We start from the raw sequence: 41,175 nt of genomic DNA on the forward strand, positions 1-41,175 counted from the left end.
CTGATATTATGGGCTATTTTTAGCCTGTTATGGGTTGTCAGTCCCAATAACAGGCAATCAATCTCTGTGGGTTTATTTTCAATGCCAGTCTTTTGCGACACCCTCTTTACGGCGGGGAGCAGTCACCTGAGGTGTATTATGGCTACTTCCACAACGCGTTTTGAGGCGCGCATGAGTCCTGATCTACATGCCCTGATTAAACGTGCCGCTGAAATTCAGGGACGTACTATGACTGATTTTGTCGTGTCTGCTGCACAAGATGCCGCGCGGCGCGCGATTGAGCAATCAGAGGTACTCCGTTTGTCTCTGGCTGATCAGACGTGTTTTGCGCAGGCGTTACTGAATCCACCGGAACCTACTCCGGCGCTTGAGCGTGCATTTGCACGTCGCCGCTCTCTGTTACGATCAGAATGAGTTCCATGATGTTTAATGTTATGCAACTCAACGAAGAACACGATCGTGATTCATTCTACAGTGGTTCAGAACCTCTGGATGGTTACTTTCAGAGACAGGTTGGTCAAGATGTTAGGCGCCGCGTAGCAGCTTGTTTTGTTGCGCTTCATGATCACCGTGTGGCTGGATATTATACTCTGGCTGCTGCCAGTATACAGTTGACCGACCTCCCGGTGACCATGATCAAGAAACTACCACGATACCCAACAGTGCCGGCAGTGCGGATGGGGGGGTTAGCCGTTGATCGGGCATTCAGAAATCAGGGATTAGGTGGAGCGTTGCTGGCCGATGCTCTTGAGAGAACCATTCGTTCCGAAATTGCGTCTTGTGCACTGTTTGTTGACGCAAAAGATGATAATGCAGCGCAATTTTACCAGTATCACGGTTTTATTGCTTTACCCGATTCGCCATTTAACTTATTCCTCCCTCTAACGGCGGTGAATAAAAAGGAGAAAAAATAAGAAGTTCACCTGTGATAGCGCTGAATGAACAAGTTTATTGGCTATTTTTGCAATAGTTTTGTTCAACGCTTGAATAACCATTGCAGCAATGAAATGGGAATGATACAACCGATATATCAGATTCTTAATTGTTATCAATCATTGTTATTTCGTCAGATTAAGGTGAGGTAAATGAATCAGGTATATAATTTCAGTTCGGGTCCCGCTATGCTGCCGGTTGAAGTATTGCGTAGAGCAGAACAGGAACTGTGCAACTGGCAGGGCATTGGGACTTCGATTATGGAGGTTAGTCACCGTGGGAAGGCGTTTGTCGCGGTGGCAAAAGAAGCAGAAAATGATCTGCGAGATTTATTGTCAGTCCCTGAAAACTATAAGGTCTTGTTTTGCCATGGTGGTGCCCGCGGTCAATTTGCTGCTATCCCAATGAACCTGCTGGGTAACAAGGTTAAAGCTGATTATATTGATGGTGGTTATTGGGCTGCATGTGCCGTTAAAGAAGCAGAAAAATACTGCACGCCGAATGTGATTAATATTAAAACTGAGATTAATGGCTTGAAAAGCATTAAGCCAATGAGCGAATGGGTATTGAGTAATGATGCAGCATATGTTCATTATTGCCCAAATGAGACCATTGATGGGATCGAAATTCATCAAGAACCGGATTTTGATGATAACAAAGTTGTTATTGCTGATTACTCTTCCTCGATACTTTCCAAACCACTGGATGTCAGCCGTTACGGTATGATTTATGCGGGAGCGCAGAAAAATATTGGTCCTGCGGGTCTTACTCTGGTTATTGTTCGTGAAGATTTATTAGGTCAAGCCCGTCAAGAAATCCCGTCCATTCTTGATTATGCTGTTTTGGCAAAGAATGATTCCATGTTCAACACGCCGCCAACTTTTGCCTGGTATCTCTCGGGTCTGGTCTTTAAGTGGCTGAAAGAGCAGGGGGGATTACAAGAGATGGCAAAACGTAATCAGGCTAAAGCTGAGCTGCTTTATAATGCTATTGATAACAGTGATTTCTATCGTAACCAGATTGCCCCTGAAAATCGTTCTCTGATGAATGTACCGTTCCAAACGGCAGATGCTTCACTGGATAACAAATTTCTGACAGAAGCGGATGCACAAGGATTGCAGGCACTGAAAGGGCACCGTATTTCCGGCGGTATGCGCGCTTCTATTTATAATGCTATGCCGATAGAAGGTGTGCGGGCTTTGGTCGATTTTATGGCTGATTTTGAGCGCCGTAACGGTTGATTTGTCAACTTTAACCGGGAACATGTGTTCCCGGAATATTCAGTGCTAGCAATATTTCCTCAAACATATAGAGGTATATACCCTGTGGATTTCAAGATGGATCGCGACGGCAAGGGAGCGAATCCCCGGGAGCCTAGATAACTCTGTGACCGGGGTGAGTGCAGCCAACAAAGAGGCAACTTGAAAGATAACGGGTATAGAATAATTTAATCAACAACCGGAGATCTTGTTGTTTATGCAATCCCTGACGCTACAACCTATTTCCTCCATTAATGGAACCATTAACTTGCCAGGGTCAAAAAGTGTTTCCAACCGCGCATTATTACTGGCGGCTTTTGCTGAAGGTACAACCTGTCTGACTAACTTGTTGGATAGTGATGATATCCGCCATATGCTCAATGCATTGACTGAGCTAGGTGTTAGTTATCGTTTGTCTGATGATCGTACCCGTTGCGAAGTTGACGGTATGGGTGGATTGATTACGGGTAAAGGGCCGGTAGAGCTGTTTCTGGGTAATGCTGGGACGGCAATGCGCCCACTGGCCGCCGCCTTATGCCTTGGCAAGAATAACATTATTCTTACCGGTGAACCTCGGATGAAAGAGCGCCCAATTGGTCATCTTGTCGATGCTTTGCGCCAAGGTGGAGCAGAAATTGATTATCTGGAACAAGAAAATTATCCACCGTTACACATTCAAGGCGGTTTTATCGGCGGTAAAGTCACCGTAGATGGTGGTGTTTCCAGCCAGTTTCTCACTGCATTACTGATGACCGCACCATTGGCAGAAAATGATTGTGAGATTCATATTCAGGGTGAATTGGTTTCTAAGCCTTATATTGATATCACTTTGGCATTAATGAAAAGCTTCGGTATTACCGTCGGGCACGATCAATATCAGGTTTTCTATATTAAAGGCCAGCAAAAATACCGCTCTCCGGGTCATTATTTGGTTGAAGGTGATGCCTCTTCTGCTTCTTATTTTCTGGCGGCAGCAGCAATTAAAGGAGGTACTGTGCGCGTGACCGGGATTGGTAAATACAGCCTTCAGGGAGATACCAAATTTGCCAATGTATTGGAAAAAATGGGCGCGAAAATTCGCTGGGGTGATGACTTTATTGAATGTGAACGTGGCATATTGACTGGCGTTGATATGGATATGAATGAAATCCCCGATGCGGCAATGACAATCGCAACGGCTGCATTATTTGCGCAGGGGGAAACAGTGATTCGCAATATATACAACTGGCGGGTAAAAGAAACCGATCGGCTTCATGCAATGGCAACTGAATTACGTAAAGTTGGTGCTGAGGTAGAAGAAGGGCGAGATTACATCCGAATCACACCACCACAAAGAATATTACCTGCGGAAATTGGTACTTATAACGATCACCGGATGGCAATGTGCTTCTCATTGGTGGCTCTGTCTGATACACCGGTTACTATTCTCGATCCAGGTTGTACAGCAAAAACTTTCCCTGATTATTTCAATCAATTGGAAAGATTGAGTCAGCGTAAGTCATAATCATTGATGATTATGACTCAATCAAGCACATTTCTTTGATCGAAACCAAGAATGTGCTTATTCCGATCACCCTCTGAGTGAGTATAATAAGCTACAGATATTGATTGTTTTATTGAGTAAGATTCAGCATTCGGCGAAGAGTGAATTTGCCATGCTAAAGGAGAACAATAATGGTGGCGATAGCCCCAGTGATAACTGTTGATGGGCCAAGTGGTGCAGGTAAAGGAACTTTATGTCAGGCATTGGCAGAAGCTTTAGGCTGGCAATTACTTGATTCCGGTGCTATTTATCGAGTATTAGCGCTGGCAGCGATTCATCATCAGGTGGATATTCGGTCCGAAGATGCATTAGTTCCTCTGGCTGCTAATCTTGATGTACGCTTTGTCCCGGAAAAAGGGGAGCTCAGTGTGATACTCGAAGGCGAAGATGTCAGTAATGAAATCCGTACTGAAACGGTCGGAAATACCGCTTCGCAGGTAGCCGCTTTCCCACGGGTTCGTGAAGCGTTATTACGGCGCCAGCGTGCTTTTCGGGGTGCACCGGGTTTGATTGCTGATGGTCGTGATATGGGAACCGTTGTATTTTCTGATGCGCCAGTGAAAATATTTCTTGATGCAAGTGCAGAAGAACGCGCGCGCAGACGTATGCTACAGTTGCAGGAAAAGGGCTTTAGTGTTAACTTTGAATGTCTTTTGTCCGAGATACAGGAGCGTGATTATCGTGACCGTAATCGGGCAGTTGCACCATTAGCGCCCGCAGAAGACGCATTAATACTGGATTCAACCAGTATGTCTATCGAAGAAGTTATCGATAAAGCGCTAAGTTATGCGAAAAAAATTCTTTCATTACCTAAGCGATTTTAAGTTTTTAGCTTATAATTGAGGGTGATGTACTAAAAATTAGGTATGTAGGTTAATAAAATTTTCTGCATACCAGGCAACCTTGTAACAGGGAATTGTGGCAAGGCATGTAAAACAACCCCATTCGGCTGGAGGCTAAGTGGACGTTAAATTAAAACTCTTGAAGACCATTAACATGACAGAATCTTTTGCTCAACTCTTTGAAGAATCCCTGCAATCTATCGAAACTCGCCCGGGCGCTATTGTTCGCGGTGTAGTTGTCGCTATCGATAAAGACGTTGTACTGGTTGATGCAGGTCTGAAATCAGAATCTGCTATTCCTGTAGAACAGTTTAAAAATGTTCAGGGTGAGCTGGAAATCCAGGTTGGTGATGAAATTGATGTTGCACTGGATGCTGTAGAAGATGGTTTCGGTGAAACTGTACTGTCCCGTGAGAAAGCAAAACGCCATGAAGCATGGTTGATGCTGGAAAAAGCTTACGAAGACGCAGAAACAGTTACCGGTATTATCAACGGCAAAGTGAAGGGCGGCTTTACAGTCGAACTGAACGGTATCCGTGCATTCCTGCCTGGTTCTCTGGTTGATGTTCGTCCAGTTCGTGATACTACTCACCTGGAAGGTAAAGAGCTTGAGTTTAAAGTCATCAAGCTGGATCAGAAACGCAACAACGTAGTTGTTTCCCGTCGTGCTGTTATCGAATCTGAAAACAGTGCAGAACGTGATCAACTGCTGGAAAACCTGCAAGAAGGTATGGAAGTTAAAGGTATCGTTAAGAACCTGACTGACTACGGTGCATTCGTTGATCTGGGCGGCGTTGATGGCTTACTGCACATTACCGATATGGCTTGGAAACGTGTTAAACATCCAAGTGAAATCGTCAATGTGGGTGATGAAATCACAGTTAAAGTACTGAAATTCGACCGTGAGCGTACCCGTGTATCTCTGGGCCTGAAACAACTGGGCGAAGATCCTTGGGTAGCTATCGCTAAACGTTACCCAGAAAGTACTAAACTGACTGGCCGCGTAACTAACCTGACTGATTACGGCTGCTTCGTAGAAATCGAAGAGGGCGTTGAAGGTCTGGTACACGTTTCAGAAATGGATTGGACCAACAAAAACATCCACCCATCCAAAGTTGTTAACGTTGGTGATGTTGTGGAAGTTATGGTTCTGGATATCGATGAAGAACGTCGTCGTATCTCCCTGGGTCTGAAACAGTGTAAAGCTAACCCATGGCAGCTGTTTGCTGAAACTCACAACAAAAATGACCGCGTTGAAGGCAAGATCAAGTCTATCACTGACTTCGGTATCTTCATTGGTCTGGATGGCGGTATTGACGGCCTGGTTCACTTGTCTGACATCTCCTGGAACGTTACCGGTGAAGAAGCAGTTCGTGAATACAAAAAAGGCGACGAAATTGCCGCTGTTGTTCTGCAAGTTGATGCAGAGCGTGAGCGTATCTCTTTGGGCATCAAACAATTGGCGGAAGATCCATTCAATAACTACCTGTCTGTAAACAAGAAAGGTGTTATTGTTACTGGTAAAGTCACCGCAGTTGATGCTAAAGGTGCGACAGTAGAACTGGCTGACGGCGTTGAAGGTTATCTGCGTGCATCAGAAGCTTCTCGTGACCGTGTTGAAGATGCAACTCTGGTTCTGAACGTTGGCGATGCAGTTGAAGCTAAATATACTGGTGTTGATCGCAAAAACCGCGTAATCAACCTGTCTGTTCGCGCTAAAGACGAAGCTGACGAAAAAGATGCTATCGCTTCTGTGAACAAACAAGAAGATGCGAACTTTGCTAACAATGCAATGGCTGAAGCTTTCAAAGCAGCTAAAGGCGAATAATTTAAGTGATAACGATGGATAACACATTAGTGTGTTATCCAAACGGTAGTTTAGGGAGGTACTAATGACCAAGTCTGAATTAATTGAAAGGCTTGCTGGCCAGCAATCTCATATTTCGGCCAAGACCGTTGAAGATGCAGTGAAAGAAATGCTCGATCATATGGCTGAAACTTTGGCAGATGGTGAGCGGATAGAAGTGCGCGGATTCGGCAGTTTTTCTCTTCACTACCGTGCTCCGCGTGTAGGTCGTAACCCTAAAACGGGTGATAAAGTGGAATTGGAAGGTAAATACGTTCCTCATTTTAAACCCGGTAAAGAGTTACGTGATCGCGTAAATATCTACGATTAAGTTTGAAGATAACGAGTTATTACTTATTTTTAATTTCAAACAGCACCTTTGGGTGCTGTTTTTATTAATAGTTCAGCTTTTTGGTCAGCATTTTGATTTACTTAAAGCTCATGTATAAGAAAATCTCAGATTAAATAATGTTATTGAATATGAAAAGAAATATAGCCCAAGTATAATCAAAGTGACACCGCTGGCATAATTAATAAACTTGATAACACGATAATTAAGCATTTTTTTGGAGAAAAATATAATGGTGTTAATAAATGCAACCCAAAAAATAACACCAATAATTGTTCCCGATGCACCGATAGCTAAACCGTATTTGTCTGATGTAATATTGTTGAGTTGTGCACTTACAGATAACCAAAAGATAATATTGTAGGGATTTAATAGTGTTAACAATACACCATCAAAAAACTGTCTATGATAGGGAGTGGAGATGATATTGATATTTTCTTCATTTTTCCTATTTATAAAGCTGATAATACCAAACCAAATTACCATTAATGCACCTAAAAAACCAAAAATAGGCATAAAAATAGTATTAGAAAACAATTGTAATATACCAAATCCTAAAAGTAATAAATAAATTATATCAGCAAAACAAGCACCTAAACCAAAAACCACTGCATGAAGACAACTGATATTCAAGTGCCTGCGCATAATTTCTATATTTATAGGACCAACGGGAGCCGCAGCTCCCAGACCTAAAAGAAAAAATGTCCCTAATGTACTCATTACAGCGATCATATAGTTAATTCCATAACATTAGATGTTTATTTAGTGATAATCCTATAAAGCTTTGCAATGATATTCTACACCCGTCAGAAAAACTGCGAATTGCATGAGGTTTCCGGGTATTTATTATTATTAAATCCCCTTGTTCTGGTTTTATGAGAATGGACTGCGGGAGAGAGCCTCGCCAATCATATTCTGGATTGTCTTCAATTAATTCGGTGATAGGAATAGCAGGGACATCCCACAGCTCTAGCTCTCCTCCATTTGTCGGTGTTTTTATGTATATATTCACAGAGAATTGACCCAGTAAATTGATGGATTGTTGTTGAAGGCCATCAAAATGAGGTTGTTTTTCAACCATGAAAGAGCGTTCGGGCCTTCTCATAACCCTGGCAATCCCAGCATGCATCTTTTTACCTTCAAAATTTGCGATACTGGCTCCGGCAGACCACACTTCATCCAACTCTAGACGGAATTTGTCGAAAGGCGCTAGCAATGGGGCACAGAAATTTCTGACGTCTCTTATTGCGGATAATGCATTATCAAAATATTTTTTATAACTATCGCTATCTTTGGATTTGCCAAAAGTTGTGTTGTAAGAAACGCCGATTCTATCAACACCATAATCAACTAAAACAATATCATCTCCTTTTTTCAAGTCATGAGGGTGACATTCCAGATTTTTATGGGAGAGAAAAAAATCAGAGAGTTTGTTTGCAAGATGACTATCTACATACTGTTTTATATGAATTGCTAACGCTTCATTATTAAATAACTTAGTAAGATCATGTTCTCGTAAAGAATCTGATACAATTATTTCATTGTTCATAAAAACCACCTTGTTATATCTAACATGATTTTAGATGATTTTTTCCACATAGAACGTGCTGGAAAATATTTTCAATATTCTATATGAAGTAATAATATTTAATCAATGTGATTTTAATTCTAAAAATTAGATGTGAATTTCAATTGATTTAACTAATTTAATATAATATCTGGAAATAACAATTTCAAAAAGAAGTTAATTTAATATTCAATTGTGATGATAAATAGATGATGTGATTTCTTTCGTGAATTATTTATGGTTTAGATTGTGCGTTTTTATACCCAATAGATTTCAATTTGCAGCGTGGCGGCAAGAGAACGCATCCCCAGGAGTATAGATAACGATGTGACTGGGGTAAGTGAACGCAGCCAACAAAGCAGCAGCTTGAAGGATGAAGGGTATATCTGTAATGCGGGCATGATATCGCGATATATTTTACTTGATACTTTTGTCGAATATAAAGAAGAAAAATAAAAAACAATATGCTCGCATCAGTAAAAAACTCATCATATAACTAACTTGAAATTCACGTAAAAAATATTTTGCGAAGCGGCTCGCATTAGTTTTTGAAATTTTTCTTAATATAAAATTAATTTGTGAAGGTGTTTGATAATTCTTTAGGTGCTTATGGCTGCTTTGGAAAAGATAAGGAATACTCTGTTGCGAAAATAAAAGGGTAAGGATGAATAAGGATGTGGCTTTCAGTTTTGATAAACAGGATAACGATAAATTGGAAGCAACCGATTCCGGTAATCAGCGTTAATCAGGCTGCGATAGCAATTATTATCGGTATTATACCCTTGCTTTTTTTGCCTGAATTACCCCAGAAATGGCAAATTATTACATTTTTGTTATTGGCTCTATTCTGTTTATTTTTGCCATTTTGTATTTGCCGGATGATCTCAATTTCATTGCTGGCATTTCTGCTAGGGTGTTGGCAGGGAAATCATCTGCTTGAACAAATAATCTATCTTAGTGAGAGAGGACATATATCGCAGGCTATTATTGAAAGCTTGTCGTTGGGTGATGAGGGAAAAAACAAAGTTCTTCTTCGCCTGATTAAAACGGAAGATAAAATTATTTTTCCGCCGCTGTATGTCTCTGCTTATTGGGATTTTCCCTCTGACACTTTGTGTGCTGGTCAAAAATGGCAGTTAAACATGAAATTACGACCTGTTCATAGCCAGCTAAATCAAGGTGGTTATGATAGTCAGCGTAGAGCATTGGCTATTCGTCAACCTCTGACAGGAAAAGTGATCCATGCTGAATTAATTGATGAAAAATGTAATTTACGCCAGCAATTGGTCAGTAATATTGCGCCGGCTATTCGTGAGTTAAAACATAGTGGCATTGCAATGGCATTAGCCTTTGGTGAGCGTCAATGGTTGAGCAAGGAGAATAATTTATTATTACAGCAAACAGGCACGGCGCATCTTATGGCGATTTCAGGGTTACATATTACTGTTGCCAGTATGTTTGGTTGGTGGATGGCAAGATTCTTGCAACTCTTTTTTCCTATCCATTGGATAGGGCACAGATTCCCACTGATCTCTGGCTGGATAGTCGCAATGATTTATGTATGGCTATCGGGTTGGGGTATTCCGGCTATTCGCGCCTTACTGGGTTTGACACTTTGGCTTTATTTACGTTATAGAAATATTCTGTGTTTCCCTTGGCAATGGGCATTGTGGACTGCTGCAATTATTCTGTTATTTGATCCTCTGACCGTGCTTTCTGACAGCTTTTGGCTCTCTTTCTTTGCCGTGATGGCGCTAATGTTCTGGTTTCGCTGGGCACCGTTGGTTGAACCATTTCGTTATGGTTGGAAATGGTTGTGGCTGCGTGGGTTATATATGCAAATGGGCATGATGTTGATGCTTATTCCCCTCCAACTATTATTGTTTCATGGCGTTAATTTTTCCGCTCTATTTGCTAATTTCTGGGCAGTGCCAATCATCTCTTTTATTACTGTTCCGTTGATCATGTTGGCATTAATCAGCGCTTTTTGTCCTTTTATTCACGCTTTACTATGGCAATTGGTTGATTATTCTGTGACTTTCTCTTTGATCCCTTTGCCTGTTTTGCAACAGTCATGGAGTGAAACGGGTGGTTTTCCCATCTTGATAACGTTTATTGGCTGGTTTGTCGTTATTATCTGGCGATTCGCTTGGTGGCAATCATATAAGTTACTGATTGGCATTTTTTTAGGTGTCATGCTCTGTTATTTGAGGCGTAATGAAGAATATCTGTGGCGATTTTCTATGCTGGATGTTGGGCATGGGCTTGCTGTTCTCATTGAGAAAGATGGCAAGGCGTTGATTTTTGATACCGGTAATCGCTGGGAAACGGGCAGTGTGGCTGAGAGAATGATAATTCCTTATTTGCGCTGGCACAGATTAACGCTGGAGCAAATTATTATTAGTCATAATCATCTGGACCATACCGGTGGGTTGGAATTCTTACAACGGAAATATCCTGATATTGCTGTCAGAAGTCCTTTAACCGACAATAAACATCTTCCCTGTATACGCGGTGAACAGTGGCAATGGCAAGGATTGAGCTTCCGGGTATTATGGCCGCCAGAAAGGGTAGTGAATGCGGGTAATAATGAATCCTGTGTCATTCGTGTAGAAGATGGTAAACATAGCGTGTTGCTGACCGGGGATCTGGAAAAACAGGCGGAATATAAGCTACTGGGAATAGAAAAAGACAATTTAAGATCGACAATATTGCAGGTTCCACATCATGGTAGTAATACCTCATCTACAGCTGCCTTTATTCACACGGTTGCTCCACAATATGCATTTGCTTCTGTCGCACGTTATAGCCCATGGCGGCTTCCGTCGATTAAGGTACAACGACGTTATCGCAAAGCCGGGGTGGAATGGCGTAGTACCTCAGTATCCGGGCAGATAACCGGTTGTTTTTACAGCGATCACGTTGAGATTATCGGATACAGACAACAAATTATGTCACGCTGGTATCATCAGTGGTTTGGTATTCGAGGCGATCATGAGTAGAATAACCTGCTATTTCTTTTGGTGTTGGTAACTCAATAATGAATGATAAAGACCTTTCTACCTGGCAGACGTTTCGCCGACTATGGCCAATCATTTCTCCGTTTAGGATTGGGCTGATAGTTGCTGCGGTTGCACTAATTATTAATGCTGCCGGTGATACATTAATGCTTTCATTGCTTAAGCCTTTACTGGATGAAGGTTTCGGCAAAGCAAGCACTGATGTACTGAAATGGATGCCGCTGATCGTGATTGCTCTGATGGTTATGCGTGGGCTATCCGGGTTTGTATCAAGTTATTGTATCTCTTGGGTCTCCGGTAAAGTGGTGATGCAGATGCGCCGTCGTCTGTTTGGTCATATGATGGGGATGCCGGTATCATTTTTTGATCAGCAATCCACTGGCACTCTGCTTTCCCGTATTACTTACGATTCTGAGCAGGTGGCTTCTTCCTCTTCTAGTGCATTAATTACCGTGGTTAGGGAAGGGGCATCAATTATCGGTCTGTTTATTTTGATGTTTTACTATAGCTGGCAATTATCTCTGATCCTGATTGTGATTGCGCCGATAGTCTCATTGGTTATTCGCTCGGTATCAAAGCGGTTTCGCAATATCAGTAAAAATATGCAGAACAGCATGGGACAAGTGACTGCCAGTGCTGAGCAGATGCTGAAAGGGCACAAAGAAGTGTTGATTTTCGGTGGGCAAAAAGTAGAAACCGAACGCTTTAATAAAGTCAGTAACAATATGCGTCAGCAAGGCATGAAGATGGTTTCTGCTTCATCGATTTCTGATCCCATTATTCAGCTTATTGCTTCATTTGCTTTGGCTTTCGTCCTGTATGCAGCAAGTTTTCCGGAGATTATGGATACACTGACTGCGGGTAAAATTACCGTGGTATTCTCATCAATGATTGCGTTGATGCGTCCGTTAAAATCTTTGACTAATGTTAACGCACAATTCCAGCGTGGCATGGCGGCCTGTCAGACTCTGTTTGCTATTCTGGATATGGAGCAGGAAAAAGATGAAGGCAAATTGGAGCTTAAAAAAGCGGACGGTAATATTGAATTCCGTAATGTGACTTTCTGTTACCCGACTAAAGAACTGCCAGCGTTACAAAACATTTCTATACATATTCCGGCTGGAAAAATTGTTGCTTTAGTTGGGCGCTCTGGCTCGGGTAAATCCACAATAGCGAATTTGCTGACTCGTTTTTATGATGTCAATGAAGGCAGTATTCTGCTTGATGACCATGATTTACGGGAATATACGCTTTCTTCTTTGCGCGGACAGGTTGCTCTGGTATCGCAGAATGTGCATTTGTTTAATGACACGGTAGCGAACAATATTGCTTATGCCAGTGAAAACCAATATAGCCGTGAAGAGATTGAGCGGGCGGCTGAAATGGCTTATGCAATGGATTTTATCAGGAAACTGGATAACGGCCTGGATACCATGATTGGTGAAAATGGGGTGTTGCTTTCTGGTGGTCAGCGTCAACGTATTGCTATCGCGCGTGCTTTATTGCGTGATTCTCCGGTTCTTATTCTTGATGAGGCAACTTCGGCACTGGATACTGAATCCGAGCGGGCAATTCAGGCGGCATTGGATGAATTGCAGAAGAATAGAACTTCACTGGTGATTGCACATCGTCTGTCAACCATTGAGAAAGCCGATGAAATTCTGGTTATTGAAGATGGGCATATTGTTGAACGAGGTAATCATCTCTCTCTGCTGGAGAAAAATGGCGTTTACTCACAACTACATCGGATGCAATTTGGGCAATGATTGAGCGCATATGGTCAGGCCGCTCATGGCTTTATTTGCTGTTGTTACCTTTTTCAGCCCTTTATGGGCTGATAAGTGGATTACGGCGGTTGAGTTATAAAATTGGGCTGAGTAAGTCTTGGAAAGCGCCTGTACCTGTTGTGGTCGTGGGTAATTTGACTGCCGGAGGTAATGGTAAAACTCCGGTAGTTATCTGGCTGGTGGAACAGTTACAGAAAAAAGGCTATCGGGTTGGTGTTGTTTCTCGCGGTTATGGTGGTAAAGCAGAAAATTACCCTTTGCTGGTGACTGAAAATATCACAACGGCTCAAGCAGGTGATGAACCTGTGCTGATTCATCGTCGTACTGGTTCACCTGTGGCGGTTGCTCCAAGGCGGGTTGAAGCAGTAAAAGCATTATTGGCAAGTACACCACTGGATATCATCGTTACTGATGATGGTTTACAGCACTATGCTTTGCAACGGGATTTTGAAATCGCTGTGATTGATGGTGTGCGCCGCTTTGGTAATGGTTGGTGGCTGCCGGCTGGTCCGATGCGTGAATTATCTGGGCGATTGAATACGGTTAATACCATTATTACAAATGGTGGTACGCCTCAGTCAGGCGAATTATCCATGACATTAGCTGGTGGGCTGGCGGTGAATATGGTTAGTGGTGAAAAGCGAATGGTGAACCTTATACCTGATGTTGTTGCTATGGCCGGAATTGGGCATCCGCCACGGTTTTTTGCTACTCTGCAACAGTTAGGTGCTGACTTACAAAAAGAGTGTGCGTTTGCCGATCATCAAATGTACACCAAAGATCAATTGAACCATCTGGCTGATGCAAACCAGAATTTACTCATGACGGAAAAAGATGCAGTTAAGTGTTTTAATTTTGCTCAGTCCAATTGGTGGTACTTACCGGTAGATGCTCAATTACCGCAGGAAAAGGGGCAAGTGATGTTGGATAGCATCTGTTCACTATTATCCGTTAGTAAATTGTCCGTCAGTAAAAAAACTGAGTAAATTTCAAAAGTATGCAGTGACTGCTCTGCTGGTTGGGCTTTTTACGATAACCTCATTTAGATAAGAATTTCTAATGTTTTTGCTGAGTTATTCTTTGCCAATTTATACAATTTTAATAGTTGCTCCCAGATTTATTTGATTTTCTGCTATTGTTGAATGATATTAAAATTATCCATTGTGGCGGAGTGGCTGAACAACCGTTTTGTGTAGTTGATTCAAATTGTATAGTTGATTCAAATTGTATAGTTGATTCAGGCAGTCGCAATGTTGGCGGGATACTTGTTTGTATCCAATTACTCAAGCAAATGCACTACTCAAGTTAAGGGTATTTTAAGTATTGAAATGGAGATGGAGCTTTATTCGAAAACTTAATAAAGAGTAGCAAACATCAAAAACAATAGATTGAATTATTGTGAGATGAACAGAAGGGAAAGTTATCATGACATTACAATTACAAATGGGCAGAGTAAAATGGTTTGATGAGAATAAAGGATATGGTGTTATTTCTCCACAGGATGGCGGGCAAGACATATTTGTCAGTAGAAAAGCGATTGCCAATACAAAAAATAAATCACTTACAGAAGGGCAGAATGTAGAGTTCTCAATTATTCGCAACGGTTATAGTTTAACCGCAGCAGATGTGATTGCATTCTAGTTCTCTATCTTATGGAGTTATTTTATTGTTATTCTTTAATAAAGAAGGAGCTTGAGCCATGTTTCGGACAAAGGCAATAGCTCTTTTTGAAGGTACTTTCGGTGAGTCCGGAGGGAGAACGAAGTGTGTCATTATTTCACATATCACGTTTGCGCTCCGGTTTCTCGCTGCTTGTGGTTTGTGTTCACGATTTGTTAACTAGCATGGTTTGCACCCAATATCTCTCCTGAGATAGTTCTAAATCTTCAACAAATTACCCTATTTGAATTCTTGTGGATAATATTGGGAAAAGGATCGAAAGATCAAATAACAAGAGTTAACGATGATACCGGGCTTATGTTATTCTGAGCCGTATTGAATCAAGGCTCCATAATTGGAGGATGTATGGATCACCGTTTACTCGAAATTATTGCTTGCCCTGTATGTAACGGAAAACTCAGCTACGATAAAGAGAATTTCGAACTTATCTGTAAGCTAGATCGACTTGCGTTTCCTGTGCGAGATGGCATTCCAGTCCTGTTAGATCACGAAGCTCGTGAATTACCTCTGGATGAGGAAAGATAAAGTATGTTCACAGTTATTATTCCTGCCCGCTTTGCTTCGACCCGCTTACCCGGAAAGCCATTAGCCGATATTCACGGCAAGCCAATGATTGTTCGTGTGATGGAGCGGGCTATACGCTCCGGTGCTAAACGCGTTATTGTGGCGACGGATAATCACGACGTTGTTTCAGCGGTTGTTGCTGCGGGGGGAGAGGCTTGCCTGACCAGTGCGAATCATCATTCTGGTACTGAACGGTTAGCGGAGGTTATCGACAAATATCAGTTCGCCGATGATGAAATTATCGTTAACGTTCAGGGAGACGAGCCGTTAATTCCTGAAGAGATTATTAAGCAGGTTGCAGAGAATTTGGCGGGTTGCAAAGCGGGAATGGCAACTCTGGCCGTCCAGATTGATAATGCAGAAGAAGCTTTTAACCCTAATGCCGTGAAAGTGGTGATGGATAAACAGGGTTATGCACTCTATTTCTCTAGGGCGACGATCCCGTGGGAGCGTGATCGTTTTATTCAATCGCGAGAAACGATTGGCGAGAATTTCCTGCGTCATATAGGTATTTATGCCTATCGTGCGGGTTTTATCCGTCGTTATGTACAATGGGAGCCGAGTCCATTAGAGCAGATTGAAATGCTGGAGCAATTACGAGTGCTTTGGTACGGCGAAAAAATTCATGTGGGAACAGCACTGAAAGCACCGGGAGCGGGGGTTGATACTCCAGAAGATTTAGCCGCAGTCAGAAAGGCATTGACTGAAATTTGATTACTGGTTTGAACCTATCCCAATAGATTTCAATTTGCAGCGCGGCGGCAAGAGAACGCATCCCCAGGAGCATAGATAACGATGTGACTGGGGTAAGTGAACGTAGCCAACAAAGCAGCAACTTGAAAGATGAAGGGTATATTCTTTGATTAACGAAAGCGCGGCATTAATTAATTGCGCTTTCGTTTCTCCCCGTTTTTCAGGAAATGGTTTACGGATCAAGTTGTGAATTTACCGGCTGAGAATTATCTGATTTTTTGGGAGGCTCTGAATCTCTCGATGGTTTAATACGTTGCCAGATAGTGCCTAACGTTTCATACCATGCCCGTTCTGAATGAGACAGATAATAAGCAGATGGCAGGTATTTTTCCCAGGGATGTAACGGTGAAGTGATCGCTAACTGATTTGCTGGGCCGGGAATGGGATTTAGCCCTTGTTGTTGAAAGAAAGTGATTGCCCGCTGCATATGATTGGCGGAGGTAACTAGAATAAAAGAGTGCTTACCAATTAATTTTTCAACTTCATTGGCTTCCTGTTCAGTATCCATGGGTTCTGTTAGTGCAATTGTATCCTCGGCGGGTACGCCGAGTGATTGTGCGACTATAGCGGCGACTTCCGCGCTGCTTTTAGAATTCGTTCCTTTACCTCCGGTAAAAACCATTTTAGAACCGGGATTGAGGTGATATAAACGGATACCTTCTGTTACCCGAGGCAAACTGTTGCTGAGTAAGTTTGAACTGGGTGCCCAATTTGGGTTATAAGTGAAGCCACCACCAAGAACTACGATATAATCAACCGGTGGATTGATGTCACTAGGCTCAGATTGATAACCTTTAGCATAAGTTGATTCCAGTGGTAACAGCAGCTTATCGGCAATGGGTTGCAGGCTTAGCAGAAGCAGCGCAAGCCAACTCAATGTGAGAACGGTTTTTCCTGTTTTTTGCCAACGGGTAAACCACAACAATAATAAGGCAACAAGTGAAATCAGTAATATTAATGATAGAGGCATCACCATTGCCCCCAAGTACTTTTTGAATAAGAATAGCATTTATTTGCCTTAATTTGGTTGAGTTTTAACCATATGGCCCACGATTTGTAGTCAAAAGTGGTTATATCAATGAATGCTGTGCCAAAATAGCAGCTAGCATAATGAAATCTCAACAGATAAATCAGATTTATTCCATTAGTGAGGCAGTTTTTCATGCGGGATCGCAATTTCGATGATATTGCAGACAAATTCTCTCGTAATATTTACGGCACAACCAAAGGTAAAATCAGGCAAGCCGTTGTCTGGCAGGATATCAGCGAATTACTGGCTCAATTACCTCAACGTCCATTGCGTATTTTAGATGCAGGTGGCGGTGAGGGTAATATGGCATGCCAATTAGCTGAATTAGGTCATCAAGTGATACTTTGTGATTTATCAGAAGAGATGATCCAACGAGCAAGGCTGGCCGCAGAAGAAAAAGGGGTCAGCCAAAATATGCGATTTATACAACGCCCGGTACAGGAAATTAGCCAATATATAGAGCAGCCGGTAGATTTGATATTATTCCATGCGGTATTGGAATGGATTACCGAACAGAAATATGTAATAGAAGTGTTAACGAATATCATTAATCCTGGCGGTGCTTTGTCTTTAATGTTTTACAATGCTAATGGCTTGGTAATGCGTAATGCTATTTTAGGTAATTTTCATTTAGCGACACCCAATATGCAACGTCGCAGAAAACGTTCATTGTCTCCGCAAAATCCATTAGCACCTGAACAGGTATATCAATGGCTTGCTGAATTAAATTTGGCAATTATCGGTAAAACGGGTGTACGGATTTTTCACGATTATTTGCAAAGTCGTCAATTACAGAATGAGAACTTTCCGGCGTTGTTGGCATTAGAACAGCGTTATTGCCGACAGGAACCTTATATCAGTTTGGGGCGCTACATTCATGTCATGGCCCGCAAGCCAGCGTTAAAGGAAGAATTATGAGTGAGTATTCCCAGACTGTCCCGGAATTAGTGTCTTGGGCGAGGAAAAATGATTTTTCCATTTCATTGCCGGCGGAAAGATTAGCTCTTCTGATGGCAATTGCGGTGTTGAATAGCGAACGCCTTGACGGTGAGATGAGCGAAGGAGAACTGGTTGATGCTTTTCGTGAAGTTTGCAAAGGATTTGAGCAGACCACAGAATCGGTCGCGGTGCGGGCTAACAATGCTATCAATGATATGGTGCGGCAGAAACTTCTCAACCGTTTTACCAGTGAACTGGCAGACGGTAATGCAATCTATCGTTTAACCCCGCTTGGTATCAGCATCAGTGACTACTACATCCGCCAGCGGGAATTTTCTACCTTACGTCTTTCGATGCAACTTTCGATTGTAGCAAATGAGTTACATCGGGCGGCAGAGGCGGCGGAAGAAGGGGGAGATGAATTTCACTGGCACCGGAATGTTTTTGCCCCGCTGAAATATTCGGTTGCAGAAATCTTCGATAGTATTGATATGTCCCAGCGAGTGATGGATGAGCAGCAAAACTCGGTTAAAGAAGATATTGCGGCGTTGTTGAATCAAGATTGGCAGGCAGCGATTGCCAACTGTGAGCAACTGTTATCCGAAACATCCGGTACATTGCGGGAACTCCAGGACACACTAGAAGCGGCTGGAGATAAACTCCAGGCTAATTTGCTGCGTATTCAGGATGCGAATATGGACAGTGGCGGATCAGAGCTGGTGGATAAACTGGTATTTGATCTGCAAAGTAAGCTGGACCGTATTATCAGCTGGGGTCAGCAGGCGATTGATTTATGGATCGGCTACGACCGTCACGTTCACAAATTTATCCGTACTGCGATTGATATGGATAAAAACCGTATTTTCTCTCAGCGCTTACGTCAATCAGTTCAACACTATTTTGATAACCCGTGGACCCTCATTGTGGCTAACGCGGAGCGTTTGCTGGATATGCGGGATGAAGAATTGACGTTATCCAATGAAGAAGTTACCGGTGAATTGCCGTTAGAACTGGAATATGAAGAATTCAGTGAAATAAACGAACAACTGGCAGAAATGATTGAAAAAGCGCTGTTGATATATCAGCAGGAACAACGCCCACTGGATTTGGGTGCGGTGCTAAGGGATTATCTTGCTCAGCATCCGCTTCCTCGTCACTTTGATGTGGCACGTATTTTGGTGGATCAAGCTGTACGGTTGGGTGTGGCAGAAGCAGATTTCTCTGGGTTGCCAGCGGAATGGTTAGCGATTAATGATTACGGAGCCAAGGTGCAGGCACATGTCATCGACACATATTGAACAATTTATGCCGGTTAAACTGGCACAGGCGTTAGCCAACTCACTTTTCCCGGAACTGGACAGCCAGCTTCGCGCGGGTCGTCATATTGGGCTGGATGATCTTGATAATCACGCTTTTCTGATGGATTTTCAGGAGCAATTGGAAGAGTTTTACGCCCGCTATAATGTGGAGTTGATCCGTGCACCAGAAGGTTTCTTCTATCTGCGGCCTCGTTCAGCCACATTGATCCCGCGCTCAGTATTATCAGAGCTGGATATGATGGTAGGAAAAATCCTCTGTTATCTCTATCTCAGCCCGGAACGTCTGACTAATCAAGGGATTTTTACTTCTCAGGAGCTATATGAAGAGCTGATCTCGCTGGCTGATGAGGGCAAACTGATGAAGTTTGTCAACCAGCGATCCTCCGGTTCCGACTTGGATAAACAGAAATTGCAGGAAAAAGTGCGTACTGCGCTTAATCGCCTGCGTCGTTTGGGCATGGTCTATTTCCTGCCAAATGACAATAGCAAATTTACCATCACTGAAGCGGTATTCCGTTTTGGTGCAGATGTACGTAGTGGCGACGATCCTCGTGAAGTACAACTGAGGATGATCCGTGATGGTGAGGCAATGCCGGTTGAAGGCAGCTTGTCGCTTGATGACAGTGAAAATGATGAAACACCGGATAGCTCAGCAGAGGGTGCGGGAGATGAACAACCATGATTGAACGCGGTAAATTTCGTTCACTGACGCTGGTTAACTGGAATGGTTTTTTTGCCAGAACTTTTGATCTTGATGAACTGGTAACAACCTTATCAGGCGGTAATGGTGCGGGTAAATCCACCACCATGGCAGCTTTCGTCACCGCATTGATCCCTGATTTAACCTTGTTGCATTTCCGTAACACCACCGAAGCTGGTGCCACTTCCGGTTCCCGTGATAAAGGGTTGCATGGCAAGTTGCGTGCCGGGGTCTGTTATTCAACGCTGGATGTGATTAACTCCCGTCATCAGCGGGTGGTGGTCGGGGTGAGATTGCAACAGGTGGCGGGTCGTGATCGCAAAGTTGATATCAAACCTTTTATGATCCAAGGATTGCCAACTGCTATCCAACCTACTCAGTTACTGACTGAAAATGTCGGTGAAAGACAGGCGCGTGTATTGCCGTTGAATGAACTGAAAGACCGTCTTGATGAAATAGAAGGTGTGCAGTTCAAGCAATTTAGCTCCATCACGGATTACCATGCCTTGATGTTTGATTTGGGCGTTATCCCCAAACGCCTGCGTTCAGCGGGTGATCGCAGTAAATTCTATCGTCTGATCGAAGCTTCCCTGTACGGCGGTATTTCCAGCGCCATTACCCGTTCCCTGCGTGATTACCTGTTGCCGGAAAACAGCGGTGTTCGGAAAGCATTTCAGGATATGGAAGCGGCATTGCGCGAAAACCGCATAACGCTGGAAGCTATTCGAGTCACCCAATCTGATCGTGATCTGTTCAAACACTTGATCACCGAAGCAACTTCTTACGTGTCAGCTGACTATATGCGCCATGCCAATGAGCGGCGCACTTATCTGGATCAAGCACTGGCATTGCGGGGTGAACTGTTTGGTAGCTACAGACAACTGGCAACTGAGCAATATCGCCATGTTGAAATGGCGCGGGAGTTGGCTGAGCAAAATGGCGCCTCCTCCGATTTAGAAACGGATTATCAGGCTGCCAGTGATCATCTAAATCTGGTGCAGACCGCCATGCGCCAGCAGGAAAAGATTGATCGTTATCAGGTGGATCTGGAAGAACTTTCCTATCGTCTGGAAGAACAGACCGAAGTTGTTGAAGAAGCCGGCGAGCTTCAGGCTGAGTATGAAGCCAGAGCGGAAGCAGCTGAACAGGAAGTGGATGAGCTGAAAAGCCAGTTGGCTGATTATCAGCAGGCACTGGATGTTCAGCAAACCCGTGCTATTCAGTATCAACAGGCGTTACAAGCGCTGGAGCGCGCCCGTGAACTTTGTCAGCTACCGGATCTTGCCGCCGATAATGCAGAAACATGGCTGGAAACTTTTCAGGCTAAAGAGCAGCAGGCGACAGAAGCTCTGTTGATGTTGGAACAGAAATTAAGTGTGGCAGATGCGGCTCATAATCAGTTCGAACAGGCGTATCAACTGGTTAAAAGTATGGTTGGTGAAATCAACCGTAGTGAAGCCTGGCAGAGCGCTCGTGAATTGCTGCGTGATTGGCCGTCACAGCGACATCTGGCGGATCGCGTTCAGCCGTTTCGCATGCAGTTGGCTGAACTGGAGCAGCGCTTGAACAACCAACAAAATGCGGAACGTTTATTAAGCGAATTTTGTAAACGTCAGGGACAGCAATATCAGGCTGAAGATCTGGAAGGATTACAAAATGAACTTGAAGCCCGGCAGGAAGCATTAAGTTTAAGTGTCAATGAAAGCGGTGAGCGTCGTATGGAAATGCGACAGGCGCTTGAACAGCTAAAACAGAAAATTCAGTCACTGACTGCCCGCGCCCCGGTCTGGCTGGCTGCGCAGGATACCCTGAACCAACTGTGTGAACAGAATGGTGAAGCGCTGGCGAGCAGTAATGACGTGACGGAATATATGCAGCAGTTGCTTGAACGTGAACGTGAGGCAACGGTAGAGCGTGATGAAATTGCGGCGCAGAAACGTGAGTTGGAAAAGCAGATCGAGCGCCTCAGCCAGCCGAGTGGTGCGGAAGACAGCCGGATGATTGCCTTAGCGGAACGTTTCGGTGGGGTTTTGCTGTCAGAAATTTATGACGATATCACCATTGATGACGCGCCTTATTTCTCGGCCCTGTATGGGCCAGCGCGTCACGGTATTGTGGTGCCCGATCTTTCTCTGGTTCGTCCACAGCTTGAAACGCTGGAAGATTGCCCGGAAGATCTCTATCTCATTGAAGGTGATCCTCAATCCTTTGATGACAGCGTATTTAATGCCGAAGAGCAGACAAATGCGGTATTGGTTAAATCTTCTGACCGCCAATGGCGTTATTCTCGTTACCCTGAATTGCCGTTGTTTGGCCGTGCTGCCAGAGAAAATCGTTTAGAAGTTTTGAATTTGGAGCGCGATACCTTGGCGGAGCGTTATGCCACGCTCTCTTTTGATGTACAGAAAATTCAGCGTGCTCATCAGGCGTTCAGTCAGTTTGTCGGTAAACACCTCTCTGTGGCATTTGATACCGATCCGGAAGCGGAAATCCGTGAACTAAGGCAGCGTCACACGGAACTGGAACGTGAACTATCCCGGTTTGAAGATCAAACCCAGCAACAGCGTCAGCAATATACTCAGGCTAAAGAGAGCCTGACGACATTAAATCGCCTAATCCCTCAAGTTACGCTATTGCTGGATGAAACCTTAATCGATCGCGTAGAGGAAGTACGTGAAGAGCTGGACGAAGCACAGGAAGCGGCCCGTTTCCTACAACAGCATGGTTCGGCGCTGGCAAAGTTGGAACCGATGGTTGCGGTTCTGCAAAGCGATCCACAGCAACATGAGCAGTTGCAACGGGACTATGAAATCGCCAAACATAGCCAGCATCAAGCTAAACAACAGGCATTTGCGCTGGTGGAAGTGGTACAGCGTCGAGCGCATTTTAGCTACAGTGATTCTGCGGGTATGCTCAACGAAAATGCGGATTTGAATGACAAACTGCATCAGCGTCTGGAACATGCAGGATCGGACCGCAGCCGCGCCCGCGAACAACTGCGTCAACAGCAAGCGCAGTATTCCCAATTTAACCAGGTGCTGGCCTCCCTGAAAAGCTCTTATGAAACCAAACAAGATATGCTGAAAGAGCTGGAACAGGAGATGAAAGAGATTGGTGTTCAAGCGGATGCGAATGCTGAAATTCGTGCCCGTGAGCGCCGTGATCGGCTCCATGAAGCGCTCAGCACTAACCGTTCAAGAATCAACCAGCTTGAGAAGCAGATCGCTTTTTGTGAAGCAGAGATGGAAAGCTTGCAGAAAAAACTGCGGAAACTGGAACGCGATTACCATCAAATCCGCGAGCAAGTGGTTGCGGCTAAATCGGGTTGGTGTGCAGTAATGCGCATGGTGAAAGACAATGGCGTTGAGCGTCGTCTGCATCGTCGTGAACTGGCTTATATGGAGGGGGACGCGTTACGTTCCATGTCGGATAAGGCGTTGGGTGCATTGCGTCTGGCGGTGTCTGATAACGAACATCTACGTGATGCGCTGCGTTTATCCGAAGATCCAAAACGTCCTGAACGTAAGATTCAATTCTTCATTGCGGTTTATCAGCATCTGCGTGAACGTATTCGTCAGGATATTATCCGCACTGACGATCCGGTTGATGCCATTGAACAGATGGAAATTGAGCTGGCTCGTCTGACAGAAGAGCTGACAGCCCGCGAGCAGAAATTAGCTATCAGTTCGAAGAGTGTGGCGAATATTATCCGCAAAACCATTCAGCGCGAGCAGAACCGCATCCGCATGCTGAACCAAGGGTTACAAGCAGTCTCCTTTGGACAAGTTCGTGGTGTGCGGTTGAATGTCAACGTGCGTGAAAGCCACGCGCTATTGCTGGATGTGTTGTCTGAACAGCAAGAACAGCATCAGGATCTCTTTAACAGCCAGCGATTAACCTTCTCGGAAGCAATGGCAAAACTTTATCAGCGCCTGAATCCGCAAGTAGATATGGGGCAGCGCTTACCGCAAACCATAGGTGAAGAGTTATTGGATTACCGTAACTACTTGGAACTGGATGTTGAAGTTAACCGTGGATCGGATGGCTGGTTAAAAGCAGAGAGTGGGGCGCTATCGACAGGTGAAGCGATCGGTACTGGCATGTCGATTCTGGTGATGGTGGTACAGAGTTGGGAAGAAGAATCTCGCCGTTTGCGTGGTAAAGATATTTCCCCTTGTCGGTTGTTATTCCTTGATGAAGCGGCGCGTCTGGATGCTAAATCCATTGCCACTCTGTTTGAACTATGCGAACGACTGCAAATGCAGTTAATTATCGCTGCCCCGGAAAATATCAGCCCTGAAAAAGGGACCACTTATAAACTGGTGCGTAAGGTATTTAAAAACCACGAACATGTGCATGTGGTTGGGCTGAGAGGATTTGGGCAGGATGTTCCGGCAACTCAATTGATTTCAGATGTTACTGCTTAATTAAATGGGTGACTTGCGATAGCCATAAAAATAAAGAGAGTGCGCCACGGATGGCGCAACAGATTATTGATTTTCATCCAGCACCCTGTTTTAATTCAGCTCCGTTCACCAGACGGAGTTTGCCGCCATGTTAAGGTGTTGGTGTAAACAGGGGAGTTAGACGAGTTAAATCTATTTCCTGTTTAACTTGTGCCAAGCTATACGCTTCCTGGAGTCTCAGCCACATTTCCGGCGTACTGCCGATCACGCTGGCTAAACGAACCGCCATTCCTGGCGTTACTGCCGCGCTACCTTCAACAACACGCCCAATAGTTGACGGTGAGACATCCAGCGCACGCGCAAGCGCTCTAAGACTAATATTTAAGTGCTCCATCTCGTCAGAGATATAGCGCCCCGGATGGGGTGGCATACGTTTAGTCATTCATGATAGTCCTCGTAGTTCAGTATATATACCCGTTATCTTTCAAGTTGCCTCTTTGTTGGCTGCACTCACTCACCCCGGTCACATAGTTCTCTATGCTCCCGGGGATTCGCTCCTTTGCCGTCGCGATGCATCTTGAAATCCATAGGTATAAACATCACCATCGTTAAATTCGAAAGTTAACCTCCAGTTACCCGATACGCTTACCGCCCAAATACCCTTTCGATCTCCTGTAAGTGGGTGGAGTTGAAAACTCGGTAAACTCAAATCATTCAGGCAGCTTGCTAAATCTAATGCGTTTAACAGCAGGTCTAGCCTGTTAGCATGGTGGGCAACAATTCCCGCCGTGGTTCCCTTCTCGTAATACTTTCGTAACCCTTTATGCTTCCAACTTTTAATCATTGTTTGCGTCCTGTTGCGTTACGATAGACAGCATAACACGTGTCGCGCATTGCACGACAACATTTTTTTGATAAAATAATATCAGATTATTGACAAAGTGCTGTTTTTTTATCCGGTACTTTGTTTTAATTCAGTTCCGTTCACTAAACGGGGCTTGCCACTATGTTAAGAACACCCCCTCTCCAGACTTTCCCGCCAGAAACGCACTCGCTTGACGAGTTGGTTCCTAAAAATCATTTGGTCCGTCAAGTCGATGCCGCCATTGATTTCGAATTTATTTATCCGCGAATTAGTCTCCCCATTGTATTGCCACAATAATAACGCCTTGGTGGGGGATTAAACCGGGTTAATGAGGAAAATGGATGGCGCAATAGATATTTAGCTTGAAAAATTGTACCGTTATTTTTTGCTTATTAGATTCGGTATTATTAATACGAGAAATGTAGTGGTCTAATAAACCCCAAAAAATCAATCAATTTAAAACCACTTTAATCGTCGTATAATTGTGGTGCCAATCACGGCATAGCGGTGTCAGTGGGCAAGCACACGGCACCATTTCAAAAAAACATTAAGGAGAAGCCTATGGCGAAACTTATTTATGGGGGTACCTCACAATGCAAACAAAGGAGACTTCTCTTTCAAAGTTTGACTATCCAAATTTAGATCAAGAAATTACGGCAATCTTTGAAGATGATTCATTACCGACGCATTTACCTGGTAATGGGGACTTAAAACGCTGGCAGAGGAAAGAATGGCCATCGGCTATAAATTTCTCCACTGGTGACGGTCGATATAATGCTCCGGATGATACTTTTGGTGTTTGCTACATGGCAGACAAGGCCGTTTCAGCGCTTGCTGAAAGTTTTGGGCGCCTGATACATAAAGATGGGCGGAAATTTGTTGAGGAGTCTGTTATTGAAAACTCACGAATGTGTCTGATTCGCCCACTCCGGCCACTCGTTTTTGTCGATGTGGGGAAACTTCTGGGAATGCTGCATATTACGTTAGACGTCTCAGTCGGAGATGACTACACAGTGACACAGAGAGTAATTGCGTGCCTCTACAAGCTCGCCAGAGATAAGTTTGACGGTGTTTGTTACTTATCGAGGCATTTTCCTTCCACTGATTTCTGCTATGCAGTCTGGGAATCGGATGAAGAAAGGTTTGAAGATGTAGGAATGAAGAATCTCTCGGAATACTACGATTCAGAATACATGCCATTGAACTGGAAATACTCTAGCATCACGGCTGAAGAACTGCTCGAAGACGTGCTCCGATTCAAGGTTGTCCCGCTTTAAGTTTGTGCCAGGCGTGTCCTTTTCGAAAGGACACGCTTTTAACTGGCGATCTGTTCGCCCATCTGTTTCGCTGCACGAAGCATTTTTGAAACATCATCAATGCTGCTATCTTCTTTCATGATCTCGATAGGGGTTTTCCCTTTACCGTTTTTGTCGCTCAAGGGGGTAGTCAAAAACGATATTCTGGAAATAGGCCCGATATCATTGCTCATTGCTTTCATGACGTTTTCAAAGTGAGGTAACAGTCCTCCCTCTTTGAATTGAAAGAGCGGGAAGACATGATCACTATTCTTCTTGAAAGCGAGCAGCTTATTTCCCTTCACTCGCAAATTAACGGCTTGACGCGTGATACCGAGAATATCAGCAACATCCACTGCTTTAATCACGCCACCCATGCGCTCAATTTCCTTATAAAAATTGGACAGGTTCTCAGCGCGACGCTTTAGTTTGCGGAGTTCGCGATCGGGAGTCCTGGCACTCTTTTCAAGCACGGTTGAGTACAGCAGCCCAAAAAGTTCGCTATCTGGAAGAACAAGAGCATTGCTGGCCTTCGCCTTTTCAGCAAACTCAGGCATCAATGAGCCGAATATTATGTCAAAGCGTTTTTGCAGTAACACCTGTAGCTCATTCAAATTACGTTGTTTGGTTGCGGTGTTCATAAGATCTCCTATTTCTTGACCATTATTTTATTCTTTCAACTGAAATTGGTCAAGTAACATGGTGCAAATCAAAGGTAATTTGCAATCAGATAAAGCTATCAACTTTTACCTATGGGCGGATAGGGATCGTGCGAATAAAGAGATTGCGCCACGGATGGCGCAAATAGATGTTTAGCTTGATATTATACTATTTTGTCATACAATCTTTGTATGATATTTATACTACGGTGAAAAAGGCATATTATGCGGAAGACAATATATAGCGTTGCAAAGGGAAATCTTGCTTCGATAATGGATCAAGTTGTTCAGGATTGTACACCAATATTGATTACCAGACAAAACGGCGGTGATTGCGTTATTATTTCAAGTGCAGAAAATATGCAAGCCTTGAAGAAACTGCTTATTTACTACGTTCATCCGCTAATGCAAAACATTTACTTAAATCATTGGAGCAGGTAAATAGCGGAAATTTGCAGGAAAGGTAACTAACCTGAACTTCGCTTAAGAAGGAAATTAAAGTATCTGAGATACGATCAAAGTTTTTGTCAAAGAAAATTCAAGACATCTCAGTCCTCTTGGTTTCTTGCTTAATATTCCTTCAATATAAAAGAAAGTATGCTACCATTCACCGATGAAAAGAAAAAATACACCAACGCCACATGACGCTGTTTTTAAACAGTTTTTAAGTCATATTGATACTGCCAGAGACTTTTTGGAGATACATTTGCCTGCGACATTACGGGCAGTTTGTGATCTGGATACACTGCGGTTGGAATCAGGGTCGTTTATTGAAGACAATCTGCGGGCACATTATTCCGACATTTTGTATTCATTGAAAACGGCTCAGGGTGACGGTTATGTGTATTGTGTGATCGAGCACCAAAGTTCCCCGGACAAAATGATGGCATTTCGATTAATGCGCTACGGTATTTCAGCCATGCAACGGCATCTGGAGCAGGGACATGAAAAATTGCCGCTGGTCATTCCGGTGTTGTTCTATCACGGTAAAATACAGCCGTATCCCTGGAGTACCAATTGGCTCGACTGTTTCGATGATCCGGCCTTGGCGGAGGAAATCTATTCCAATAAATTCCCGCTGGTAGATGTGACGGTAATCCCGGATGATGAAATCTTGACGCACAAACGGGTCGCGCTACTGGAAATGGTGCAAAAGCATATCCGGCAGCGAGATATGGCAGAGCTGCTGCAAGAGTTGGTTATACTGCTGACGTATGATTACTATACGGATGAACAGCTAAAAAGCGTGCTAAACTACTTATTACAGGTGGGAGATACCGCCGATCCAGAGGGTTTTATTCGGCGACTGGCAGAACAGTCCCCGAGGTATGAGGAGGTACTGATGACAATAGCACAAAGATTGGAACATAAAGCACGTCAAGAAGGACGTAAGGAAGGGCGTAAGGAAGGACGTCAAGAAGCAACGTTAAAAATTGCTCATGCATTGCTGAACAGCGGAATCGATTGTGAAACAGTGATGAAAACCACCGGTCTGAGCCAGAACGAACTGGAGCAAATACACCACTAACTCGTCTTGAGAGTCCTCAATCAGCATTCAACGATCCGTGTGAGATGAGGATCTTACGGCGACTGGCAGAACAGTCCCCGAGGTATGAGGAGGTACTGGTGACAATAGCACAAAGATTGGAACATAAAGCACGTCAAGAAGGACGTCAGGAAGGGCGTCAAGAAGGACGTCAAGAAGGACGTCAAGAAGCAACGTTAAAAATTGCTCATGCATTGCTGAACAGCGGAATCGATTGTGAAACAGTGATGAAAACCACCGGTCTGAGCCAGAGTGAGCTTGAATAAATGTCCGACAAAATTACTGTATTTCTTCCAAATACTACTATTTATTTTACGGTAGTCATATGAATAGGAAAAAAAGCGCCACGGAGGGCGCAATAATTATTCGAAATCAAGTGTTTTTTAGTTTATACCAGAGGCCAATTTAAAAATACCACGCTATCATTGTAATTATTATTGGTACCATTTTCAGCACCGATAATAGCTGTTCCCAATATCTTATCAAAATAACGAAGCTTGTATGGTTTGCCATTTCCTTCAATCTCAATACAGACTTTGCCTGTACCTGATGTATAGAATTTAGTCGCCATGAGGTTATTTTGTCCTTTACCGGTTAATGTATCTACCAAAATATCGTCAATATATACTTTTACAGTTTGCAAAGTCTCTGCATGAGTATAGACTACCAAACCGAATCTAATACTTTGAGGTAACTGGAAACAATGTTTACCCGTGTCATTAGTACCATATGTTCCACTACAGACGCCACTATTGTCTCGGTTGCTGCCTAATAAATCGGTGTCGACCGATACAGCCGCTTGAATATTTTTGAAGGTTAACCCTCTCCAACCCTGATTATCGCTGGAGATGATGATTGGCCCGGCATCAAGTGCATTCAAATTTGGGTCGAACCGAATAAAAGAATCCCCTTTGAAAAAATAAATAAAATTTCCATCGATATCTGGTCATGAAATAATGGCATCCAGATTGCTACTAAATTTTGCATATTTCCCAGTCATTCCCCATCGGTCTGAAATAGTGCTGGTCTTAATTGTGTGTAAATCGATGGTGTAATCTATACAATGTCTGCCTTTAAAGAAACAAACGGTGTTGGTAGTCAATTCTATGGCGGCATCTATTCCATTTTCCAGTTCTGTTCCTTTTAATCCAGGCCAGCCATCTATAATGAAGTTTGGTCCATCAACGACCTGTGCTTTCGCGATATCGAATTTAAGATACAGTGAGCCTTTAAAAAAATATAAAAAGCCATTTAAATTAATAACATCGTCAATATATCTTTGGAACCCGGTAGGCAGGTTGGGCCAATCTTTACCGATGGGATGAGGGTAACCCATGTATGTATTTAAACATTGATTATTGAACTTAATGTTCTCTTCATTTAGGAAGAAATAACTAGATATATTCATTGTTATATATCCTTTGTAATTAGAAAATAAGAGGTGATTTAAATCTTTTTGGTGCAACGGAATTAAAGTTTCATAATAAAAGCCAGCAAATAATAAGGTGGAATAATATCAACACTATGATTATGTTCAGGGGACGATGCTGTTGCCGGATGGTTATGTCCTTTTCCTCCTCCTGTGTTTGATGTATATGCGTAACGAGATTGGTTGCCAGGACTCATTACTGTTCCAGAGTCATTACGTATTTGCTGAATATTATTCCGCCAGGGGCAAAATAGCCATATATCATTCCATGGCCAGAAAAATAACCCATACCTCCAATATGTTTATGACTAGGTATTTGTGACTCTGTTAATATTGTATTTCCCACAGTAACATTTACCGAAACCGCAGTTGATGTTGTATTTTTGGAAAAGTTTTTTCCATTACCACTCCCACTGGCTTTACTATTGCTTTCTCCTGTCTCAGCAAGAGTTTCACCACACATGACAAAACGGTTTCTTAAATCTGGGGTTCCATTATTACCATTACAAAAAGCCCAGCCGGTAGGAGCATTCTCACCGGAGAACATCATAATCATGCCTTTTGGCAGTACATTATTGGGATCAATACTGATGCCACTACTGTCTACTTTAATACCATTACCCGCTTTTACATTTAGTCCATCTTTATCTACTTTTAAGCCGCCGTCAGGGTTAATTTTTATTGCCTGTGTATAGTCATCACCCGGTTTTCGTGCTGAATGTGGATTATCAGTCTGACCAAGCGTTTTACCAATTTCATGGCGATCCAGAGTATTGGTATTCTCTATATTGGATTCTAAAGTGGACCGGTTATATTCTTTTTCCATTTTTATCACCTTGTATATAATATTGGGTTGTTTTGTTCATCAAGGGTATAGCTACCGCAATAACATGATTTATAGATGTTATCGTTTATATTTAAAAAATTATATAATAGTTATTTAAATAATTTTCTGTGAAACAAAACAATTATGGAAAATTAATTTTCAGGTACAACATCAATTAATAATAGTGACTGTTAATCAGTATTGATTTCTATAAGTAATAGAATGTGACTTTGATAATCGTAGTTTAATAATATTGATGACCTTATTATCTCTTATTGGCAGGTTTTTTATTTGTTTTTCAGACTATTCAGTTTTAATCGCGACAAATCGAGGGTAATTAATGAGATGTTTTTATTGATTGTGATAAATAAATTGGTTTTATTTTTATGTTTATCGTTTTACCGATAAGTTAAATATATAAAGTAAAACAATGATGCATGGATGTTTTAGCAAGGAGAATAATAAGGAGTAAGCCTAATTATTCTCCCAAGTTTTTATATTAATAATATGCTATTAGCGTTTCATAGTTAGTCTAATATTTATACCCGTCATCTTTCAAGTTGCTTCTTTGTTGGCTGCACTCACTCACCCCGGTCACATAGTTATCTATACTCCCGGGGATTCGCTCCCTTGCCGCCGCAATCCATCTTGAAATCCATAGGGTATACAATTTACTATTTCACATATCTATCCGTTTTTATTTCCCCCTTTCGCATTATCAGGAAGTATGGGGCTTTGAGCTCGGGTAAATATAATTTGGTGTTGGAATTCACCGTTATTCCTCATTTTATTTAAATATTCTTGCATAGGATTAATACTGAGGTGAGCATCCCCTACAGAGACAATAAATGTATGATTTTCTTTTTCAGCGGCATGTTTTGCAATTTTCTCTGCTAACGTTGGATTGATATATTCATCGCGCCATGTAACTGCAATAAAATCTATCATTTCTTTAGTGATTTTATTTGATTCCGCGTCACTTCCAGCTTTAAGAAATACATTGTTACTTACGACTTTCGCCATAATTTCGAAAAATTCATTACGTAACTGACTAAATTCGGGGCGAAAAAAATGATGAATAGCGGTCTCATGTAATTCATAAAATGAAGAAATTTCTTCTTTTGTTAACTTCCTACGTGTTGAGTCATCCAACAGATCACGCATTTTTTCCATAGTATTAGATAACTCTGAATTCTCCCATCCAACAATTCCAGCTCGCCTATTTCTATTCGTCAACAGTCCTGGTTTTGCCATAAATTCTTTTGGTATATACTCCGAATTATTTTTATTGATCTGCTCATCTGTTGCCTCAATATAAAGTTGAAGAGTTCCAGAATCAAAACTACTATTAACATCAGGTATATTCTTTGCATATTGAAATGGTGGGCTTCTGTGTCCATCACCGGCAATAATAATTTTAGGTTGTTTATTTGAGAATATCTCTCTTACTCTTTCTGTAGTCAGTTCCACCTCCATGTCATTTTCATAAGTGAACCATTTGCTATACGCAGTGGCAGATGTCCTGGCATTAGAATGCTTCTCTAGTTCTAATGGAAGATTACTTTCATCATGAGTCGCATTATTTGGCTTGGATTGTTGTCTTTTTTGCTCTTCTTCTTTGCTATATTCGTGTTCTATCATATATTCACCTATCAGGTAGTTTGAAGTAAGAAATCTATTAGGCAGAAGTCGTATGAATTAACTCTATATTACAGAATTTATGATATTTTAGTATTACCATGAAAAAATCAAATGAACATATTGAAAATAATTATTTTTAATAAATATTTATTTGTTATGTAAATAATTTTTTGTTATTTTTCTGTATAGCGCTTGTTTATCAGATTTACTTTAGGTGAATTTTAAAGGTAACTTATTGTTGGAAATGGTAAAAGAGGGGGCAGAATTGCTGGCGGGATTATTTTTACTGGTAACAGAATGATAATATACCCAATAGATTTCAAGATGGATCGCGACGGCAAGGGAGCATAGATAACTAGGTGACCGGGGTGAGTGAGTGCAGCCAACAAAGAGGCAACTTGAAAGATAACAGGTATAAGCTCGTTAAGAGGATTAACGAGCTTAATTCTGTGGTATTGGTCAATCTGAGTTAATACAGATTAATTATTCATTTCGACTTATTGAAGAAACTTTCAATGTTTGTTTATTGATGCTATTAATTCTATTTTCTATTTTGTTTTTTTTCTTTGCTAATGTATTCAAGGTTAATTTTCCCCCCTTTATTTTAGAAGAAAGTCCAGGAAGATCCATTGCATTATCGCCATAATTTTTACGCATAAATGCGACGGCATCGGAATGGCTTTCAGTAAGAACTTCACGGATACTATTGGTGAAATCTAATATATGTTTGGCTTTATCACTGCTGAGTCCTTCTAATGCCCTATGATGTGATATAGCCAGATCAGCAAGTTTATAGGCAGGAAATTTTATTGGTGAGGTGATTGTTCCTACAAGTTTTGATGTTAATGAACTGCCCGCCGTGACTTTTAAGTTGTCTTTGTTGACGTTTTTTTTGATTGCTTTAATGATCGGGTTTTTATCGTAATTATTGATATCAAAAATCATATTTCTTGTTTTAGGATAAGGATGAGCGATTTTAAATTTCTTACTTAATTTATCAATAGCTGTGTCATTAAGGTAATTTAATCCGGTTCCGGCTAATGCGCCAATACCCGCGCCAGCTATAGTGCCAACACCCGGTGCTATCGCGCTCCCTATGGCTCCTCCAATAGCGCCACCGGCTATACTGCTTCCGGTATTTAATAGAGATTGTAGTGCAGTAACGCTCATATTTTTGGCTACGTTAGTTCCGGCAGATTCAGGCGAATCCATTGATTTTAAGGTCCAGTCCAATTGTTTTAAATGAGATTCAACGACAACCATCCATTTGTAATATTCGGAAATGTTTTCTTTCCAAAATGAATAATCCTGGATTTGGCTTAAACTGGTAGAGCGATTTACCAGCATGCTATTTAAATCCAATCCGATGCCTAATGGGGAATTTTGTAGATCATGTTCATTATTCGCCTCTGATTTCATTAGAGGATTTTTTCCTTGATGAGTATTTTCACTGTATTTTTTGTTTGGCATATCATCACCTTAATGTATGGGAATTGAATGTTTAATGTATGGAAATGATTGTGATATAGTGCATTTTACCTATCACAATAGGCTAATCCTAAATTCCAATTAATTTATCAGCATTTTCTTCAACAATCATAATACCTATGCCGTTTATCTTAATTACGGCATTCTGACTATTTTTCCAGGTTGAGAGAATATTCTTTATTTTAGCTAAATAATCTGAATGGGTAATGCCTGAAACATGAAGGATCACGTTTTTATTTTCCAGACTTTCATTATTGACTGTCGAAAATTCAGTGATCAAATTGACTTTAGCCAGCGCAAGGCGAATATCTTCGGTGCCACCTAAATCGGTACACAATTTATCTGCCAGAGCTTGATTGATTTGTGAATTATCCAAATTTGGCTTCTGATCCACAGAAGCGGAAATTTGGCTAATTGGTGTAATATCTTCTTTAATATCTTGGAGTTTCATGGGTGCGGTAATGGAATATAATAAAGAGAGGCGTGGGCGATTGCCAAGTGCTTGCCAAAAATTACCCAAACTATTTAAATTTTCCTGTTGTGGAATAACCCGGGTATAGGCACCGGGAATGCCGGTTAATTGACGATTATTTATTAAGGCATTTAAAACCCGTGTCATGACTTGTGCGGCTTGATTATTAGGTTGACTGTCTGGACTGGAGCTGTCGCTCGATGGTTTATTCGCATCCCAGTAAGTAATTAAATAGTTACAATTGATATTTACCCAGCCGGGTAATAATGAACGGGTTGCTGGATTATAACGTCTTGGTTCAGCAGAGCGTAATTGTAAATCTTCGTGTACATTGTAAAGAAATACGCTTACTGTCGGTTCCGGTTGAATGGAATTAATTTCGGGTAGATCAAAGCGGATATCAATTTTATTGCCATTAATATTTAAATACTGGGATAAAATAGTATTTAATGCTTGGTTAATTTCAATAATAGCATTGTCAGAAGCAATTATCGTTGTCATGTTGACTCCAATCTTGTTATACCTGTCATCTTTCAAGTTGCCTCTTTGTTGGCTGCGCTCGTTCACCCCGGTCACATAGTTCTCTATGCTCCCGGGGATTCGCTCCCTTGCCGCCGCGATGCATCTTGAAATCTATAAGGTATAGGTTTTAAAAAATTAGCCGGCCAGTTTTGTTTAATTCGAGAGTAACCGCTCGATCTATATGTTTGTTTTCGATTTGTTCGCAATGATCATTTTTCGCTAACATGGATGCTAATAAAGCAATATTTCTGATATTAGCACCGGTTAAATCAGTGCGTTTAACCAGATGTTCAAGATCAAGTTCATCAGATAATTTCAATTGTTCAGGCCAGATTGTTTGCCACATTTTTTTACGTAACATTTCGTCGGGATAAGTAAAGCGAGTAATAAAGGTAAAACGACGATTAAATGCGCTGTCTAAATGGCTGCGATTATTGGTGGCTAGAATGACTAATCCCGGATAATTTTCCAGTCGTTGTAATAGGTAAGAAACTTCAATATTAGCGTGTCTGTCTTGGGCGTCTTTGGTTTCACTACGCTTGCCAAATAGGGCATCGGCTTCATCGAAAAATAGTACGCCGGAATCTGCTTCGGCCAGATCGAAAATACGGGAGATATTTTTTTCCGTCTCACCAATATATTTATTCACCACGCTAGAGAGATCGACTTTAACCAGATCAACGCCAAGATGACCGGCAATCACTTCGGCAGCCATGGTTTTGCCGGTCCCGGATTCGCCATAAAATAGTGCACTAATGCCGGTACCATAACCGATTTTTTCCTGAAAACCAGCACTAAGAATTTGGTCACGATAATGAATGGCGGCAATAATTTCTTTTAATTGTTGTGCTAATGCATCTGAAATGACTAAATCATAAAAGCGGCGTTTGGGGGTGATTCGCTGAGCTAATTTACCGAAATTTTGTTGAGCACGGAGACTTAATGCTTTACGTAGATCGGTTTCTTCCAATTGACCTGCTGGTTGTCGGAGTATTTGGTATTGATGTGCTTCTTTAAGAATGAGCGGTAATGTTTCTGCGGTGAATGAAAAACGTTGGCATAATTGAGGGATATTGATTTTTTGAACGATATTATCCGGTAAACTTGCTGCCAGCATGGTTTTTTTGTCTGCCAGAGTAGCGGCGGGCATATCAATTTGTACCATTGGCAGATGTTTAATCCAGATTAATGAGTCTTGTGGTTCTGCCAGACAAACCACGCGTAATTTGGGTTGATTCAGTAAAGTGGATAATTCGTTATTTAATATTTTCTTTTTCTCTGTGAATAAAGAAAAGTTGCGAATTAATAAACAGCCATCATATAACCGGGCTTCCCGCACAGCATCCGTCAGTAAGTTAGTTATTACCGTTATATTGTCTTCGTCGGGCAGGCGGGCTAAATCAAGAGTTAAAGTCCTTATATTATGAGATGCCATAATATGGCTTACCGCTAATTCTCTGGCGCTGTCCTGTTTTCCTCTGAGTATGACCAATGGACGTATTTCGTCGGTTTGATTCAATAATACTTTTTCGAATGAATGATAAAGGGCTTGAGGATACCAACGATGTGAGGCAGGAGAATGCCAATAAGCACAGGTTATTAGCGGTGGTAGAATGACCTGCTGGCCCGATAGAAAATGCCAGACCGCGTTGTGAGTTAAAAATTGCGTCTGTAGCCAAATAGGTTCTTCGTGATTATTGAGCCGTAATAGTTGATTATTGATTAATGGTGTTTGCGGTAAGAAACTGTTTTGCAGTAATTGTCGATCACTTTGGCGTTGGCTGAATAGGTTAATTGCTAAAGCAAAATTAGGCCACTGTTTTCTACTGCTACCGTGCAGAGCAGCAAATAACGCATGATAGCGGCTGTCAAAATGGGGTAATAAACCTAATAGTAAGGCATCTCGCTCAAATTCAGTCAGTTCAAAACGATCAACTAATATTGACAAGGGATCAATTGACAATGGATCAATAGTTGGACTTTTTTCTGTTTCTGGCAGAATAACAATATCATTCGGTTTCGTTAGCCAATGGGGAATGCCCAGTGGTTTTTTCAAGCGCTGATCTAATTCATCTTCGGCAAGTAAAAAACTTTCCGGCAAGGAATCGTATTTGTCACTCTTTTGGTAATAATAATGCTGTAACCGCAGATCGATACGTTCCAAATGGGGATAAATCCAATGTGATTCTGCCACTATATGGTGGTTATGGGTAGGTAGGTAATCCATATAAACCTTCTAAATATTTTGCCAATCGATGCGTAAATGGCGATCCAGCCAGGGAAGTCTGGCGATATTTAATGGCCACGGCCAATCGATCAGTAGCGCATCAAATGGCTGTTGCTGTATTGTGATTTTAATTTCTTGCTCATTTGCCAATAGTTCACCCGGTCGTTGTAAAAACAATTGCCGGACATCATTACGGCTTAATTTTTTCCAGCCGGTAAGTTGGCCTGTCACCGCATCCAGCCATTGATCTGCTATCAATTGTTTTTCTGGTTCGATAGGGATTGATTCAATATCTTTATCGGCTATTAGCCCACACAGAACGTAATTCAGTAATTTTCTTTCTGCTGGTCTTTCTTCGGTTCCCCAAATTAGATGGTCAAGTAAATCAACAGCATTGAGCTGGGCTTGACGATGAATAAATTTCTGTTTCTCAAGGAGACCAAGCTGATTAAATAGTGTGGGTAGCATCGGCCACAGAATTAATATGCCGGCATTATTTATCGGGTATGGCAGGGATTGTTCCGATAATAAAGTCCGCCCAGAGTGTGGCTTATTGCTAGTTTGATGTGGGTTATAATGATTGCCTGTAATCGGTGTTTTATCGGGTGCTGATACTATTTTTTGATCATCGGTGATGATGGGTTGATTGGCTTGATGTTGGTATGTCTGAATGTTAGCAATATCAACGGGAGTAATGGTTGATTTTTTATCAGGTGTATTTTTATCCGTTAATAAAGCCCGTCCAGAGTGAGACTTATTGCTAGTTTGATGTGGGTTATAATGATTGCCTATAATAGGTGTCTTATCGGGTGCTGATACTATTCTCTGATCGTGGGTGATAACTTTCTGATTGGTCAGATGTTGCTGAACATTTGAAAAATTAATGTTGCTCATGGTTGATTCTGTATCAGATTTATTCTTGTCTGCATTGTTTGCAGTAAAATATTTCGGCAAGTGTTGGTATGCCTGAATATTGGAAATATCAACGGGAGTCATGGTTGGTTTTTTATCGGATATATTTTTATCCGTGTGGTTTAGCGTAAAACATGCCAATAGATATTGGTATTCGTCAGCGGGCAGGTGCTTTTTGCAAAGCTGTGAAACAGAAACGGTTTGCCAGAGTTGTTTTAGCCAACGATTTAATGGAATCTTGTTTAATGGAATATTGCGGGTTATCGCCTGGCGAAATGATGTAATAACAAGTGCCGCGTTAAGTACACCGTTATCGAGTTCAGTGGTAATACGCGAGATGATTTTCGCATCAGGTTTAGGTATTTCCTGAGTATTATGCCGCTGTATATATTCCAGTGCATTAAGTATCAGTTGCCCGGAGGAGACACGCTCCTCCTGATGTTGTGGTTTGTTTATTCTTGCGGATAATCTGCGGTTAATGGCGACTAATAAGGCCGGTTGTCTGATAGCTAAAAGCCGTTGTAGACCCGGTTCAGATAAACAGCTTTTCGCTAATAATAATGCTGATCGGTTTTCTATCTGCATTAATTGATTGATTAATGGCTTAATCTTGATGTCGCTATTTTTATTATCCGTTATGACCTCCATTGAATTGAATTGCGGACCTTTTTGAGATAAGAAATGAATGAAATTCTCTGCATCAATTAAATGATTTTCACTGGATAAATAAGTCCTGTCGGTAAATTTATTGGATGTGGGTTTATTCAGTAGAGTTTCTTCCCTAGGGTTATTGGTCTGATATTGGTTGAGCGCTTTATTCAGCGCAACTTTGAGGTGAGCCGGGAATAATGAATTAAAATCATGGGAACTTATTTCACCAAGGTCCAGCGTTAATTTCTCTAAAGCGATATCCTGATAAATATCATATTCATCAAAATATGAATTGAGTAATTTATTTATACTGGCCTGATTAAGCAGGGAGCCATGCAATACTTTTTTAGCCACCTGTTGATTATTAGCTTCAATAGTAATGGTAATCCGATTTAACAGATTTGGCTCCGAAGTCATATCAATATATCCTTGGTAATGAGTAAAAAATTAGATAATTTAACTACCTATCCCAATAGGGCTATTTTATTTGCCCTTCTTGGCTATAAAGAGCGAACCTGGGCAGTGCTCAAAATCCTCACGTACTACGTGTACGCTCCGGTTTTTCCGCGCTGTCCGTGTTCACTGTTCATTGATAAGAATGGCCTGCAACAATTACGCCTATTGAGATAGGCTCTTAGTCTTTCTGTGTGGGATGAAGTTAGAGTTTCATAATAAAAGCTAAAAGATAATAAGGCGGAACGACATCAACGTTATGAGTATGTGAAGGCGATGAGGCTGATGCATTATGATTATGTCCTTGTCCACCTCCTATATCTGATGTGTATGGATGATAGTCTGGCCCAGATATCCTTTTCCATATAAGTCCGTTAACTGAGTTATCTATTTTGTAGTTAGTTGCTCCTATAGTCGTATGATCATATGCGAATCCCTGAGTGGTATAATAAGGCAGGCTCTCAGTGTGTCTATGCTTGGGTATTTGTGATTCTGTTAATGTTGTGTTTAGCACGCTAACATTGACCGAAACCGCAGTTGATGTTGTATTTCTGGAAAAGTTTTTTCCACTCCCACTTCCACTGGCTTTACTACTGCTTTTCCCTGTTTCAGAAATAGTTTCACCGCACATGATAAAACGGCTTCTTAAGTCTGGGGTTCCGTTGTTACCATCACAAAAAGCCCAGCCGCTAGGAGCGCTGCTACCAGAAAACATCACAATCATTCCTTTGGAAAGTAATTTGTTGGCATCAATATTAACACCGTCTGAATTAACTGTGATACCGAAACCGGCTTTGACTGAAACACCATTACCATCGACTTTAATCCCATTACTGGCTTTAATATCTAATCCTTCACCCCCTATTTTTACTCCCCAACCAATTCCTACCGATATCCCGGTAGATTCGACTTTAATCGTGGAATTTTTTGATTTTACCGAGACGCCATTAGTATCAACATTGATGCCATTATTGGGTTTGATTGCCACACCGCTACTATTAACGGTAATACCGTTAGCTGCCTTGACCGCGACATTATCATTATTGACAATAATACCATTACCTTGACCAACACATATTCCATTGGGTTTATTAATCAGACCGATACCAAGATCTACAGATAAAATGTCTTTTTCGAGTATTAATGGAGAAAAGTCTTGGCTGGAAAGCGTGCCCATTTTTAAATTCAGTGTACCGTCATCAGCCAGTTTTAATCCTGCTCCTGGCCCATTTTGTTGTGGTGCCTGACCACAGGCTTTACGACCGATATCGGCAATATTAATCAAATCGGCATAATCGGTCTGTAATGGAATACTGCCCTCTTTAAAACGGTTTTTCAAATCACCGACGGAAGGTCCTGTTGATTGAATGTTCGTACTTTCCAGATTAGCGTCTGAACTATATTGGTTATATTTTTTTACCATTTTTATCACCTTATATTATGTTTGCTATTATACTAAAATATATTCAAATAATAGCGAAATTGTTGAAATGTTTTGAGGTATGAATCAGTGAGATATTTATTTTATACCCAATAGATTTCAAGTTGCAGTGCGGCGGCAAGAGAACGCATCCCCAGGAGCATAGATAACGATGTGACTGGGGTAAGTGAACGCAGCCAACAAAGCAGCAGCTTGAAAGATGAAGGGTATA

Annotated in this window: 36 protein-coding genes and 3 pseudogenes; 23 read left to right on the plus strand and 16 right to left on the minus strand. The window is 42.0% G+C overall.

What is annotated here, in order from left to right; translation table 11 throughout:
* Window positions 1–138: 138 nt before the first annotated feature.
* The 7 genes from AM629_RS13945 to ihfB all read left to right on the plus strand — a co-directional run bounded on the left by AM629_RS13945 (window position 139) and on the right by ihfB (window position 6,754).
* Window positions 139–414 (plus strand): type II toxin-antitoxin system TacA family antitoxin, encoded by a 276-nt coding sequence (locus AM629_RS13945; protein ID WP_054479892.1) that lies wholly within the window; start codon window positions 139–141, stop codon window positions 412–414.
* Window positions 415–422: 8 nt separating this feature from the next.
* A complete protein-coding gene (locus tag AM629_RS13950; protein WP_200905769.1) occupies window positions 423–914 on the plus strand; it encodes a GNAT family N-acetyltransferase in 492 nt (163 codons plus the stop codon).
* Between the two features lie 171 nt (window positions 915–1,085).
* Window positions 1,086–2,174, plus strand: a complete 1,089-nt coding sequence (serC, locus tag AM629_RS13955; RefSeq protein WP_054479894.1) for a 3-phosphoserine/phosphohydroxythreonine transaminase — start codon at window positions 1,086–1,088, stop codon at window positions 2,172–2,174.
* 235 nt (window positions 2,175–2,409) lie between these two features.
* On the plus strand, window positions 2,410–3,696 hold the full coding sequence (aroA, locus tag AM629_RS13960; protein ID WP_054479895.1) for a 3-phosphoshikimate 1-carboxyvinyltransferase: 1,287 nt from the start codon (window positions 2,410–2,412) through the stop codon (window positions 3,694–3,696).
* 170 nt (window positions 3,697–3,866) lie between these two features.
* Window positions 3,867–4,559, plus strand: coding sequence for a (d)CMP kinase (gene cmk, locus AM629_RS13965; protein WP_054479896.1), 693 nt, complete (start codon window positions 3,867–3,869; stop codon window positions 4,557–4,559).
* Between the two features lie 172 nt (window positions 4,560–4,731).
* Window positions 4,732–6,405 carry a 30S ribosomal protein S1 gene (rpsA, locus tag AM629_RS13970; protein WP_054479923.1) on the plus strand — a complete coding sequence of 558 codons (1,674 nt, stop codon included), beginning with the start codon at window positions 4,732–4,734 and terminating at the stop codon, window positions 6,403–6,405.
* 64 nt (window positions 6,406–6,469) lie between these two features.
* Window positions 6,470–6,754 carry an integration host factor subunit beta gene (ihfB, locus tag AM629_RS13975; protein WP_036774195.1) on the plus strand — a complete coding sequence of 95 codons (285 nt, stop codon included), beginning with the start codon at window positions 6,470–6,472 and terminating at the stop codon, window positions 6,752–6,754.
* Window positions 6,755–6,862: 108 nt separating this feature from the next.
* Here ihfB and AM629_RS13980 read toward each other — a convergent pair whose 3' ends face one another.
* Window positions 6,863–7,504: a LysE family translocator gene (locus AM629_RS13980; protein ID WP_054479897.1), complete on the minus strand. Its 642-nt coding sequence runs from the start codon at window positions 7,502–7,504 to the stop codon at window positions 6,863–6,865.
* Between the two features lie 4 nt (window positions 7,505–7,508).
* Window positions 7,509–8,321, minus strand: a complete 813-nt coding sequence (locus tag AM629_RS13985) for a 2OG-Fe(II) oxygenase family protein (RefSeq protein WP_054479898.1) — start codon at window positions 8,319–8,321, stop codon at window positions 7,509–7,511.
* A 345-nt stretch (window positions 8,322–8,666) separates the two neighbouring features.
* Here AM629_RS13985 and AM629_RS25020 point away from each other — a divergent pair, with 345 nt between their 5' ends.
* The 7 genes from AM629_RS25020 (at window position 8,667) to kdsB (ending at window position 16,104) form a co-directional block, all read left to right on the plus strand.
* Window positions 8,667–8,795 carry a hypothetical protein gene (locus tag AM629_RS25020; RefSeq protein WP_262499926.1) on the plus strand — a complete coding sequence of 43 codons (129 nt, stop codon included), beginning with the start codon at window positions 8,667–8,669 and terminating at the stop codon, window positions 8,793–8,795.
* A gap of 218 nt (window positions 8,796–9,013) precedes the next feature.
* Window positions 9,014–11,341 carry a ComEC family protein gene (locus AM629_RS13990; RefSeq protein ID WP_149616547.1) on the plus strand — a complete coding sequence of 776 codons (2,328 nt, stop codon included), beginning with the start codon at window positions 9,014–9,016 and terminating at the stop codon, window positions 11,339–11,341.
* A 35-nt stretch (window positions 11,342–11,376) separates the two neighbouring features.
* Entirely contained in the window at window positions 11,377–13,125 is a 1,749-nt protein-coding gene (gene msbA / locus AM629_RS13995; RefSeq protein WP_054479900.1) for a lipid A ABC transporter ATP-binding protein/permease MsbA, read from the plus strand.
* A complete protein-coding gene (lpxK, locus tag AM629_RS14000; protein WP_054479901.1) occupies window positions 13,122–14,132 on the plus strand; it encodes a tetraacyldisaccharide 4'-kinase in 1,011 nt (336 codons plus the stop codon). Before msbA ends, lpxK begins: the two co-directional genes overlap by 4 nt.
* A 439-nt stretch (window positions 14,133–14,571) precedes the next feature.
* Entirely contained in the window at window positions 14,572–14,787 is a 216-nt protein-coding gene (locus AM629_RS14005) for a cold-shock protein (RefSeq protein WP_054479902.1), read from the plus strand.
* Window positions 14,788–15,171: 384 nt separating this feature from the next.
* On the plus strand, window positions 15,172–15,351 hold the full coding sequence (locus AM629_RS14010; protein WP_054479903.1) for a Trm112 family protein: 180 nt from the start codon (window positions 15,172–15,174) through the stop codon (window positions 15,349–15,351).
* A gap of 3 nt (window positions 15,352–15,354) precedes the next feature.
* Window positions 15,355–16,104: a 3-deoxy-manno-octulosonate cytidylyltransferase gene (gene kdsB / locus AM629_RS14015; protein WP_054479904.1), complete on the plus strand. Its 750-nt coding sequence runs from the start codon at window positions 15,355–15,357 to the stop codon at window positions 16,102–16,104.
* Window positions 16,105–16,315: 211 nt separating this feature from the next.
* Here the strand turns inward: kdsB and elyC are convergent, their stop codons facing one another.
* The gene (gene elyC / locus AM629_RS14020) at window positions 16,316–17,152 is read right to left on the minus strand and encodes an envelope biogenesis factor ElyC (RefSeq protein WP_054479905.1); all 837 of its coding nucleotides are present in this window, start codon (window positions 17,150–17,152) and stop codon (window positions 16,316–16,318) included.
* Between the two features lie 153 nt (window positions 17,153–17,305).
* Between elyC and cmoM the strand changes: the two genes are divergently transcribed.
* The 4 genes from cmoM to mukB are packed head-to-tail and all read left to right on the plus strand — an operon-like array spanning window position 17,306 to window position 24,558.
* On the plus strand, window positions 17,306–18,091 hold the full coding sequence (cmoM, locus tag AM629_RS14025) for a tRNA uridine 5-oxyacetic acid(34) methyltransferase CmoM (RefSeq protein WP_054479906.1): 786 nt from the start codon (window positions 17,306–17,308) through the stop codon (window positions 18,089–18,091).
* Window positions 18,088–19,410 (plus strand): chromosome partition protein MukF, encoded by a 1,323-nt coding sequence (gene mukF / locus AM629_RS14030; protein WP_054479907.1) that lies wholly within the window; start codon window positions 18,088–18,090, stop codon window positions 19,408–19,410. Before cmoM ends, mukF begins: the two co-directional genes overlap by 4 nt.
* Window positions 19,391–20,113 carry a chromosome partition protein MukE gene (mukE, locus tag AM629_RS14035; protein ID WP_054479908.1) on the plus strand — a complete coding sequence of 241 codons (723 nt, stop codon included), beginning with the start codon at window positions 19,391–19,393 and terminating at the stop codon, window positions 20,111–20,113. Before mukF ends, mukE begins: the two co-directional genes overlap by 20 nt.
* A complete protein-coding gene (gene mukB / locus AM629_RS14040; protein WP_054479909.1) occupies window positions 20,110–24,558 on the plus strand; it encodes a chromosome partition protein MukB in 4,449 nt (1,482 codons plus the stop codon). Before mukE ends, mukB begins: the two co-directional genes overlap by 4 nt.
* Before the next feature lie 130 nt (window positions 24,559–24,688).
* Here mukB and AM629_RS14045 read toward each other — a convergent pair whose 3' ends face one another.
* Both AM629_RS14045 and AM629_RS14050 read right to left on the minus strand, forming a co-directional pair.
* Window positions 24,689–24,979 (minus strand): HigA family addiction module antitoxin, encoded by a 291-nt coding sequence (locus AM629_RS14045; protein WP_054479910.1) that lies wholly within the window; start codon window positions 24,977–24,979, stop codon window positions 24,689–24,691.
* A gap of 93 nt (window positions 24,980–25,072) precedes the next feature.
* On the minus strand, window positions 25,073–25,381 hold the full coding sequence (locus tag AM629_RS14050) for a type II toxin-antitoxin system RelE/ParE family toxin (RefSeq protein WP_054479911.1): 309 nt from the start codon (window positions 25,379–25,381) through the stop codon (window positions 25,073–25,075).
* A 162-nt stretch (window positions 25,382–25,543) separates the two neighbouring features.
* Here AM629_RS14050 and AM629_RS23495 point away from each other — a divergent pair.
* Both AM629_RS23495 and AM629_RS14055 read left to right on the plus strand, forming a co-directional pair.
* Window positions 25,544–25,700 (plus strand): annotated as a pseudogene (locus AM629_RS23495) (transposase); the annotation flags it as partial.
* A gap of 295 nt (window positions 25,701–25,995) precedes the next feature.
* The gene (locus tag AM629_RS14055) at window positions 25,996–26,679 is read left to right on the plus strand and encodes an RES family NAD+ phosphorylase (protein ID WP_054479912.1); all 684 of its coding nucleotides are present in this window, start codon (window positions 25,996–25,998) and stop codon (window positions 26,677–26,679) included.
* A 38-nt stretch (window positions 26,680–26,717) separates the two neighbouring features.
* Here AM629_RS14055 and AM629_RS14060 read toward each other — a convergent pair whose 3' ends face one another.
* Entirely contained in the window at window positions 26,718–27,338 is a 621-nt protein-coding gene (locus AM629_RS14060; RefSeq protein ID WP_054479913.1) for a hypothetical protein, read from the minus strand.
* A gap of 243 nt (window positions 27,339–27,581) precedes the next feature.
* Here AM629_RS14060 and AM629_RS14065 point away from each other — a divergent pair.
* The 3 genes and pseudogenes from AM629_RS14065 to AM629_RS14075 all read left to right on the plus strand — a co-directional run.
* Window positions 27,582–27,823: pseudogene (locus AM629_RS14065) on the plus strand (type II toxin-antitoxin system prevent-host-death family antitoxin).
* A 146-nt stretch (window positions 27,824–27,969) separates the two neighbouring features.
* A complete protein-coding gene (locus AM629_RS14070; protein WP_054479914.1) occupies window positions 27,970–28,884 on the plus strand; it encodes an Rpn family recombination-promoting nuclease/putative transposase in 915 nt (304 codons plus the stop codon).
* Between the two features lie 53 nt (window positions 28,885–28,937).
* A pseudogene (locus AM629_RS14075) lies at window positions 28,938–29,168 on the plus strand (ISNCY family transposase); the annotation flags it as partial.
* 122 nt (window positions 29,169–29,290) lie between these two features.
* On the opposite strand, the gene AM629_RS25140 reads toward AM629_RS14075, so the two are convergent.
* From AM629_RS25140 to AM629_RS14115, 10 genes are all read right to left on the minus strand, one after another.
* Window positions 29,291–29,842, minus strand: coding sequence for a fucose-binding lectin II (locus AM629_RS25140; RefSeq protein WP_338049393.1), 552 nt, complete (start codon window positions 29,840–29,842; stop codon window positions 29,291–29,293).
* A 6-nt stretch (window positions 29,843–29,848) separates the two neighbouring features.
* Entirely contained in the window at window positions 29,849–30,310 is a 462-nt protein-coding gene (locus AM629_RS25145; protein ID WP_338049392.1) for a hemopexin repeat-containing protein, read from the minus strand.
* Window positions 30,311–30,372: 62 nt separating this feature from the next.
* Entirely contained in the window at window positions 30,373–30,528 is a 156-nt protein-coding gene (locus AM629_RS24645; protein WP_161804233.1) for a hypothetical protein, read from the minus strand.
* Window positions 30,528–31,157, minus strand: a complete 630-nt coding sequence (locus AM629_RS14085; RefSeq protein WP_054479916.1) for a tail fiber protein — start codon at window positions 31,155–31,157, stop codon at window positions 30,528–30,530. The genes AM629_RS24645 and AM629_RS14085 overlap by 1 nt, the downstream gene beginning before the upstream one ends.
* A gap of 687 nt (window positions 31,158–31,844) precedes the next feature.
* Window positions 31,845–32,798 (minus strand): hypothetical protein, encoded by a 954-nt coding sequence (locus tag AM629_RS14090; protein ID WP_054479917.1) that lies wholly within the window; start codon window positions 32,796–32,798, stop codon window positions 31,845–31,847.
* A gap of 483 nt (window positions 32,799–33,281) precedes the next feature.
* The gene (locus AM629_RS14095; protein WP_054479918.1) at window positions 33,282–34,268 is read right to left on the minus strand and encodes a hypothetical protein; all 987 of its coding nucleotides are present in this window, start codon (window positions 34,266–34,268) and stop codon (window positions 33,282–33,284) included.
* A gap of 88 nt (window positions 34,269–34,356) precedes the next feature.
* Window positions 34,357–35,259 (minus strand): Pvc16 family protein, encoded by a 903-nt coding sequence (locus AM629_RS14100; RefSeq protein WP_054479919.1) that lies wholly within the window; start codon window positions 35,257–35,259, stop codon window positions 34,357–34,359.
* A 148-nt stretch (window positions 35,260–35,407) separates the two neighbouring features.
* Window positions 35,408–37,507, minus strand: coding sequence for an ATP-binding protein (locus tag AM629_RS14105; protein WP_054479920.1), 2,100 nt, complete (start codon window positions 37,505–37,507; stop codon window positions 35,408–35,410).
* Window positions 37,508–37,516: 9 nt separating this feature from the next.
* A complete protein-coding gene (locus tag AM629_RS24650) occupies window positions 37,517–39,487 on the minus strand; it encodes a contractile injection system tape measure protein (RefSeq protein WP_054479921.1) in 1,971 nt (656 codons plus the stop codon).
* Between the two features lie 241 nt (window positions 39,488–39,728).
* Window positions 39,729–40,946, minus strand: a complete 1,218-nt coding sequence (locus AM629_RS14115) for a tail fiber protein (RefSeq protein ID WP_054479922.1) — start codon at window positions 40,944–40,946, stop codon at window positions 39,729–39,731.
* Window positions 40,947–41,175 lie beyond the last annotated feature (229 nt).

This window comes from Photorhabdus heterorhabditis (assembly GCF_001280945.1).
Lineage (GTDB): Bacteria > Pseudomonadota > Gammaproteobacteria > Enterobacterales > Enterobacteriaceae > Photorhabdus > Photorhabdus heterorhabditis.

Coding starts and splice junctions, on each gene's coding strand:
- AM629_RS14050 (WP_054479911.1), bottom strand. CDS start 25,381: ATGATTAAAAGTTGGAAGCATAAAGGGTTACGAAAGTATTACGAGAAG.
- AM629_RS24645 (WP_161804233.1), bottom strand. CDS start 30,528: ATGAGTCCTGGCAACCAATCTCGTTACGCATATACATCAAACACAGGA.
- AM629_RS14060 (WP_054479913.1), bottom strand. CDS start 27,338: ATGAACACCGCAACCAAACAACGTAATTTGAATGAGCTACAGGTGTTA.
- AM629_RS14105 (WP_054479920.1), bottom strand. CDS start 37,507: ATGGATTACCTACCTACCCATAACCACCATATAGTGGCAGAATCACAT.
- cmoM (WP_054479906.1), top strand. CDS start 17,306: ATGCGGGATCGCAATTTCGATGATATTGCAGACAAATTCTCTCGTAAT.
- AM629_RS14010 (WP_054479903.1), top strand. CDS start 15,172: ATGGATCACCGTTTACTCGAAATTATTGCTTGCCCTGTATGTAACGGA.
- AM629_RS13985 (WP_054479898.1), bottom strand. CDS start 8,321: ATGAACAATGAAATAATTGTATCAGATTCTTTACGAGAACATGATCTT.
- AM629_RS14100 (WP_054479919.1), bottom strand. CDS start 35,259: ATGACAACGATAATTGCTTCTGACAATGCTATTATTGAAATTAACCAA.
- kdsB (WP_054479904.1), top strand. CDS start 15,355: ATGTTCACAGTTATTATTCCTGCCCGCTTTGCTTCGACCCGCTTACCC.
- serC (WP_054479894.1), top strand. CDS start 1,086: ATGAATCAGGTATATAATTTCAGTTCGGGTCCCGCTATGCTGCCGGTT.
- lpxK (WP_054479901.1), top strand. CDS start 13,122: ATGATTGAGCGCATATGGTCAGGCCGCTCATGGCTTTATTTGCTGTTG.
- AM629_RS25145 (WP_338049392.1), bottom strand. CDS start 30,310: ATGAATATATCTAGTTATTTCTTCCTAAATGAAGAGAACATTAAGTTC.
- mukB (WP_054479909.1), top strand. CDS start 20,110: ATGATTGAACGCGGTAAATTTCGTTCACTGACGCTGGTTAACTGGAAT.
- AM629_RS14085 (WP_054479916.1), bottom strand. CDS start 31,157: ATGGAAAAAGAATATAACCGGTCCACTTTAGAATCCAATATAGAGAAT.
- rpsA (WP_054479923.1), top strand. CDS start 4,732: ATGACAGAATCTTTTGCTCAACTCTTTGAAGAATCCCTGCAATCTATC.
- AM629_RS13990 (WP_149616547.1), top strand. CDS start 9,014: ATGTGGCTTTCAGTTTTGATAAACAGGATAACGATAAATTGGAAGCAA.
- AM629_RS14005 (WP_054479902.1), top strand. CDS start 14,572: ATGACATTACAATTACAAATGGGCAGAGTAAAATGGTTTGATGAGAAT.
- mukF (WP_054479907.1), top strand. CDS start 18,088: ATGAGTGAGTATTCCCAGACTGTCCCGGAATTAGTGTCTTGGGCGAGG.
- AM629_RS13945 (WP_054479892.1), top strand. CDS start 139: ATGGCTACTTCCACAACGCGTTTTGAGGCGCGCATGAGTCCTGATCTA.
- AM629_RS14115 (WP_054479922.1), bottom strand. CDS start 40,946: ATGGTAAAAAAATATAACCAATATAGTTCAGACGCTAATCTGGAAAGT.
- AM629_RS24650 (WP_054479921.1), bottom strand. CDS start 39,487: ATGACTTCGGAGCCAAATCTGTTAAATCGGATTACCATTACTATTGAA.
- ihfB (WP_036774195.1), top strand. CDS start 6,470: ATGACCAAGTCTGAATTAATTGAAAGGCTTGCTGGCCAGCAATCTCAT.
- elyC (WP_054479905.1), bottom strand. CDS start 17,152: ATGCTATTCTTATTCAAAAAGTACTTGGGGGCAATGGTGATGCCTCTA.
- mukE (WP_054479908.1), top strand. CDS start 19,391: ATGTCATCGACACATATTGAACAATTTATGCCGGTTAAACTGGCACAG.
- AM629_RS13950 (WP_200905769.1), top strand. CDS start 423: ATGTTTAATGTTATGCAACTCAACGAAGAACACGATCGTGATTCATTC.
- cmk (WP_054479896.1), top strand. CDS start 3,867: ATGGTGGCGATAGCCCCAGTGATAACTGTTGATGGGCCAAGTGGTGCA.
- AM629_RS14055 (WP_054479912.1), top strand. CDS start 25,996: ATGCAAACAAAGGAGACTTCTCTTTCAAAGTTTGACTATCCAAATTTA.
- AM629_RS14045 (WP_054479910.1), bottom strand. CDS start 24,979: ATGACTAAACGTATGCCACCCCATCCGGGGCGCTATATCTCTGACGAG.
- AM629_RS14070 (WP_054479914.1), top strand. CDS start 27,970: ATGAAAAGAAAAAATACACCAACGCCACATGACGCTGTTTTTAAACAG.
- aroA (WP_054479895.1), top strand. CDS start 2,410: ATGCAATCCCTGACGCTACAACCTATTTCCTCCATTAATGGAACCATT.
- AM629_RS14095 (WP_054479918.1), bottom strand. CDS start 34,268: ATGCCAAACAAAAAATACAGTGAAAATACTCATCAAGGAAAAAATCCT.
- AM629_RS13980 (WP_054479897.1), bottom strand. CDS start 7,504: ATGATCGCTGTAATGAGTACATTAGGGACATTTTTTCTTTTAGGTCTG.
- AM629_RS14090 (WP_054479917.1), bottom strand. CDS start 32,798: ATGATAGAACACGAATATAGCAAAGAAGAAGAGCAAAAAAGACAACAA.